51 protein-coding genes and 2 tRNA genes (1 of these 53 running past the window's edge) are annotated in these 56,789 nt (G+C 70.1%); 35 read left to right on the top strand and 18 right to left on the bottom strand.

Annotated elements, in window-relative coordinates:
- A protein-coding gene (locus tag ABZ463_RS16740; protein ID WP_362776852.1) for a serine/threonine-protein kinase crosses the window boundary here: on the bottom strand, positions 1-18 show its start. The gene continues 1,464 nt to the left of window position 1, outside the view; only the first 18 of its 1,482 coding nucleotides appear in the window; the start codon lies at positions 16-18; its stop codon lies off the left edge, out of view.
- 138 nt (positions 19-156) lie between these two features.
- Here ABZ463_RS16740 and rsmA point away from each other — a divergent pair, with 138 nt between their 5' ends.
- Both rsmA and ABZ463_RS16730 read left to right on the top strand, forming a co-directional pair.
- A complete protein-coding gene (gene rsmA / locus ABZ463_RS16735) occupies positions 157-1,002 on the top strand; it encodes a 16S rRNA (adenine(1518)-N(6)/adenine(1519)-N(6))-dimethyltransferase RsmA (RefSeq protein WP_352013928.1) in 846 nt (281 codons plus the stop codon).
- A gap of 83 nt (positions 1,003-1,085) precedes the next feature.
- The gene (locus ABZ463_RS16730) at positions 1,086-1,988 is read left to right on the top strand and encodes a 4-(cytidine 5'-diphospho)-2-C-methyl-D-erythritol kinase (RefSeq protein ID WP_352013927.1); all 903 of its coding nucleotides are present in this window, start codon (positions 1,086-1,088) and stop codon (positions 1,986-1,988) included.
- Positions 1,989-2,002: 14 nt separating this feature from the next.
- On the opposite strand, the gene ABZ463_RS16725 is transcribed toward ABZ463_RS16730, so the two are convergent.
- A complete protein-coding gene (locus ABZ463_RS16725) occupies positions 2,003-2,446 on the bottom strand; it encodes a DUF732 domain-containing protein (protein ID WP_362776832.1) in 444 nt (147 codons plus the stop codon).
- 496 nt (positions 2,447-2,942) lie between these two features.
- Between ABZ463_RS16725 and ABZ463_RS16720 the strand changes: the two genes are divergently transcribed.
- Positions 2,943-4,736 (top strand): ABC-F family ATP-binding cassette domain-containing protein, encoded by a 1,794-nt coding sequence (locus tag ABZ463_RS16720; protein ID WP_362776829.1) that lies wholly within the window; start codon positions 2,943-2,945, stop codon positions 4,734-4,736.
- A 38-nt stretch (positions 4,737-4,774) separates the two neighbouring features.
- Here ABZ463_RS16720 and ABZ463_RS16715 read toward each other — a convergent pair whose 3' ends face one another.
- Positions 4,775-5,317: a MarR family winged helix-turn-helix transcriptional regulator gene (locus ABZ463_RS16715; RefSeq protein WP_352013924.1), complete on the bottom strand. Its 543-nt coding sequence runs from the start codon at positions 5,315-5,317 to the stop codon at positions 4,775-4,777.
- 56 nt (positions 5,318-5,373) lie between these two features.
- Between ABZ463_RS16715 and ABZ463_RS16710 the strand changes: the two genes are divergently transcribed.
- Together ABZ463_RS16710 and ABZ463_RS16705 are read left to right on the top strand one after the other, a co-directional pair.
- Positions 5,374-6,162, top strand: coding sequence for a trans-aconitate 2-methyltransferase (locus ABZ463_RS16710; RefSeq protein WP_362776826.1), 789 nt, complete (start codon positions 5,374-5,376; stop codon positions 6,160-6,162).
- Between the two features lie 155 nt (positions 6,163-6,317).
- Positions 6,318-7,805, top strand: coding sequence for a CYTH and CHAD domain-containing protein (locus tag ABZ463_RS16705; protein WP_362776824.1), 1,488 nt, complete (start codon positions 6,318-6,320; stop codon positions 7,803-7,805).
- On the opposite strand, the gene ABZ463_RS16700 is transcribed toward ABZ463_RS16705, so the two are convergent.
- The 4 genes from ABZ463_RS16700 to ABZ463_RS16685 all read right to left on the bottom strand — a co-directional run bounded on the left by ABZ463_RS16700 (position 7,798) and on the right by ABZ463_RS16685 (position 12,870).
- On the bottom strand, positions 7,798-8,676 hold the full coding sequence (locus tag ABZ463_RS16700) for an NUDIX hydrolase (RefSeq protein WP_352013921.1): 879 nt from the start codon (positions 8,674-8,676) through the stop codon (positions 7,798-7,800). The two genes, ABZ463_RS16705 and ABZ463_RS16700, sit on opposite strands and share 8 nt — an antisense overlap.
- Positions 8,669-10,732 carry an RNA degradosome polyphosphate kinase gene (locus ABZ463_RS16695; RefSeq protein WP_352013920.1) on the bottom strand — a complete coding sequence of 688 codons (2,064 nt, stop codon included), beginning with the start codon at positions 10,730-10,732 and terminating at the stop codon, positions 8,669-8,671. The genes ABZ463_RS16700 and ABZ463_RS16695 overlap by 8 nt, the downstream gene beginning before the upstream one ends.
- A gap of 62 nt (positions 10,733-10,794) precedes the next feature.
- Entirely contained in the window at positions 10,795-11,784 is a 990-nt protein-coding gene (locus ABZ463_RS16690) for a TetR/AcrR family transcriptional regulator (protein WP_362776820.1), read from the bottom strand.
- A 144-nt stretch (positions 11,785-11,928) separates the two neighbouring features.
- A complete protein-coding gene (locus ABZ463_RS16685; RefSeq protein WP_362776818.1) occupies positions 11,929-12,870 on the bottom strand; it encodes an acyl-CoA desaturase in 942 nt (313 codons plus the stop codon).
- 116 nt (positions 12,871-12,986) lie between these two features.
- Between ABZ463_RS16685 and ABZ463_RS16680 the strand changes: the two genes are divergently transcribed.
- The 13 genes from ABZ463_RS16680 to ABZ463_RS16620 all read left to right on the top strand — a co-directional run bounded on the left by ABZ463_RS16680 (position 12,987) and on the right by ABZ463_RS16620 (position 26,526).
- Positions 12,987-14,093 carry an RNA-guided endonuclease TnpB family protein gene (locus tag ABZ463_RS16680; protein WP_362776816.1) on the top strand — a complete coding sequence of 369 codons (1,107 nt, stop codon included), beginning with the start codon at positions 12,987-12,989 and terminating at the stop codon, positions 14,091-14,093.
- A 443-nt stretch (positions 14,094-14,536) separates the two neighbouring features.
- Positions 14,537-14,608 (top strand) — tRNA-Gln (locus ABZ463_RS16675).
- A 166-nt stretch (positions 14,609-14,774) separates the two neighbouring features.
- The gene (gene glmU, locus ABZ463_RS16670) at positions 14,775-16,226 is read left to right on the top strand and encodes a bifunctional UDP-N-acetylglucosamine diphosphorylase/glucosamine-1-phosphate N-acetyltransferase GlmU (RefSeq protein ID WP_352013917.1); all 1,452 of its coding nucleotides are present in this window, start codon (positions 14,775-14,777) and stop codon (positions 16,224-16,226) included.
- Between the two features lie 76 nt (positions 16,227-16,302).
- Positions 16,303-17,295 (top strand): ribose-phosphate diphosphokinase, encoded by a 993-nt coding sequence (locus ABZ463_RS16665; protein ID WP_352013916.1) that lies wholly within the window; start codon positions 16,303-16,305, stop codon positions 17,293-17,295.
- Between the two features lie 250 nt (positions 17,296-17,545).
- Positions 17,546-18,157: a 50S ribosomal protein L25/general stress protein Ctc gene (locus ABZ463_RS16660; protein ID WP_352013915.1), complete on the top strand. Its 612-nt coding sequence runs from the start codon at positions 17,546-17,548 to the stop codon at positions 18,155-18,157.
- Positions 18,158-18,353: 196 nt separating this feature from the next.
- A complete protein-coding gene (gene pth, locus ABZ463_RS16655; protein WP_352013940.1) occupies positions 18,354-18,959 on the top strand; it encodes an aminoacyl-tRNA hydrolase in 606 nt (201 codons plus the stop codon).
- A gap of 98 nt (positions 18,960-19,057) precedes the next feature.
- Positions 19,058-20,524 carry a sugar transferase gene (locus tag ABZ463_RS16650; protein ID WP_362776813.1) on the top strand — a complete coding sequence of 489 codons (1,467 nt, stop codon included), beginning with the start codon at positions 19,058-19,060 and terminating at the stop codon, positions 20,522-20,524.
- Positions 20,524-21,291, top strand: a complete 768-nt coding sequence (locus ABZ463_RS16645) for a 3'(2'),5'-bisphosphate nucleotidase CysQ (RefSeq protein WP_362776811.1) — start codon at positions 20,524-20,526, stop codon at positions 21,289-21,291. The genes ABZ463_RS16650 and ABZ463_RS16645 overlap by 1 nt, the downstream gene beginning before the upstream one ends.
- Before the next feature lie 19 nt (positions 21,292-21,310).
- Complete coding sequence (gene cysD, locus ABZ463_RS16640) at positions 21,311-22,225, top strand: sulfate adenylyltransferase subunit CysD (RefSeq protein ID WP_352013912.1); 915 nt, start codon at positions 21,311-21,313, stop codon at positions 22,223-22,225.
- A 115-nt stretch (positions 22,226-22,340) separates the two neighbouring features.
- Positions 22,341-23,603, top strand: coding sequence for a sulfate adenylyltransferase subunit CysN (cysN, locus tag ABZ463_RS16635; RefSeq protein ID WP_352013911.1), 1,263 nt, complete (start codon positions 22,341-22,343; stop codon positions 23,601-23,603).
- A gap of 204 nt (positions 23,604-23,807) precedes the next feature.
- Positions 23,808-24,749: a sulfotransferase gene (locus ABZ463_RS16630; RefSeq protein WP_362776807.1), complete on the top strand. Its 942-nt coding sequence runs from the start codon at positions 23,808-23,810 to the stop codon at positions 24,747-24,749.
- Entirely contained in the window at positions 24,746-25,669 is a 924-nt protein-coding gene (locus ABZ463_RS16625) for a glycosyltransferase family 2 protein (RefSeq protein WP_362776804.1), read from the top strand. The genes ABZ463_RS16630 and ABZ463_RS16625 overlap by 4 nt, the downstream gene beginning before the upstream one ends.
- Complete coding sequence (locus tag ABZ463_RS16620; protein ID WP_362776801.1) at positions 25,669-26,526, top strand: WecB/TagA/CpsF family glycosyltransferase; 858 nt, start codon at positions 25,669-25,671, stop codon at positions 26,524-26,526. The genes ABZ463_RS16625 and ABZ463_RS16620 overlap by 1 nt, the downstream gene beginning before the upstream one ends.
- A gap of 7 nt (positions 26,527-26,533) precedes the next feature.
- Here the strand turns inward: ABZ463_RS16620 and ABZ463_RS16615 are convergent, their stop codons facing one another.
- The 6 genes from ABZ463_RS16615 to ABZ463_RS16590 are packed head-to-tail and all read right to left on the bottom strand — an operon-like array spanning position 26,534 to position 33,080.
- Positions 26,534-27,448 (bottom strand): sulfotransferase, encoded by a 915-nt coding sequence (locus tag ABZ463_RS16615; protein ID WP_352013907.1) that lies wholly within the window; start codon positions 27,446-27,448, stop codon positions 26,534-26,536.
- Positions 27,445-28,761 carry a lipopolysaccharide biosynthesis protein gene (locus ABZ463_RS16610; protein ID WP_362776799.1) on the bottom strand — a complete coding sequence of 439 codons (1,317 nt, stop codon included), beginning with the start codon at positions 28,759-28,761 and terminating at the stop codon, positions 27,445-27,447. The genes ABZ463_RS16615 and ABZ463_RS16610 overlap by 4 nt, the downstream gene beginning before the upstream one ends.
- Positions 28,749-29,597 carry a sulfotransferase gene (locus tag ABZ463_RS16605; protein ID WP_362776796.1) on the bottom strand — a complete coding sequence of 283 codons (849 nt, stop codon included), beginning with the start codon at positions 29,595-29,597 and terminating at the stop codon, positions 28,749-28,751. Before ABZ463_RS16605 ends, ABZ463_RS16610 begins: the two co-directional genes overlap by 13 nt.
- Positions 29,598-29,602: 5 nt before the next feature.
- Positions 29,603-30,523 (bottom strand): hypothetical protein, encoded by a 921-nt coding sequence (locus tag ABZ463_RS16600; RefSeq protein ID WP_352013904.1) that lies wholly within the window; start codon positions 30,521-30,523, stop codon positions 29,603-29,605.
- The gene (locus ABZ463_RS16595; RefSeq protein ID WP_352013903.1) at positions 30,520-31,812 is read right to left on the bottom strand and encodes a hypothetical protein; all 1,293 of its coding nucleotides are present in this window, start codon (positions 31,810-31,812) and stop codon (positions 30,520-30,522) included. The genes ABZ463_RS16600 and ABZ463_RS16595 overlap by 4 nt, the downstream gene beginning before the upstream one ends.
- Positions 31,809-33,080, bottom strand: coding sequence for a Wzz/FepE/Etk N-terminal domain-containing protein (locus ABZ463_RS16590; protein ID WP_352013902.1), 1,272 nt, complete (start codon positions 33,078-33,080; stop codon positions 31,809-31,811). The genes ABZ463_RS16595 and ABZ463_RS16590 overlap by 4 nt, the downstream gene beginning before the upstream one ends.
- A gap of 340 nt (positions 33,081-33,420) precedes the next feature.
- On the opposite strand from ABZ463_RS16590, the gene ABZ463_RS16585 reads away from it, so the two are divergent.
- Entirely contained in the window at positions 33,421-34,494 is a 1,074-nt protein-coding gene (locus ABZ463_RS16585; protein WP_362776792.1) for a hypothetical protein, read from the top strand.
- Here the strand turns inward: ABZ463_RS16585 and ABZ463_RS16580 are convergent.
- From ABZ463_RS16580 to ABZ463_RS16570, 3 genes are all read right to left on the bottom strand, one after another.
- On the bottom strand, positions 34,429-35,334 hold the full coding sequence (locus ABZ463_RS16580) for a sulfite exporter TauE/SafE family protein (RefSeq protein WP_362776789.1): 906 nt from the start codon (positions 35,332-35,334) through the stop codon (positions 34,429-34,431). The two genes, ABZ463_RS16585 and ABZ463_RS16580, sit on opposite strands and share 66 nt — an antisense overlap.
- 114 nt (positions 35,335-35,448) lie before the next feature.
- Positions 35,449-36,678, bottom strand: coding sequence for an adenylyl-sulfate kinase (gene cysC, locus ABZ463_RS16575; protein WP_362776786.1), 1,230 nt, complete (start codon positions 36,676-36,678; stop codon positions 35,449-35,451).
- A 78-nt stretch (positions 36,679-36,756) separates the two neighbouring features.
- Positions 36,757-37,485: a class I SAM-dependent methyltransferase gene (locus ABZ463_RS16570; RefSeq protein ID WP_362776784.1), complete on the bottom strand. Its 729-nt coding sequence runs from the start codon at positions 37,483-37,485 to the stop codon at positions 36,757-36,759.
- 213 nt (positions 37,486-37,698) lie between these two features.
- Between ABZ463_RS16570 and mfd the strand changes: the two genes are divergently transcribed.
- The 3 genes from mfd to ABZ463_RS16555 are packed head-to-tail and all read left to right on the top strand — an operon-like array spanning position 37,699 to position 42,865.
- A complete protein-coding gene (gene mfd, locus ABZ463_RS16565; RefSeq protein ID WP_352013897.1) occupies positions 37,699-41,229 on the top strand; it encodes a transcription-repair coupling factor in 3,531 nt (1,176 codons plus the stop codon).
- A gap of 27 nt (positions 41,230-41,256) precedes the next feature.
- Positions 41,257-41,877 (top strand): SurA N-terminal domain-containing protein, encoded by a 621-nt coding sequence (locus ABZ463_RS16560; protein ID WP_352013896.1) that lies wholly within the window; start codon positions 41,257-41,259, stop codon positions 41,875-41,877.
- Positions 41,878-41,887: 10 nt separating this feature from the next.
- A complete protein-coding gene (locus ABZ463_RS16555; protein WP_362776780.1) occupies positions 41,888-42,865 on the top strand; it encodes a MazG family protein in 978 nt (325 codons plus the stop codon).
- A 6-nt stretch (positions 42,866-42,871) separates the two neighbouring features.
- Here the strand turns inward: ABZ463_RS16555 and ABZ463_RS16550 are convergent, their stop codons facing one another.
- Positions 42,872-43,636, bottom strand: a complete 765-nt coding sequence (locus ABZ463_RS16550) for a methyltransferase domain-containing protein (protein WP_362776778.1) — start codon at positions 43,634-43,636, stop codon at positions 42,872-42,874.
- A 112-nt stretch (positions 43,637-43,748) separates the two neighbouring features.
- Between ABZ463_RS16550 and eno the strand changes: the two genes are divergently transcribed.
- The 13 genes from eno to ABZ463_RS16485 all read left to right on the top strand — a co-directional run bounded on the left by eno (position 43,749) and on the right by ABZ463_RS16485 (position 55,463).
- Positions 43,749-45,026, top strand: coding sequence for a phosphopyruvate hydratase (gene eno / locus ABZ463_RS16545; RefSeq protein WP_352013893.1), 1,278 nt, complete (start codon positions 43,749-43,751; stop codon positions 45,024-45,026).
- Between the two features lie 112 nt (positions 45,027-45,138).
- On the top strand, positions 45,139-45,561 hold the full coding sequence (locus ABZ463_RS16540; RefSeq protein WP_352013892.1) for a septum formation initiator family protein: 423 nt from the start codon (positions 45,139-45,141) through the stop codon (positions 45,559-45,561).
- A 40-nt stretch (positions 45,562-45,601) separates the two neighbouring features.
- On the top strand, positions 45,602-46,141 hold the full coding sequence (locus ABZ463_RS16535; RefSeq protein ID WP_362776775.1) for a DUF501 domain-containing protein: 540 nt from the start codon (positions 45,602-45,604) through the stop codon (positions 46,139-46,141).
- Positions 46,138-47,097 (top strand): Ppx/GppA phosphatase family protein, encoded by a 960-nt coding sequence (locus tag ABZ463_RS16530; protein WP_352013890.1) that lies wholly within the window; start codon positions 46,138-46,140, stop codon positions 47,095-47,097. The genes ABZ463_RS16535 and ABZ463_RS16530 overlap by 4 nt, the downstream gene beginning before the upstream one ends.
- A 201-nt stretch (positions 47,098-47,298) precedes the next feature.
- The gene (locus ABZ463_RS16525; RefSeq protein ID WP_352013889.1) at positions 47,299-48,648 is read left to right on the top strand and encodes a hypothetical protein; all 1,350 of its coding nucleotides are present in this window, start codon (positions 47,299-47,301) and stop codon (positions 48,646-48,648) included.
- 156 nt (positions 48,649-48,804) lie between these two features.
- The gene (locus ABZ463_RS16520; RefSeq protein WP_362776770.1) at positions 48,805-49,602 is read left to right on the top strand and encodes a uracil-DNA glycosylase; all 798 of its coding nucleotides are present in this window, start codon (positions 48,805-48,807) and stop codon (positions 49,600-49,602) included.
- Positions 49,603-49,772: 170 nt separating this feature from the next.
- A complete protein-coding gene (locus tag ABZ463_RS16515; RefSeq protein WP_352013887.1) occupies positions 49,773-51,089 on the top strand; it encodes an FAD-dependent oxidoreductase in 1,317 nt (438 codons plus the stop codon).
- A gap of 204 nt (positions 51,090-51,293) precedes the next feature.
- A tRNA-Leu gene (locus tag ABZ463_RS16510) sits at positions 51,294-51,366 on the top strand.
- A 268-nt stretch (positions 51,367-51,634) separates the two neighbouring features.
- On the top strand, positions 51,635-52,222 hold the full coding sequence (locus tag ABZ463_RS16505; protein ID WP_362776768.1) for a helix-turn-helix transcriptional regulator: 588 nt from the start codon (positions 51,635-51,637) through the stop codon (positions 52,220-52,222).
- On the top strand, positions 52,219-53,175 hold the full coding sequence (locus ABZ463_RS16500; protein WP_362776766.1) for a hypothetical protein: 957 nt from the start codon (positions 52,219-52,221) through the stop codon (positions 53,173-53,175). Before ABZ463_RS16505 ends, ABZ463_RS16500 begins: the two co-directional genes overlap by 4 nt.
- Positions 53,176-53,585: 410 nt before the next feature.
- Positions 53,586-54,365, top strand: coding sequence for a Bax inhibitor-1/YccA family protein (locus tag ABZ463_RS16495; protein ID WP_362776764.1), 780 nt, complete (start codon positions 53,586-53,588; stop codon positions 54,363-54,365).
- Between the two features lie 383 nt (positions 54,366-54,748).
- On the top strand, positions 54,749-54,976 hold the full coding sequence (locus ABZ463_RS16490) for a DUF4287 domain-containing protein (protein WP_352013939.1): 228 nt from the start codon (positions 54,749-54,751) through the stop codon (positions 54,974-54,976).
- Positions 54,977-55,052: 76 nt separating this feature from the next.
- Positions 55,053-55,463 (top strand): PPOX class F420-dependent oxidoreductase, encoded by a 411-nt coding sequence (locus ABZ463_RS16485; protein ID WP_362776762.1) that lies wholly within the window; start codon positions 55,053-55,055, stop codon positions 55,461-55,463.
- Positions 55,464-55,520: 57 nt separating this feature from the next.
- Here ABZ463_RS16485 and ABZ463_RS16480 read toward each other — a convergent pair whose 3' ends face one another.
- Positions 55,521-56,741 carry an acetyl-CoA C-acetyltransferase gene (locus tag ABZ463_RS16480; RefSeq protein ID WP_362776759.1) on the bottom strand — a complete coding sequence of 407 codons (1,221 nt, stop codon included), beginning with the start codon at positions 56,739-56,741 and terminating at the stop codon, positions 55,521-55,523.
- Positions 56,742-56,789: the final 48 nt, after the last annotated feature.

Raw genomic sequence — 56,789 nt, 5'->3', positions numbered from 1 at the left:
GGGCCGGTTGGCATCCATCACGGGGGCAATCCTTCCATCGCCGACGAACCCCCGTACGGATCACGTTATCCGGAAGACCGGGCGTCCTCACCGGGGGATTCCATGCGCGACACTTGTCGGATGACATGGGGAGCATGCGGTGAGTGAGGGGCGGCGATGAGCCTTCTCGGCCCGGTCGAGATACGTGAGCTGGCGGAGCGGCTCGGCGTCCGCCCGACCAAGAAGCTCGGCCAGAACTTCGTGATCGACGCCGGTACGGTGCGCAGGATCGTCCGGGTGGCCGATCTGCGCCCCGACGACGTGGTCATCGAGGTCGGGCCCGGCCTCGGGTCGCTCACCCTCGCGTTGCTCCCCGAGGTACGCGGCGTCGTGGCGGTCGAGATCGACCCGGTCCTGGCCGAACAGCTCCCGCTGACCGTCGCCGGGCACGCCCCCGAGCTCGCCGACCGCCTGACCGTGGTGCTCGCGGACGCCATGCGGGTGCTGCCCGAGGAACTGCCCGAGGACAGGCCGACCGCCCTGGTCGCCAACCTCCCCTACAACGTGTCGGTCCCGGTGGTGCTGCACCTGCTGGAGACGCTGCCGTCCCTGCGTGCCGTCCTGGTCATGGTCCAGTCCGAGGTGGCCGACCGGCTGGCCGCGGCGCCGGGTTCGAAGGTCTACGGCATCCCCTCGCTCAAGGCGGCCTGGTACGCCGACGTCCGCAGGGCCGGTCCCGTCGGCAGGACGGTCTTCTGGCCGGTGCCCAACGTGGACTCCGGGCTCGTCGCGATGACCCGCAGGCGGCCCCCGGAGACCACCGCCTCGCGCGAGGAGGTCTTCGCGGTGGTGGACGCCGCCTTCGCCCAGCGCCGCAAGACCCTGCGCGCCGCCCTCGCCTCCTGGGCCGGTACGGCCGCCGCCGCGGAGCAGGCGCTGCGCGCCGCCGGGGTCGATCCCACACTCCGTGGCGAGCAGCTGTCCATCGAGGACTTCGCACGAATCGCTGAAAAGCGCACATGAGCTGATTTGTCGGGGAGCTTTGCGAGGACGTGTGCGGGGACCCCGTTACGATCGGGGACCGTGACGAGCGATGAGAGGGACGCATGAACTCGGTGACCGTCCGGGTGCCCGCCAAGGTCAACCTGCGGCTCGCGGTCGGGCCGCTCCGCGACGACGGCTTCCACGACCTGGTGAACGTCTTCCACGCCGTGTCGATCTTCGACGAGGTGACGGCCGTCGCGGAGACCGGGATGCGGGTCCGCGTCGAGGGTGAGTCGGCGAGCGAGGTGCCGCAGGACGCCGACAACCTGGCCATCCGGGCCGCCCTCGCGCTCGCCGGGCACGCAGGCAGGTCCTACGGCGTCAGTCTCGTCATCCGCAAGGCGATCCCGGTCGCGGGCGGCATGGCCGGCGGCAGCGCCGACGCGGCCGCGGCCCTGGTCGCCTGCAACGAACTGTGGGGCCTCGGCCTGCCGGTCGAGGACCTGATGGAGATCGCCGCCGACCTCGGCAGCGACGTGCCCTTCGCCCTGCTTGGCGGTACGGCCGTCGGCACCGGCAGGGGGGAGCGGCTGACCTCCCTTGAGGCGGATGGCACGTTCCACTGGGTTTTCGCCCTGGCCGACGGCGGCCTGTCCACGGCGAGGGTCTACGCCGAGTGCGACCGCCTGCGCGCCGAGAGCGGTGACCCGGTCGGCCCGCCCCGGGCGTCACAGCCCCTGCTGGCCGCGCTGCGCGCCGGAGACGCCAAGGCCCTGGGCGCCGAACTGGCCAACGACCTGCAGCCCGCCGCCGTGTCCCTGCGCCCCAGCCTGGCCAGGACCCTGGACGCGGGCCGCGAACACGGAGCCCTGGGCGCCCTGGTCTCCGGCTCGGGTCCCACCTGCGCCTTCCTGGCCGAGTCCGCCGACCACGCCGTCACCCTGGCCGCCTGCCTGCGGGCCGCCGGAGTGGCCAGGGACGTCCTGACCGCCCAGGGCCCCACCCCGGGTCCCACGGTCGTCTGAGGCCCGGGGGCGCGTTAACCGGGAATCGCATCCCGTTGGTGCGGGCACAGGTTGACGATGGCGAGCTTCGCTATGTACGCGGACGCCTCCGGGTCGAACCCGCTGGTCCCGAGGTGTGCGGCCGCGGCGAAACCCTTTCCCTCCTCCAGCGCCGCGCACATGTTCCGGCCGAGCCATCCCAGTTTGTAGGGGTCGGCGTCCCTCAGCGCCTTCCGCTGCCTCACCGCCGCCGTGAACGCCGCTTCGAGTGCCGACGCCGACGGGTCGGGTGCGGCTGTCGGCTCCATGCTCGGCGTGCTCGGCCCGGTGTCCTCCTCGACCGGGGGCGGTGTCCTCATGGGCGTCGGCGTCGAGGCCACCGGTTCCGCCACGGGTGTCCCGGCGCCGTCGTCGGGCGGGGCTGCCAGGCCGCCCAACAGCCTGAGCACGCCTATCACCGCGACGGCCGCGATGACCACGAAGACCGCGATGTTCCTGCGACTCCGCGGCGGCGGCGATTCCGGCCGCCGACCGGGTGGCGGGCCCGTGGGGGAAGGCTGCTCAGGAGGACGCATCCGCGCACCATATGCCACATATTCACCGATTGATCAGCAAACAACCAATACGACCACCCAAAAACGATCATCAGAGGAGTCCCAAACCCCACCCCGCTCCACTCCCTTGTTCCCAGCCCCTCCAGGCGGCCCCGATCCCCGGCAAGACAGCGCGACAGCTCGGCCAAGATTCCAGCTCTCCCCAACCCCACGACCAACCATCGGCGCCGGCCACGAAGGGTTCGATCTCGGCCTTACCGATGCCGTGCGTGAGGAGTGTCCGGCTTGGGCGCGTCGGTGTCTGGACTGAGGAGCGAAGGAGCGAAGCGGATGAGCGACGAGGGAAGACACCGACTCGAAAGCGCCCAAGCCCCGCGACGCCGCCAGGCGGAGCAAAGAGACGCAGTAACCTTATGAAACGATGAATCTGGTCAATCTTGAGTCGGTTTCCCACTCCTACGGTCCCAAGCCTCTGCTGAGGGATGTCTCCCTGGGCATCGAGGCCGGTGACCGTGTCGGGGTGGTCGGCCGCAACGGTGGTGGTAAGACCACGCTCATCTCGGTGATCGCGGGTGCCCTCACGCCGAACGCGGGACGGGTCACCCACAACCGGGGTCTGCACGTGGGGGTTCTGTCCCAGGGCGACGACCTCGACCCGGCGCTGTCGGTGCAGGAGATCGTCGTCGGCGGCAGGCCCGAGCACGAGTGGGCCGGTGACGCGGGCATCCGCGAGATCATGGCCAGTCTGCTCGGCGACATCGACCTCACCGCGCTGGCCGGGACTCTGTCGGGTGGTGAGCGGCGCCGTACGGCGTTGGCGAGGCTGCTGGTCGGCGAGCACGATCTGATCATTCTGGACGAGCCGACCAACCACCTGGACATCGAGGCCATCGACTGGCTGGCCAGGCACCTGTCCGCGCGCCGTACGGCGTTGCTGGTGGTCACCCACGACCGGTGGTTCCTGGACGCGGTCTCCACCAGGACGTGGGAGGTGGTCGACGGCACGGTCGAGCGTTACGAGGGCGGGTACGCCGCCTACGTGCTGGCCAAGGCGGAACGGGCCCGGGTGGCCGCCGCCTCGGAGGCCCGGCGGCAGAACCTGATGCGCAAGGAGATCGCCTGGCTGCGCCGGGGCCCGCCCGCGCGTACCTCGAAGCCGAAGTTCCGCATCGAGGCGGCCCAGGCGCTGATCGCGGACGAGCCGCCGCCCAGGGAGAGCGTCGAGCTGGTGAAGTTCGCCGCCGCCAGGCTGGGCCGTACGGTCTATGACCTTGAGGACGTCACGCTGCACGCGGGCGGTCCCGGGGCGGGGCCGTTGGTTCTGGAGCACGCGACCTGGCAGTTCGGCCCCGGTGACCGGGTCGGCCTGATCGGGGTCAACGGTTCGGGCAAGTCCTCGCTGCTGCGGCTGCTGGCCGACACGGTGCGACCTGATTCCGGCAAGGTCGTGCGGGGCAAGACCGTCCGGCTGGCTCATCTGTCGCAGGAACTGGCCGAGCTGGACCCCACACGGCGGGTGCTGGAGACCGTCGAGGAGATCCGCAAGTTCATCCAGGTCGGCAAGAAGGAGTGGACCGCCTCCCAGCTGCTGGAACGCCTCGGTTTCCGGGGTGAGGCGCAGTGGAAGGTGGTCGGTGACCTGTCGGGTGGCGAGCGGCGCCGCCTGCAGTTGCTGCGGCTGCTGATGGACGACCCCAACGTGCTGCTGCTGGACGAGCCGACCAACGACCTCGACATCGAGACGCTGAACGAGCTTGAGGACCTGCTCGACGGCTGGCCGGGCACGTTGATCGTGGTCAGCCACGACCGCTACTTCCTGGAGCGGGTCTCGGACAGGACGGTCGCGCTGCTGGGCGACGGCAGGCTGTCGATGCTGCCCGGCGGTGTCGACGAGTATCTCGAACGGCGTGCCTCCGGCGGGGCGCTGTCGGCCAGGGCCGCGGCTTCGACGGACATCCGTGCCACGCCGCAGCCGACGGAGACCACCGGCCTGTCGGCGAAGGAGGAGCGGGAGCTGCGCAAGGAGCTCTCGCGTCTTGAGCGTCAGCTCGACAAGCTGGGCACCCGCGAGGAGAAGCTGCACGCCTCCATGGCGGACGCCGCCGCCGACTACGGCAGGCTGGCCTCCCTCGACGCCGAGCTCAAGGAGGTCCTCGCGGAGAAGGAGGCCGTGGAGACCGAGTGGCTGGAGCTGGCCGACCGCCTGGGCGAGTGAAAGTCAGAGGTTTGTCCCCTGACGTGAGGGCAGTGGGGTCAGTGCGCTCCGGTGTCGGTCGCGTCAAAAGGGACGAGTAGCGTGCGCAGCAGGCCCGCGAGGGCCTGCTGTTCATGCTTTCCGAGGCCTGCCAGTAAGTCGCGTTCGCGGCGGAGCAGGTCGGCGAAGGCGTTGTCGACCCGGACCCGTCCGGCGTCGGTCAGGGAGACCAGCACCCCTCTCCTGTCCTCGGGGTCGGGGCGGCGCCGTACCAGACCGGCGGCGGCGAGCCTGTCGATCCGGTTCGTCATGGTTCCCGAGGTGACCAGGGTGGCCCTGAGCAGCGCGCCGGGGCTCAGCTCGTACGGCTCGCCCGCCCGGCGCAGCGCGGTGAGGACGTCGAACTCCCAGTTCTCCAGGCCGTGTTCGGCGAAGGCCGCCCGGCGGGCGCGGTCCAGGTGCCGGGCCAGCCGGGAGACCCGGCTCAGCACCTGGAGGGGCTCGACGTCGAGGTCGGGGCGTTCCTGGCGCCAGGCGGTGACCAGCCGGTCCACCTCGTCGCGGGGCCGGTCGAGGTCGCGGCCGGAGCGGTGCACGGTCATGTGGTGAGTCTATCTGTCTTGACATCGAGATAAATAACCCGTTATGAGTTGTCTTGATGTCAAGAGATATATGGAACCCACGGGTCTACGGCCGGTACGCCGACGAGCGGTCGCGGCCCTTCTTCGACCTGGTCGCGAGGATAGCGGCGCGGAGCCCGCGCCGGGTGGTGGACGCGGGATGTGGCACCGGCGAGTTGACCGCCACGCTGGCCGAACGCTGGCCCGAGGCCGAGGTGCACGGGTTCGACTCCTCGCCCGCGATGCTCGCCGGGGCCCCCTCCGGGGTCCCGGCGACGGGTGGGCTGAGCTTCTCCGTCGAGGACGTCACCCGGTGGCGTCCCCGCGAACCGGTCGACGTGATCGTGTCGAACGCCGTCCTGCAGTGGGTTCCCGGCCACCGTGACCTGCTGCCGCGCTGGGTGGAGGCGCTCGCGCCGGGGGGCTGGCTCGCCTTCCAGGTCCCCGGCAACTTCGGCGCGCCCAGCCACGCGCTGGTGCACGAGCTGTGCCGTACGACGTGGCGTGATCGGCTCGCCGACCTGGTCAGGCCGGATCCGGTCGGTGAGCCCGCCGAGTATCACGACCTGCTGGCCGGGGCGGGCTGCCGGGTCGACGCCTGGGAGACCACCTACCTGCACGTTCTCACCGGCGAGGAGACCGTGCTCGGATGGATCACCGGCAGTTTCCTGCGCCCCATGCTCGACCGGCTGTCCCCCGAGGAGGCGGACGACTTCCTGCACGACTGCTCCGACGTGCTCGTGCGGGCCTACCCCCGTGGTCCCCACGGCACCCTGTTCCCCTTCCGGCGGATTTTCGTGGTGGCCCAAAAGATGACCGAAAAATGAACAAACCATTAACGAAAGGCGTTGTCCGGACAGGGTGGGGTCTGTACCCGATGGGTAATTGCAGGTCGATCGTCCGGAGTTGTGGACGAATGGTGGGACGTCAATAAATACTGCAGGGACTGAGAGAGATATCTGGGCACATCAGGGGACGGCCTGTGGCTATAGAAATAGAAGACAAGTTCGACGTGCCGGTGGACTACGAGCTGCCCGAACTGACCGGTCTGCCGGGCTGCTCGGGGGTCGTCGGTCCCAAGACCCACCAGCTCGTCGCGCTCTACTTCGACACCCCTGACCTGCGGCTCGCGGCCCGGGGCATCACCCTGCGGCGGCGCCGGGGCGGCACCGACCCGGGCTGGCACCTGAAGCTCCCCAAGGCGAAGGGCGTCCGGCAGGAGATCGTCCACCCGCTGACCCGCAGCGCCAAGATCGTGCCCAGGGAGCTGGCCGACCTCGTGCTCGCCTACACCAGGGGCGCGCCCCTGACCCCCGTCGCCGAGCTCGACACCCGCCGTTCGGTGACCCACCTGGTGAACGGGGCCGGGGTTCGGCTCGTCGAGATCGCCGACGACCGGGTCAAGGGCACCGTGCTGGGTGAGCAGCCGCACCTCGAACGCTGGCGTGAGGTCGAGGCCGAACTGATCGAGGGCGACGTCAAACTGCTCGCCAAGGTCGGCAAGCGGCTGACGAAGGCGGGAGCCTCGCCCGCCGACTCGTCGAGCAAGCTGGCCCGCCTGCTCAACTCCGCCGCCCCCGTCCCCACGGTACGGCTCGCCGAGACCAAGTCCGGTTCGGCGGGCGAGGTCGTCATGGGATATCTCGGCGCCCAGGTGGCCGCTCTCCTGGCCCAGGACCCCCGGGTACGGCGCGCCGAGGAGGACGCCGTCCACCAGATGCGCGTCGCCTCCCGGAGGCTGCGCAGCGCGCTGAAGTCATTCACGTCGGTCGTCGAGGGGACCGAGACCCTCCAGGAGGAGCTGAAGTGGCTGGCCGGGGTCCTCGGCGAGGCCCGTGACCTGGAGGTCATCAGGGAGCGTTTCGCCCGCAGCCTCGCGACCCTCGACCAGGAGCTGGTCGTGGGCCCGGTCGGGACCCGCCTCAGCTCCGACCTGCTCGACGCCGAGCACGAGGCCTACGACCGGATCAGGGAGGTGCTCGGCGGGGAGCGTTACTTCGCACTGCTCGACGCGCTGGACGACCTGGTCGCCACGCCCACGCTCACCAAGGCCGCCAAGCGGCCCGCCGACTCCCTCGAAGCCGTCGCGGCCAAGGGCTGGAACCGGGTCACCAAGGCGTACGCGGCGGCCCAGGCCGTCGAGGGCCCGGAGCGCGAGGAGGCCATGCACGAGGTGCGCAAGACGGCCAAGCGGGCCCGCTACACCGCCGAGGTGCTCGGCCTGGGCAAGCTGGCCAAGCACGCAGAGGCCGTACAGGAGGTGCTCGGCACCCACCAGGACGGCGTCGTCGCCCAGGAACGGCTCGCGGCCGAGGCGGCCAACGCCAGGCTCGCGGGGGAGGACACCTTCACCTACGGCGTGCTGACCGGCCTTGAGCGGGCCGGAGCGGCACGGGCGTGGGAGGAGTTCCCGGCGGTCTGGGCCGAGACCTCCAAGGCCGTGGAGGAGCTTCTGTCGGCTTTCAGGTGATGTAGCGGTCCACGCCGACGACCCTGCCGCCGGCGTGGTGCAGCACCATGAAGGCGCCCTTGCGTAACTGCACGTCCCCGGGCCGGTCGGTGATCCCGGCGATCAGCTCGGGAAGCACCTTGCCGTGGCTGCACAGCACCGTCGAACGCTCCGAGTCCAGCACCTTCGACACCAGCCGCAGCGCGGCCCTCGGGTCGTGGTAGGTCTCGGACAGCAGCCGCTCCTGACGGATCTCAAGCCCGGCGCTCTCGGCGTACGGCTCAAGCGTCTGCACGCACCGGCTGCTCGTCGAGCTGATCAGTTCGACGGGGCGGTAGGCCGCCAGGGCGTCGGTGAGGACCTCGGCCTGGAGCCTTCCCACCTCGTCCAGGGGACGTTCGTCGTCGTCACCCTCCCAATCCTGGCGCGAACCGGCCATGCCATGCCGTACCAGGACGAGGGGGGTGGTCGCGAGCGGGACCGCGGTGAGGGCGCGCAGCAGGCCCGCGTCCCACTCGTAGGTCAGCCGCCGCCTGGCCTCCTTCAGCGAGAGCCAGACGACCTCGTCGACCTCCTCGACGTCGGTGTACGGCTCGCTGGTGGCGGCCCTGGCCACCCAGTAGTCGACGCGCTTGAGCCGCTTGCCCTTCAGGTAGTGGATCGGCGGCAACGCCCGGCCGAGCAGCGCGGTGATCCCGGTCTCCTCGGCCACCTCGCGCAGGGCTCCGGCGATGACGTGCTCACCCGGCTTCAACTTGCCCTTGGGGAAGGTCCAGTCGTCGTACTTGGGACGGTGGACGAGTGCGACCTCGGGGGCCGTCTCCTGCCCCCGCCACACCACCGCCCCCGCGGCGCGGATCATGTCGGTCGGGTGGACGTCCAGTTCAGTCATCTATCGTCCTCCACCGCCGGGTGCTGATCAGATGGTTCTGCAGGTCGTCACCGGGGTGCTGGGCCCAGCTGCCGTCCGCGTTGAGCCACCAGGTCGAGGTCTCCTCCGACATGGCCCGGTCGAGCAGTGAGCTGAGGTACATCCGCTGCTGCTGGCTGGTGACCTTGACCAGCGCCTCGACGCGGCGCTCCAGGTTGCGCCGCATGAGGTCGGCGCTGCCGATCCAGATCTCCGGCCTGCGCCCGTGGCCGAACTCGTAGATCCTGGAGTGTTCGAGGAAGCGGCCGAGCACGCTCCTGACCCGGATGTTCTCGGAGAGCCCGGGAACGCCGGGACGCAACGTGCACACCCCGCGCACCCACAGGTCGACCGGGACACCCGCCTGAGAGGCGCGGTAGAGGGCGTCGATGACCAGCTCGTCGACCAGGGAGTTGGTCTTCATCCTGATGCTGGCCGGGCGGCCCGCCTCCTGGTGGGAGATCTCCCGCTCGATCCTGGCGACCAGACCCCCGCGCAGCGAGTGCGGGGCGACCAGCAGCCGCCGGTAGGCCGAGTGGTTGGAGTAGCCGGTCAGGTGGATGAACAGGTCGGTGACGTCCTCGCCGACCAGCGGGTCCGCGGTCAGCAGACCCAGGTCCTCGTACTGCCTGGCGGTCTTGGGGTTGTAGTTGCCCGTGCCGATGTGGCAGTAGCTGCGCAGCTCGCCGGAGGGCTCCTGCCGTACGACGAGGGCGAGCTTGCAGTGGGTCTTCAGGCCGACGACCCCGTAGACCACGTGGCATCCGGCCCGTTCCAGTTTGCGCGCCCAGGTGATGTTGGCGTGCTCGTCGAACCTCGCCTTGATCTCCACGACCACGACGACCTGCTTGCCCGCCTCGGCCGCGTCGATCAGCGCGTCCACGATCGGCGAGTCACCGCTGGTCCGGTAGAGCGTCTGCTTGATGGCCAGCACGTTCGGGTCGGCGGCGGCCTGCTCGATGAAGCGCTGCACGCTGGTGGAGAAGGAGTCGTAGGGGTGGTGCAGCAGCACGTCCCGTTCGCGCAGGACGGCGAAGATGTCGTCCTCGACGTGGACCACCTCGGCGGGCACGAAGGGGCGGAAGCTCAGCTCGCCCCGCTCCAGGTCGGAGATCGCGTGCAGCCCGGTCAGGTCGAGCGGACCGGGCACCCGGTAGATCTCGTGCTGGGCCACCCCCAGCTCGTCGACCAGCAGGTCGAGAACCTCGGGGGTGATGGTGTCCTCGACTTCCAGGCGCACCGGAGGGCCGAAGCGGCGCTTGAGCAGCTCCCGCTCCAGGGCCTGCATGAGGTTCTCCGTGACGTCCTCGTCCACGTCCAGGTCCTCGTTGCGGGTCACCCTGAAGACGTGGTGCTCGACGACCTCCATGCCCTTGAAGAGCTGTCCCAGGTGGGCGGCGATGACGTCTTCGAGGGGGACGAAGCGGTCCTTGGAGGCCGCGACGAACCGGGGGAGCCTGCTGGGCACCTTCACCCTGGCGAACACGGTGTTGCCGGTCGCCGGGTTTCGGACGGTCACGGCAAGGTTGAGCGAGAGTCCGGAAATATAGGGAAAAGGATGGGCGGGGTCGACGGCCAGCGGGGTCAGAACCGGCCGGATCCGCTCCCGGAACAGCTTGCGCATCTCGGTGCGCTCGTCCCGGCCGAGGTCGTCCCAGCGCACGATCTCGATGCCCTCGGAGGCGAGCTGCGGGCGCAGTTGCTCGTGGAAACAGGCCGAGTGCCGCTGCGCGAGCTCGTCGGCGATCGCGGCGATCCTGGCCAGTTCCTCGCGGGGCTTGAGCCCGCTCTTGGTGCGAAGCAGCAGGCCGGTGGCCATCCGCCGCTTGAGGCCCGCGACCCGTACCCGGAAGAACTCGTCCAGGTTGCTGGCGAAGATCGCCAGGAACCGTACCCGCTCAAGCAGGGGCAGGGACGTGTCCTCGGCCAGTTCAAGAACCCGCTGGTTGAACTGCAACCAGCTCTCCTCGCGGTTGAGGAAGCGTTCCTGGGGGAGAGGAAGTCCTTCGGGGGTGGGGTGCGCGGGATCGGCGGACATATGACCAGAATGCCCGCTTTGATTGAACGGAACGTTAATTTGGGATCAACGGCTGCTGTTGGTTACTCGCTTGTTTCCAGGTTTTCCCCATCTCCGGAGGCCGTCGCCGACCCTCCCGCGGGTGTCCTCGCCCCTCTGGCACGGAGCTTCTCCTGCTCCCTCAGCTCCCGCTCGCGGAGTTTCTCCTGCTCCCTGAGCAGCCGTTCGCGCTCCTTCTGCTCGCGCTCACGGGCCTTCTCCTGCTCCTTCAGCTCCCGCTGCCTGATCTTCTCCAGGTCACGGGCGAGCTTGTCGGCCTCGCGCCGCTCGCGCTCGCGGGCCTTCTCCTGCTCCTTCAGTTCGCGTTCGCGCGCCTTCTCCCGCTCGCGAAGCTCCTTCTCGGTCGGCGCCGGGGCCACGACGCCGTGAGCCTCGGGGCCGCGGGGTTCCAGGCCGTGGGAGAAGGAGGTCAGACGGGGGGTCGGGGACAGACCGGTGAGGCCGTTCCAGGCCAGGTTGACCAGGTGCGCGGCCACCTCCTCGCGGGCGGGCCTGCGGACGTCGAGCCACCACTGGCCGGTCAGCGCGACCATGCCGACCAGCATCTGGGCGTACATGGGCGCCAGCTTCGGGTCGTAGCCGCGCTCGGCGAACTGGTCGACCATCACGTCCTCGACCTGGCTGGCGATGTCGTTGATCAGGCTGGCGAACGTGCCCGTCCCCGAGGCCGCGTGTGAGTCGCGGACCAGGATGCGGAAGCCCTCGCTGTTCTCCTCGACGTAGGCCAGCAGCGCCAGCGCGGCCCGCTCCAGCTTGATCAGCGCGTGTGAGGCGGAGAGGGCCTCCGTCACCAGGCCGAGCAACTTCTGCATCTCACGGTCGACCACGACCGCGTAGACGCCCTCCTTGCCGCCGAAGTGCTCGTAGACCACGGGCTTCGAGACGTTGGCGGTCGCCGCGATCTCTTCGACCGATGTGCCGTCGAACCCCTTCTCAGCGAACAGGGTCCGGCTGATCTGGATCAGCTGCTCCCGGCGTTCCTTGCCTGACATGCGTCGTCGGGGTTCGCTCACGTTTCCAATGATGGCGCTCCCAGGTTGCGAAACGGGAACCGTATTTCGCCGGACCGGGGGCCGTCGCCCCCTTCTTGAGGGGGGCGCGGGCGTGTTGTCCAAGGTGTTAGGGGGGACACCGGAGGTGCGGCGCGGTGTCATGATTCAGGCGGATATGCGCTTGGCCGCCAGTCGTTCCGGCGTCGGCCAGCGGACGTCGTGAACCCAGCCCGCCTTCTCGAACCAGCGGATGACCCCGGCGCTGAGGTCGATCTGTCCCTTGAGCGCGCCGTGCCTGGCGCACGTCGGGTCGGAGTGGTGCAGGTTGTGCCAGGACTCGCCGAACGACGGGATGGCCAGCCACCACACGTTGCGCGACTTGTCACGCGACTCGAAGACCTCCTCGCCGAAGACGTGGCAGATGGAGTTGATCGACCAGGTCACGTGGTGCAGCAGTCCGATCCTGACCAGCGTGCCCCAGAAGAAGGCGGTGAGCATGCCCCACCACGACCAGGTCAGCAGGCCGCCGAGCAGCGGGGGGAGCACCATCGAGGAGATCGCCATCACCGGGAAGAACTTGTGCAGCTTGACAATGTCGGGGTCCTTGAGCAGGTCGGGGGCGTACTTCTCCCGGTTGACCCGGTCGGTCTCGAACAGCCAGCCCGCGTGCGCCCAGAGCAGTCCCTTGGTCAGCGACAGGAAGCCGCTGCCGAAGCGCCACGGCGAGTGCGGGTCGCCCTCCTTGTCGGAGAACTTGTGGTGCTTGCGGTGGGTGGCCACCCAGTCGAGCACCGACATCTCCAGCGAGAGGCTGCCCGCGATGCCCAGCGCGATCTTCATCGGGCGCTTGGCCTTGAAGGAACCGTGAGTGAAGTGGCGGTGCAGGCCAACGGTCACACCCAGCCCGGAAACCGCGTAGAACACGAAGAAGATCGCGACGTCGGTCCAGCCGAGCCCCCATCCCCACGCGAAGGGAACGGCGGCGAGCAAGGCGAGCAGAGGCGCGGCCACGACCACGCCGAACGTGACGAGTTCGATCGTGGTCTTCGGCTCTGGGTCCGCCTCCGGCTTCGGGCCGGGCGCGGGGCGTTCTTCGATGACGGTCATCGGAGCTCCTTGAGCGTGGATACCCCGTCCTTCAGGGCGGGGAGGAAACGCGGTGCGGCGCCGCTGTATCGAACAGACATGCGATTCTTAGCTGATTGTGCTGTATCATGTGAGGTGTGGCGCAGATCGTGAAGCGGGCCTACAAGTACCGCTTCCGTCCGACCCCCGAGCAGGCCTGCGAGCTTGTCCGGACGTTCGGCTGCGTCCGCTTCGTCTACAACAAAGCCCTGGAAGAACGCACCCGCGCCTACACGCTGGAGGGTCGTCGCGTCTCCTACGTGGAGTCCTCGGCCGCGCTGACGGCGTGGAAACGCTCGGGCGACGTCGATTTCCTGTTCGAGGTGTCGTCCGTCCCGCTCCAGCAGGCGTTGCGTCATCTTCAGGCGGCGTTCGCGAACTTCTTCGCCAAACGCGCCAAGTACCCTACGTTCAAGTCCCGCAGGAAGTCCCGTGCGTCGGCCGAATACACCCGCTCGGCGTTTCGGTTCCGGGACGGCCGGTTGACGCTGGCGAAGATGGACGCACCGCTGAACATCGTGTGGTCGCGCCCCCTCCCGGAGGGGGCCGAGCCGTCCACCGTGACCGTGAGCAGGGACGCGGCGGGCCGGTGGTTCGTGTCCCTGCTGGTCGAGGAGACGATCACACCGTTGGCTCCGGTCGAGCGGTCGGTGGGTGTGGACGCGGGCATCACCGCGCTGGCGACGCTCTCGACCGGCGAGAAGATCGTCAATCCCCGGCACGAACGCCGGGATCGGCACCGCCTGGCCAAGGCCCAAAGAGCTTTGGCCCGTACGGAGAAGGGGTCGAACAACCGGGCCAAGGCCCGTCTGCGGGTCGCCCGGGTGTACGCCCGGATCGCCGACCGCAGACGTGACCACCTGCACAAGGTCACCACACGGCTTGTTCGCGAGAACCAAGTGATCGCCGTGGAGGACCTGACCGTGCGCAACATGGTCAAAAACCGTTCGCTGGCCCGTGCCGTCTCGGATGCCTCCTGGCGTCGGATGCGCTCCATGCTGGAGTACAAGGCGGCCTGGTACGGGCGCACGCTGGTGGTGGTGGACCGCTGGTTCCCCTCCTCCAAGCTGTGCTCGGCGTGCGGGACCCTGCAGAGCGGGATGCCGTTGACCGTCCGGGAGTGGGTGTGCGCCTGCGGGGCGGTCCACGACCGGGATGTCAACGCCGCGAGGAACGTCCTCGCCGCCGGGCTGGCGGAGAGGTAAAACGCCTGCGGAGCTGGTGTGAGACCTCAACGAGAGTCCTCTCGGGCGGGCGACCGGCGGTGAAACAGGAAGGCCAACCCGTGAGGGTTGGAATCCCCTCCCTTCAGGGAGGAGAGGAAGTCAAGCACTACCTCACGGAAGCTGGGAGGAGGTGGATGTTTGTCGGGCTACGCAACCGTAACCTACGCCATCGTAAGTTAGGAATCCCTAAGTGCTTAATGTGGGGAAGGTGACTCTTGGGGGAACGTCGTCTAGGGGTTTAACGACTTGCGCGCCACCCGGTCGTCTGCTAGACGGCACTTGGCCTGCGCCTGTCCGGTGCCGTTCCGGCGACCGGCACGCCCTGTATCAGATGAGGTCTCCAAACGAGGCGCGTTTGATAGCAAGGGGTCGGTATCGTAGGGGAGTCGGGCGATCGGATGTGATCCGAGTCGCCGGGCTGATCCGGCATTGGGTAATTGGCAGCCCGCAAGGTTTTGGTCCTTGTTGTCCAGGTTCGAGTCCTGGTGCCGGAGCTGTTCGTTCTGTCTGGTTTGGCAACCCGGCTGGTCGGCTGGGTGGGTTGGTGGACGGGAAGGTATCCTCGCGTTGTCGAGTGGGTGACGGGGCGGTTTCCAGGCGGTAATCGCATCTCATCCCGCTTTGTCATGTCTCAGCTGCGACGCCGAGGGAGCCTCGTCCGTGAGTGTGCCGCGCCCGGCCGCCGTCATCGTCCTCGCCGCAGGCGAGGGCACCCGGATGAAATCGAAAACACCCAAGATCCTGCACGAGCTGTGCGGCCGCACCCTGGTCGACCACATGCTCGCAGCCGCCCGAGGCCTCGAACCCGGGCGGCTCATTGTTGTCATCGGTCATGAGAGAGACCGGGTCCGGGAACACCTGTCGAGAACCGGTCCCGACGCGCTGCCCGTGATCCAGGAGGACCAGCGGGGAACCGGCCACGCGGTCAGAGTCGTGCTCGAAACGGTCGGTGCGATCGAGGGAACCGTCCTGGTGACCTACGGTGACACCCCGCTGCTGCGCACCGAGACCCTCGCCGCCCTGCTGGAGCGGCACGAGGCCGACGGCAACGCCGTCACCGTCTTGACCGCCGAGGTCCCCGACCCGTACGGCTACGGCCGCATCGTGCGAGACACCACGGGGGCGGTCCTGCAGATCGTCGAGGAGAAGGACGCGACCGCGGAGCAGCGGGCGATCAGGGAGATGAACTCCGGCGTCTACGCCTTCGACGGGACCCTGCTCGCCGACGCGGTCAAGCGCGTCTCGACCACCAACGCCCAGGGCGAGGAGTACCTCACCGACGTGCTGTCCATCCTGAGGGAGGACGGCCACCGGGTCGGCGCACACGTGGCCGCCGACCACGTCGAGGTCGAGGGCGTCAACGACCGGGTGCAGCTCGCCTTCGCCCGCAAGGTGCTCAACACCCGGCTGCTCGAAGCCCACATGCGCGCCGGGGTCACCGTGATCGACCCCGCCAGCACCTGGGTCGACGTCGAGGTGACCATGGAGCCCGACGTGGTCCTCCACCCCGGAACCCAGCTGCACGGCCGTACGGCGATCGCGGAGGGCGCGGAGGTCGGCCCGGCCACGACGCTGACCGACACGCTCGTCGGTGAGCGAGCGGTCGTGCGCAACGCGGTCTGCGTCGAGGCGGAGATCGGCCCCGAGGCCCTCGTCGGCCCCTACGCCTACCTGCGCCCCGGCACCGTGCTCGCCAGGAAGGCCAAGGCGGGCACCTACGTCGAGATGAAGAACGCGAAGGTGGGCGAGGGCGCGAAGGTGCCGCACCTGACCTACGCGGGAGACGCGGTCATCGGGGCGGGGGCCAACATCGGCGCCTCGACGATCTTCGTCAACTACGACGGGGTCGACAAGCACCAGACGACGGTCGGCGAGCACGCCTTCGTCGGGTGCGACACCATGCTCGTCGCGCCGGTGAACATCGGCGACGGCGCCTACACTGCCGCGGGCTCGGTCATCGCCGGCGACGTCCCTCCCGGGGCGATAGGGGTGGCCCGCGGGCGGCAGCGCAACATTGAAGGGTGGGTCGCGCGCAGGCGCGCGGGCACCAGGTCGGCGGAGGCGGCACTGCGGGCAGCCGAGGCCGAAAACCAGCAGGGGAGCAAGACGTGAGCGAGCGAAGCAAGCGGGCCATCAGGCGCGGCGGCGTCGCTAATGCAACGGCGGGCCGTCACGGCGGGAGGACGGCATGACCAGCGGTACGAGCAGCGGTATGAAGCAGACCGGCCAGAAGAACCTGATGTTCTTCTCCGGACGCGCCTACCCGGAACTGGCCGAGGAGGTGGCCAGCCACCTCGGTGTCAGGACGACGCCGACGGCCCTGCGGGACTTCGCCAACGGGGAGATCTACGCCCGGTACCTTGAGTCGGTCCGGGGGTGCGACGCCTTCGTGATGCAGAGTCACACGGGGCCCATCAACAAGTGGATCATGGAGCAGTTGATCATGGTGGACGCGCTCAAGCGCGCCTCCGCCAAGCGGATCACCGTGATCATGCCGTTCTTCGGTTACGCCCGGCAGGACAAGAAGGGCAGGGGCCGCGAGCCCATCACCGCCCGCCTGATGGCCGACATGTTCAAGACGGCCGGGGCCGACCGGCTGATGTCGATCGACCTGCACACCTCCCAGATCCAGGGGTTCTTCGACGGCCCGGTCGACCACCTGTTCGCCATGCCCGTGCTGGTCAACTACCTCAGGGACAAGCTCGACCTGGAGACGACGACCATCGTCTCGCCCGACACGGGCCGGGTGCGCCTGTCCGAACGGTGGGCCGACACGCTCGGCACCCCCCTGGCCTTCATCCACAAGCGCCGCGACCTCGACGTGGCCAACCAGGTGACGGTCAACGAGGTCGTCGGCAAGGTGCGGGGCCGTACCTGTGTGCTGATCGACGACATGATCGACACCGCGGGGACGATCTGCAAGGCGGCCGACGCGCTCTACGAGCAGGGCGCGACCAACGTGCTCGTCGCCGCCACCCACGCGGTCTTCTCCGACCCGGCGGTCGACCGGCTGAAGAACTCCAGGGTCTCCGAGGTGATCGTCACCAACACGCTCCCGCTCGCCGAGGACAAGCGCTTCGACAAGCTCACCGTGCTGTCGATCGCCCCGCTGATCGCCCGCGCGATCACCGAGGTGTTCAGCGACGGCTCGGTGACCAGCCTCTTCGAGGGCGACAGCTGACCCTCCCTGAGGTACGGCCCGGCGTCCCGGGCCGTACCTCCCCGCGGAACCCACTAAGCTGATGGGGTTCGCCGCGAGGATGCCGCAGATGTCCGAGACCGCACGACGGGCGAAGACATCGGCTCGAAAGGCATCCGAGCCGCCGGGCACCGGCCCGGCAAAGAGACGCAGCGCTCGTAACGCCTTCCGCTAGGGCGGGTGAGGGAGAGCGCGTCCTTTTCCACCGACGAAGATCCCTAGGAGATCCACCGTGTCCGAGGTAGTCATCACCGCCGAGTCCCGCAACGACTTCGGCAAGGGCGCCGCCCGCAAGATCCGTCGCGAGCACAAGGTGCCCGTCGTCCTCTACGGTCACGGTACCGAGCCCCAGCACCTGTCCCTGCCGGGCCACGAGCTGCTGCTCGCGCTGCGCACCCCGAACGTCCTGATCCGCCTCCAGGGTGCGGTCTCCGAGCTGGCGCTGCCCAAGGGCGTCCAGCGTGACCCGCTCAAGGGCTTCCTTGAGCACGTCGACCTCCTGCTGGTCAAGCGCGGCGAGAAGGTCACCGTCGAAATCCCGGTCACCACGACCGGTGAGGTCGCCGACGGCATCCTCGACCAGCAGCTCGTCTCCGTCTCCGTCGAGGCCGAGGCCACGCACATCCCGACGGGTGTCGAGGTCGACGTCGAGGGCCTGGAGATCGGCGCCCAGATCACCGCGGGCGACCTGAAGCTGCCCAAGGGCACGACGCTGGTCGCCGACCCCGAGACGCTGGTCCTGCACGTCACCGCCGCCCCGACCGCCGAGCCGGAGCCCGAGGCCGCCGAGGGTGAGGCCGCCGAGGCCGCCGAGGGCGAGCAGGCCGCCGAGGCCGCCGAGTAGGACACCGGGTAAGACCGGTACACCGGGCCGCGCGCCGTACGGGCGCCGGCCCGGCCCGTTTCCCCGCTCCGCCGTACGGCGGCGGGGAAACCGAGCACGCCGGGGGTGCGCGGTCGTCGCGTCGTCCCCTGTCAGGGCAGTCCGGGACCGGGCTGCCCTGACGCGCGTGCGAGACCTGACGCGCATGCGAGAAGGGATGCCGACCGTGGACCGCTGGCTGGTCGTTGGTCTGGGGAACCCCGGTCCCGAGTACGCGGGGAACCGGCACAACGCGGGCTTCATGGTGCTCGACGAGCTCGCCGCGCGGGCCGGGGGGCGCTTCAAGGCCCACAGGTCACGGGCCGAGGTGCTTGAGGGGCGGGTCGCCGGCCTTTCCGCGGTGCTGGCCAAGCCGTTGTCGTTCATGAACCTCTCCGGTGGCCCGGTGAAGGCCCTGGCCGACTTCTACAAGGTCGAACCGGCCCGGGTGATCGTGGTCCACGACGAGCTGGACATCCCCTACGGAGCGCTCAGGGCCAAGCTCGGCGGCGGCGACAACGGCCACAACGGGCTGAAGTCGATCACCAAGTCCCTCGCGACGCGTGACTACCTGCGGGTCCGTTTCGGGATCGGCCGCCCGCCCGGCCGGATGGACGCCGCCTCCTTCGTCCTGCGCGACTTCGCGACCGCCGAGCGCAAGGACCTGCCGTTCCTGGTGGACAAGGCGGCGGACGTGGTCGAGTCGCTGATGAAGGCGGGGCTCGAACCCACTCAGAACGCCTTCCACGCGACCGACCTGAACATCTCGGGCCCGCCCCGGTGATCGACTTCTAGCCGTTCGTACGAACGGCGCGCGTTTCGGCCTTCGAACCTCGTACCTCCCGTTCCTGACGCTAACATTCGGTCACTGTCCGTTGGTGCATGGTTACGCAGGGGGAGTGTGTGCGTGACGTAATCGTCGACCGGGCGAGGCCGAGGGCCGCATGGGCGGTCCGTCCGAGTCTGCCGGACTGGGTCCGCCGTTACCGGGTGCGAGCCGCGGTGGCCGATCTCGGCTCAGCCTCCCTGGCCGGGACGCTCGCGCTGTTCGTCCGGTTCGGCGAGGTCACCCCATACGTGACCCCGTACGTGTTGCTGAGCCTCACGCTTCCGGTCGTCTGGGTCTGCGCGATCAGGATCAACCGTGCCTACGAGCCTCGCCTGATCGGGCTGGGGGCCGAGGAGTTCCAGCGGATCTTCCAGTGCGGGTTCACCCTCACCGCGGCCCTCGCCATCGGCGCGTACGTGACGAAGACCGACGTGGCCAGGGGATACGTCGTGCTCGCCCTGCCGCTGGCGACGCTGCTGACCATCCTCGCCAGGTACGGCCTGCGCCGCCGTCTGCACCGCAGGCGGGCCCAGGGGGCCTGCATGCGCCGGGTCGTCGCGGTCGGTCACCGCGCCGCGGTCGCCGACCTCGTCCGCCGCTTCCGCAGGGAGCGCTACCACGGCATGGAGGTCGTCGGGGTCTGCGTGCCGTACGACGGGATGGGGGACGTGGAGGGGGTCGCCGTGCTCGGCGGCCTGTCGGACGTCCCGATCGCCGTGCCGCAGGTGTCGGCCGACACGGTCGCGGTCCTGGCCTGTCCCGAGATGGACGGGGTGGCGCTGCGGCGTCTGGCCTGGCGCCTTGAACGCACCGAGACCGACCTGGTCGTCGCCCCGGCGCTCATGGAGGTCACCGGGCCGCGGATCACCATCCGCCCCGCCGCGGGCCTGCCGCTGCTGCACGTGGAGCACCCCGAGCTCACCGGCCCGCGGCAACTGGTCAAGAACCTCTTCGACCGGGTCGGCGCCGGGGTGCTGCTCGTCGTGCTGCTGCCGCTGTTCGCCGTGCTGCCGCTGGCCGTACGGGCCTCGGGGCCGGGGCCGGTGTTCTTCCGGCAGCGGCGGGTCGGCAGGGACGGCGCCGAGTTCACGATCTACAAGTTCCGCACCATGACCACCGACGCGGAGCGGCGCCGGATCACCCTGACCGGAGACGGCCAGGGCGTGCTCTTCAAGATCCGCAACGACCCGCGCATCACCCCGGTGGGCGCCCGGCTGCGGCGTCACTCCCTGGACGAGTTGCCGCAGCTTGTCAACGTGCTGCTCGGTCAGATGTCGCTGGTCGGCCCGAGACCCCCGCTGCCCGAGGAGGTCGCCCGGTACGGCGACGACGTCCGGCGGCGGCTGCTGGTAAAGCCGGGCATGACCGGCCTGTGGCAAGTCAGTGGGCGGTCTGACCTATCTTGGGAGGAATCTGTACGGTTGGACCTACGTTATGTGGAGAACTGGTCCCTCACGCTGGACCTGCAGATCCTGTGGAAGACCTGGTCGGCTGTCGCGCGAGGGGCTGGAGCATACTGATGACGATTCGCGACGACCACGTTCTCGCCGCGGACCTGGCGACTCAGGCGGGCGAACTGCTGCTCGCCCTGCGCGACAAGAGGGGCTTCGACGACCCGGCCGCGCTGCGCGCCGAGGGCGACTCCTCCGCGCACCGCCTCCTGATGGAGGCCCTGGCGACCTCACGTCCAGGTGACAGTGTGCTATCCGAGGAGGCGACTCAGGACGAGCGCCTCGACCCCCGGCGCCTGACGGCGGAGCGGGTGTGGATCGTCGATCCGCTCGACGGAACCCGCGAGTTCGCCGAGGAGGGCCGCGACGACTGGGCGGTGCACGTGGCGCTGTGGGAGAACGGCGCACTGCGCGCGGGGGCGGTGGCGCTGCCCGCCGCCGGCACGACGCTGTCCACTCTGGAACCCCCCGTCCTCCCGCAGCTCACGGCCGGCACCAGGCCGAAGATCGCGGTCAGCAGGAGCAGGCCCCCCGAGTTCGTCGTCGAACTGGCCCGCCGTACGGGGGCCGACCTGGTGCCGATCGGGTCGGCGGGCGCCAAGATCTCCGCGGTCCTCACCGGGAGGGTCGAGGCCTACGTGCACGCGGGCGGCCAGTACGAGTGGGACTCCGCGGCCCCGGTCGCCGTCGCCCTCGCCTCGGGAGCCCACGCCAGCCGGATCGACGGCTCACCCCTGACCTACAACCAGGGCGACCCGTCGCTGCCGGATATCCTTGTTTCCCTACCGGGACTGGCGCCGACCTTGCTCGCCGGAATCCGGGATCTCCACCGATAATCCCCGCTAGGAGAGTCAGATGCTTCAGTGCGACTACACCACGTCGCAGCTCGATGTCCTTGAGGCAGAGGCCATTCACATCATGCGTGAGGTGGCGGCCGAGTTCGAGCGTCCCTGTCTGCTCTTCTCCGGTGGTAAAGACTCGATCGTCATGCTCCGTCTCGCGGAGAAGGCCTTCTGGCCGGCGCCGATCCCCTTCCCGCTGATGCACGTCGACACCGGGCACAACTTCCCCGAGGTCATCGAGTTCCGCGACCGCAGGGCCGCCGAGCTGGGCGCCCGCCTGGTCGTGGCGAGCGTGCAGGACTCCATCGACGCCGGGCGCGTCACCGAGCAGACGGGCCGCAGGGCCTCCCGCAACCGGCTGCAGACCACGACCCTGCTCGACGCGATCGAGGACAACGAGTACGACGCCGTGTTCGGCGGCGCCCGCCGCGACGAGGAGAAGGCACGCGCCAAGGAGAGGGTCTTCTCCTTCCGTGACGACTTCGGTCAGTGGGACCCGAAGAACCAGCGGCCCGAGCTGTGGAACCTCTACAACGGGCGAATCCGCAAGGGCGAGCACATCCGGGTGTTCCCGCTGTCCAACTGGACCGAGCTCGACGTCTGGGACTACATCCGGCGTGAGGGTATCGAGATCCCGTCGATCTACTACGCCCACCGGCGCAAGGTGTTCGAGCGCGACGGCATGCTGCTGTCCGACACGGAGTTCATCCCCCGCGACGAGGACGAGCCGCTCGTCGAGATGACGGTCCGCTACCGCACGGTCGGCGACGTGACCTGCACCGGCGCCGTCCAGTCGACCGCCACCACGGTCGAGGAGATCATCGAGGAGATCGCGGTGACCCGGCTCACCGAGCGCGGCGCGACCCGCGCCGACGACCGGGCCTCCGAGGCGGCGATGGAGGACCGCAAGCGGGAGGGGTACTTCTAGTGCGCGAGGTCCCGCTGCACCGGCCCGCTCCCTCCCGGGAGCGGCCCCGCCCCCTCGGCCCGCGCGCCGCGCGGCCTTCCCGTGCCAGCCGTACGATCTCTGGAGAGCAGCTCTGATGGACATTCTTCGCTTTGCCACCGCGGGAAGCGTCGACGACGGGAAGTCGACCCTCATCGGCCGCCTGCTCTTCGACTCGAAGGCGATCTTCGAGGACCAGCTTGAGGCCGTCGAGCGCACCTCCCGCGACCGCGGCACCGAGTACACCGACCTGTCGCTGCTCACCGACGGCCTGCGGGCCGAGCGGGAGCAGGGCATCACGATCGACGTGGCCTACCGCTACTTCGCCACGCCCAAGCGCAAGTTCATCATCGCCGACACCCCGGGCCACATCCAGTACACCCGGAACATGGTCACCGGCGCCTCGACCGCGGACCTGGCGATCATCCTGATCGACGCGCGCAAGGGCGTGGTCGAGCAGTCGCGGCGGCACGCCTTCCTGACCACGCTGCTGCGGGTGCCGCACCTGGTGCTCGCGGTCAACAAGATGGACCTGGTCGACTACTCCCAGGAGCGGTTCGAGGAGATCCGCGAGGAGTTCACCGCCTTCGCCGCCAAGCTGAACGCCCCGGACCTGACGTTCATCCCGATCTCGGCGCTGCACGGCGACAACGTGGTCTCCCGCTCGGAGAACATGCCCTGGTACAACGGCTCCTCGCTGCTGCACCACCTTGAGCACCTGCACATCGCCTCCGACCGCAACCTGGTGGACGTGCGCTTCCCCGTGCAGTACGTGATCAGGCCGCAGCGGGCGACCGACCCGGCCTTCCACGACTACCGGGGTTACGCGGGCCAGGTCGCGGGCGGCGTCCTCAAGCCGGGCGACGAGGTCATGCACCTGCCCTCCGGGCTGACCACGCGCATCGCCTCGATCGACACCTTCGACGGCCCCGTGGACGAGGCCTTCCCGCCGATGTCGGTGACCCTCCGCCTTGAGGACGACATCGACATCTCCCGGGGCGACATGATCTGCCGCCCGAACAACCAGCCGCAGGCCGCCCAGGAGCTTGAGGCGATGGTCTGCTGGATGACCGACGCCAGCAAGCTGGGCCCGCGCGCCAAGCTGACCATCAAGCAGACCACCCGTACGGCCCGCGCGCTGGTCCGCGACCTGCACTACCGGCTCGACGTCAACACCCTGCACCGCGACGAGTCGGCCGAGGCCCTCGGCCTGAACGAGATCGGACGGGTCTCGCTGCGCGTCACCCAGCCGCTGTTCGTCGACGACTACGCCAGGAACCGCCTCACCGGCGGCTTCATCCTCGTGGACGAGACGACCAACAACACCGTCGGCGCCGGGATGATCGTCGAGGCCCGATAACGCCCTGCCTCCGGTCCCCTTCACCGCCCGCCGTACGCGGGTGGGGGAGGGGACCTTCGCGTTCACTCGGCCGAGCCGTCCCGGCGGGTCGCGAAGCCGCGCCGCGTGGGGGTCGGTAGATCGTTTGACCGTTCCCCAACCCGAATGTGACTCTCCGCGCTAGTCTCGGCACGTTCCGTATCCATCCGGTGAGGATTCGTGCCCGTGTCTGACAGTCCGTCTCCCGCCAGGGTCGTCTTCCTGGGTGGTCTCGGCCGCAGCGGCACCACACTGCTCGAACGGCTGCTCGGTGAGGTCCCCGGCATCGCGCCGCTCGGCGAGGTGGCCCACCTCTGGACGCGGGGCGTGCTCGCGAACGAGGACTGCGGGTGCGCGAGGCCGTTCGGCACCTGCCCCTTCTGGCGCGAGGTCGGCGCCCGCGCCTTCGGCGGCTGGTCGGAGGACCTCGCTGAAAGGGTCGTCACACTCGGCCTGCGGGTCGACCGCACCCGGCGCATCCCCGCCCTGGCCCGGCTCCTGGCCGGCGGCCGGTCGTCGCGGAGGCCCGCCGCACTGGGCGAGTACGTCGCCGCCCATCGCCGTCTCTATGACGCGGCGAGTGAGGTCGCGGGCTGCCCGGTCGTCGTCGATTCGAGCAAGCACGCCTCCCTGGCCTTCTGCCTGGCCGCCTCCGGGGTCGACGTGCACGTCGTGCACGTCGTGCGCGACCCCCGGGCGGTCGCCCACTCCTGGCACAGGCGGGTCATCCGCCCGGAGAGCGGCTCCCCGATGACCCGCTGGTCGCCCGGCCGCACCTCGGTGCACTGGCTGGCGCAGAACCTCGGCATCGAACTGCTGGCCCGTGGCGGCGTGCCGGTCACCAGGGTCCGCTACGAGGACCTCGTCCGGGCCCCGGCGGAAACGCTCGGGCACCTGGCCGCCAGGATCGGCCTGCCCGTCGGCCTTGACTTCCTGACCGGTGAGAAGGCCCTGCTCTCCAGGGCGCACACGGTCGCGGGGAACCCGATGCGCTTCGCGGTCGGCCCCATCGGGCTGGTCCCCGACGATGCCTGGCGCACCGCGGCCCCCGTCCTGCACCGGAGCCTGGTCACCGCACTGACCTGGCCACTGATGATCAAGTACGGCTATCGCGGGAGGCTTGTGTGAGTCCGTCGGTGGGAGTGGTCATCCCCACGAGAGGTCACAGGCCGGAGCACCTGCGCGCCGCGACGCGCGCCGCCCTCGGCCAGGTGTGCTCCGGATCGGTCGAGGTGGTCGTCGTCGTCGACGGCACGGACACCACCGGGGTCACCGACCAGCTGGCCGACTTCCTCGCCCGGGGGGCGGGAACGACCTCGCGGAGTGTCCGGGTCGTGGCCAACCGGCGTCTCCCCGGTCTTCCCGGGGCGCGAAACACGGGCATCGAGGCGCTCGACACCGACCTGGTCGCCTTCTGCGACGACGACGACGAGTGGGCACCGGGCAAACTCGCCGCCCAGATGGGCGCGCTCGCGGCGCGGCCCGGCGCGGAGTTCGCCAGCTGCGCCATCGAGATCGAGTACGGCTCCCGCAGCGTCCGGCGCCTGGCGGGCACCTCCTCCATCACCCGGGCCCACCTGTTGCGCTCACGGATGGCGATGGTGCACTCCTCGACGTTCCTGTTCCGGCGTGGAGCGTTCCTGGTCGACGAGAGCGCGCCGAACGGTCAGAACGAAGACTGGGACCTGGCGCTGCGCGCCGCCGCGCGCCGTCCCATCGTGCATGTGGACCGTCCGCTGGTGCGAGTCCGCTGGGGCGCCTCGCAGTATGCGACCAGATGGGCGGACCGCATCGCCGGGCTTGAGTGGATGCTCGCCCGGCACCCGGATCTGGCCGTGGACCCGCGCGGCGCGGCACGGGTCTACGGTCAGATCGCCTTCCACAACGCGGCCCTCGGCAGGCGCAGGGAGGCCGGACGCTGGGCGTTGCGGGCGTTCACCGTACGGCGCGGCGAACCACGCACGCCCATCGCGCTGGCCGTCGCGGCCGGTCTGGTCTCCGCCCACACGGTGCTGGGCGCGTTGCACCACCGCGGGCACGGCATCTGATGGCGACCGGTACGGCCAGGCAGACCCCGGGCCCGGCTCACGGCAGGCGGCGCCGGGACAAGAGCCAGGACGGGGGGAGGGACGAGGAGGCCCGTAAACGTCGCAGGGTGCGGGTCGCCGGTCTCGTCCTCGACCCGATGACCGAGGGCGAGGTCGTCGAGCATGTGGTCGCCTCGCTGAAACGCGGTGAGGGCGGCCACCTGGTGACCCCCAACGTGGACATCGGCTGGGCCGTCGCCCGCGACCCCGAGGCGCGCGAGCTGGTCGAGAAGGCCGATCTGGCGGTCGCCGACGGCATGCCGCTGGTGTGGGCGGCCGACCTGCTCGGCACACCCGTCCCCGGCAGGGTCACCGGCGCCGACCTGATCTGGTCCCTTTCGGACGCGGCGGCCTTCTACGGCTATCCGGTCTACCTGCTCGGCGGCCCGCAGGGCGCGGCCGCGCAGGCGGCGTCCCGGTTGCGCGGACGCCATCCCCGGCTGCGCGTGGTGGGGGCCGACGCCCCGCCGCACGGGTTCGAGACGACCGAGGAGGGCTACGCGGAGGTCAAGGACGCCATGCTGGCCGCCGCGCCCCGGGTGGTGTTCGTCGGCCTGGGCTTCCCCAAGCAGGACCGGCTCATCGCGAGGCTCCGCCAGGACATGCCCGCGACCTGGTTCATCGGCTGCGGCGCGGCGATCTCGTTCGCGGCGGGTACGGCCCGCAGGGCGCCTGCGTGGATGCGGCGCTCCGGGCTCGAATGGCTCTTCCGGCTGGTCAACGAGCCCGGCAGGCTGGCCCGCCGCTATCTTCTGCACGACCTGCCGTTCGCGCTCAAGCTGCTCACGGTCTGTCTGCTGCGGCGTCTGTTCTCCTGAGGGAGGCTCACCCGCCGGAGGCCAGCTCCAGGACCCGGCGGGTCTCCTCGGGGTTCAGCCGGTTCGCGGCGTGGGCCAGGGCCAGCCGGGAGTCCATGGGGCGGTAGGCCGTACGGGACAGGCCGTGCCACACGAAGCCGCCCGCCGGCCCCGTGGACGCCGTGCACGCCCTGAGGACCCTTTCGCGCGCGCGGGCCGACCAGGTCAGGCCCAGCCTGCCGTACAGGGCGCGGAAGCCCTCCTCGGGGGCGGCGGCGAGGTCCTCGTAGCGGACCAGGGTGATCCCCGGGTGCCCGGCCGCCAGGGTCGTGACGACCCGTCTGGCCGCCCGCCACAGCGCGACGGCCTTGGCGATGCGGTCCTGGCAGCCGACGAACGCGCGCAGCGCCTCCAGGTGGGGGTGGTCCCTGATGAGCAGCGGCTGTTCGAGCAGTTCGTGGAAGTAGACGGTCCAGCCGAGCCGTTGCCAGCTGCCCACGAACGGCACCGCGTCACGTTGCAGCACGACCACCTGGCAGCCGAGGCGCTCTGCGAACCACCCGGCGGAGAACAACGCGAACGGGTCGTCGAGCAGCGCCCGCCGCCCGGTCAGCCGCCCCAGCGTGAAGGCCGCGCCGTACCTGGCCATCCGTGCCAGGTCGTACGGCGAGCGGTTGCGCCGCAGCTCGGCCAGGAACCGGTAGCGCAGCGCGACCGTGTCGGTGAAGGCGGGCAGCCAGAGGTCCTCGTTGTCCGGGCAGATGTACTGGAAACGGTGGGTGACGTGGGCGTTCAGCACCCCGGGGCAGCGGCCGGGCGGGTGCTGGGGGTTGAGCGGCTCGTTGACGTAGACCAGGCCGCCGCCCGCCGCCAGCATCTTGCCCGTCCAGCTCGTGCCGCTCCTGGGCAGCCCCGTGACGAGCACGGGAACCCGGCCCGTCACCGGGGCCGCCAGGGCCGCAACGCCCCCAGACTGTGGGCGCCGAAGGGGCGCAGGCCGAGGCGGCGGTGGATCTGCCACAGCGGCAGCAGATTCTTGACCAGCGTGCCCGAGGCCCAGGCGAGGGCCGCGCCCGCCGCGCCGTACGCGGGGGTCAGGAACACCCCGCAGGCCGTGGTCACCGTGATCGCGGCGACTAGGTTGGCCAGACTGGAGCGGGTGTACCCGGCGGCGGTCAGCACCACGTCCACCATGCCGCAGGCCCCGGCGAGCATCATCGTCACGGCGAGGACCAGCGCCACGGCGGCACCCGAGGCGTACCCGTCGCCGAGGAGGCCGAGCAGCCACGGCGCGCACAGGGCGTACCCCAGCCAGAGCGGCCAGGTCAGCGCCACCAGCCACGTCGTCGCCGACTGGTACAGCGCGCGGGCGCGGCCCAGGTTCCCGGCGGTGAGCGCCTCGACCAGCCTGGGCTGCGCCGCCTGGGCCAGACCCCGGTTGACGAGCTGGCCGACCACCTTGAAACGGGTGGCGGCGGTGTAGACGGCGGCCTCCTCCGGCCCGGCGAGGACCGCGACGACCATGACGTCCAGCCGCTGGAACACCGCCTGGATCGCGGCGGCGGCCGACCTGGGCCAGGTGTGGCGCCACAGCTCACGCGCGGTCTCCAGGGCGTACGGCCCGGCGTAGGGCGTGTGGGGCAGCCGTCCGCGCAGCCAGAGCGCCGCCAGGCACAGCACCGGGACGTACGGCAACGCCCAGGCGGCCACCAGGACCGGAACCGTCCGCACTCCGGAGGCGACGGCGAGGGAGACGAGCACGAGCTGGGCGACGGGCTGGAGCAGACCGTCGAGCAGCAGGGTCGGCAGCATCATCCCGAAGCCGCGTGTGGCGGAGACCAGGACGTCCGCGCACACGACGGCGGGCAACGCGACCGCCAGCACCCGGAAAGCCGGGTCGGACAGGCAGGCGAACAGGACCGTCCCCACGGCCACCGAGAGAGCCGCGACCGGCGCCAGCGCCGCACGGACCTGCCCTCGCGCCCGGTCGTGACCGCAGGCGCCGGTCCCGGCGATGGCGTGGACGAGTCCGTTGCCCGCGTCGAGCCGCAGGACGCCCGCGACGGTCAGGCACAGCGCGGTCGCGGTGAAGAAGGCACCCGCCGTCTGCCGGTCGGTGCCCCTGGTGACCAGCACGACCGTCAGGAACTGGGCGCCCGCTCCGACTCCGGCGCCGACGAGTCCCGCCAGGCCGTCCCTGGCCGCTCCTCCGACGCGCGGCAGCCTGGCCAGGCCCGCGGAGATCAGCGGCGCCACGAGGGGGACGCGCCGAGCCAGTGGGGCAGCTTGGCGTCCCACTCCTCGAAGTGGTCGGTGAGTTCACGGCGCAACGAATCGGGCATCGGACCGGGCCGGGGACGGGCGTTGTGCCGTTCGAAGACCGGATCGCCGATGTGCGGCAGCCCCAGGAACTCCAGCACCCGGTCGTAGACGATCTCGGGTTCGCCGAAGAACCGCCCGCTGTCGATCACGAGTATCCGGTCCCTGCCGATCAGCGGCTCGAACCGGGCGAGCTGCTCGGCGTAGCGGCCCCTGGCGAGGTAGGCGTGGTGACGGTGCGCGTGACTCGTCGAGTACGGCGCGGCGCACAGCCCGTCCGTGGCTCCGGCGAGCCGTTCCTCCTCAAGCTCGACCGCCCTGGCGAAGGAGGGCTCCGTCTCGAACCCCCTGGCCAGTTCGTGGGCGTGCGCGGAGAAGGCGCGCTCGACCGGGTCGCGCACCAGGACGATCAGCTTCACACCCGGCAGGTCACGGGCGATGCGGGAGGCGGCCAGCGGATGGAACAGGTAGTAGGGGGAGGACTCGAAGACGTGGGGGCGGCAGCCGTACCGGCGGGTCAGCCTGGAGGTTCCTGCGTGCAGAGGGAAGTGCGCCCGGTACCACGACAGGCCACGGTCATAGGCCACGTCGAAGTAGTGCACCCCCTTGTGGAGGCCGGGCTTGAGGATCAGCGGGTGCTGGGAGAGCGCCCGGTAGAGCGAGGTGGTGCCCGCGCGCTGCGCCCCGGCGATCAGGAAGGAGGGCAGCACCCGTCCTGCGGCGGTGAACCGGCCTGCGGTCCGCGCGACGGCGTGCACGGAACGTTTCAGCATGGGCTTCACGACAGGAGCTCCTGGAAGTCGACGGTGGGGTTGAGCCAGCGCTCCGGCGGGCCGAGAGGAGCGTGGCCGTCGGCCGCGTGCCGGTCAGCCAGCGCGATCAGGTAGCGGATCACCGTCAGCTTGGCCTCGGCCGCGGAGAGCCCGAAGGGGGCCAGCGCAGGAAGGGCCTGGGCGAGGCAGGCCCTGGCGGTCGTCGCCGGGCCGTTGCGGCGCAGCAGGCGGTGGAAGAGGTGGTGGACGGCGTCGAAGCCGAACGGGACACCGGTGCCGAACCGTTCCCAGTCCCACACCAGCAGCCTGCCGTCCGCCGCGCGTGCGATGTTCCAGGGGGCGAAGTCGCCGTGCCAGGCGAAGCCCCGCCTGTGCGGGACGGGCAGGTGGCCGATCTCGGTGACGGCCTCGACGAGGAGACGGCCGGGCACGGGGGTCGCTCGGGCGTTCCGCCGTACGGGCAGGGGGGACAGCGCGAGCACGGACAGGCCGCGCCACGTCCCGTGGTGGAGCACGGTCGGGGCGACGACGGTCTTCAGGGGGATGTCGGCGAGCATGGCGAGCGTGCGCGCCTCGTGTGTGACGAGGTCACGGACCCGGGGCGTGTCGCCGATCTTCACGAAGGCGGCCAGCCCGTCCCGCGCGTGGGCTTCGAGGATCGGCTTGCGGTTGGCGCGCCTGGGGGGACGGACGTGCAGCACGACCCGGATCGGGGTGCCGAGCGCCTGGCTCAGGTAGGTCTCGATGGTGTCGTCCCCGGAGGGCACCAGCACCCTCCTTCCCGGGTGCCACCACGCGCGGGGCGCCAGCCTGCGGGGAAGCGTGCGGTGGGGGAGCAGGCTGTAGGGGCGGGGCTCGCCTTCCGAGGGGAACAGCAGGCCGACCGTCCTGGTGAGGTAGCGCAGCCGGACACGGGTGTCGTTCATGCGGCCCCACTCGTCATCGAGTTCCTCCAGAGCAGCGCGAAAGAGATCAGATACAGGCTGAGCGGTGTGACCAGCCCGTCGTAGACGAACATGTAGAGCAGGGTCAGGATCATCACCAGCACCCCGGCCAGGCCGACGGGGCTCCGGTCGGGCCAGTGGCGGCGGATCGCCCCGACGAAGAACGCCACGTACAGCCCGGCCCCGACGAACCCCTGGGTGATCATCAGGTGCCAGAGCTGACCGTCGCTGCCCAGCGGTGGATGGCCGCACCCCTCGCACCAGTCGGTCCTGCCGGTGGTGATCGTGTTGTGGTTGCCCATGGCGTTCCTGGTGTTGCCGTAGCCGATGATCGGCGAGGTGCGCGCCGCGGCGACGGTCGCCGAGACGGTGAAGGCGCGGATGTCGTTGCTGTGCGGGTTGTCCAGCCGCTCGGCGACCAGGGTGCGCAACGGGCTCAGGAGCAGCAGCAGCGCCCCGGCGGCGATGGCCGAGCAGGCCATGATCCGGGTCCGCGCACCCAGGCGCAGCAGCAGGTAGACGGCCGCGACCCCGAGGCCGATCCACAGGCCCCGGTTCAGGGAGTAGACGACCGGGACGGCGCACAGCGCGAGCAGCGGGGCCACGGCCAGGCGTCTGCGCGGCCCGCCGTACGTCCACCAGCCGACCACGAACCAGACCAGCAGCACCGAGACGTTGCTTCCCCAGGCGTTGGCCCATTCGAAGGGTGCCTCGGGGCGGGGGGAGGCGTGGCCGAGGACCTTCTGCACCTGGGCCGTGGTCGGGTGGATCAGGTTGTGCACGTAGGGGTTGTCGGCGATCCAGTGGGGCAGCACCATCTCGACCGGTGAGGTGAGGTCGGCGCCGGGGACGAGAACCCCGAGCAGGCCGCCCACGACGGTCGTGACGAACAGCGCGCCGAGCATGCGCACCAGGGTGAGCTGGGGGAGCTCCCGCTGGGTCAGGTTGCCCAGGTAGAGGACCATGATCAGCAGGGAGACGTACAGGGCCAGGCGCATCAGGTAGCCGAGCACCCGCCCGAGACCGAAGTCGCCGTAGGTCCCCGGCGGCATCTCCCCCAGCATGAGCGCGCTGATGAGGTAACCGGCCAGCAGCATCAGCCAGAGGCCGAACCCCCGGGGAACCCTGATCGGCCGTCGCCGCCACAGCACCGCCGCCATCGCCGGGGCCAGTACGACGATCGACAGGCCGCCGAAACCGAGCGCCCACCAGACGGGGTAGCCGACGAGCAGCGCGGCGATCGGCCAGGCCGCCCGGTCCAGGCCTCTCACGGGGGGAAGGCCGTCTCTGGCGGGGACAACGTCCTGATCGGCACGGTGGGCATCGAGGCCCCGGCGACCCACCTGCCCGGCTCGGGGACGCTCTCCGGGGCACGGCCGGCGGCGCGGGGCGTCGGGCGGCTCACCGGGAAGGAGGTGGGCCAGTCGCCGGGGGCCTCGTCACGGCGCGACGCGACGCTGCGCGTATGGCGCGGTGTGTCCTGCGGGGGTTGCGGCGGGATCTGCTGGGCGGGGCGCTCCACCGTTCGCTGCGGGGGAGGCGGGGGGGTGAGGAGGCCGCCGACCACCGGCATGCCCTGCCTTCCGAGTCGCCGTACGGCCCGCGCCATCCCGCGTGGGGAGATCCCGGCGACGCTGACCAGCAGCACCGCGCCCTCCTCGCCCGCCAGTCTCTCGATCTCCTCGGGGCGTGCCCGCAGGACGGCGCCGGGTCCCGTCCCTCCGGTCGCGGGCGCGTTCTGCCTGGCAGGGCGGTCGCGGAGCCAGGCGAGGCCGACCCCGGTCAGGAGCCCGGCCATCAGGCCGCTGCCGAGGTAGAGGGGCGGGCTTGGCTGGCTGGGGGCGGTCGGGGGGACGGCCTCGCTGATCACGGTGCCGGGGGTCACGGCCACCGTCCGCAGCGCGTCGTACTTCACGGTGAGGTTGTAGACCTGGCGGCCGAGGACGTTCTGCCGCTGCGCGGCCAGGGTCCGCTCCGCCGTACCTTTGGGCAGGCTGGGGAGCGAGGCGACCACGGCGGACAGGCTCGCGTTGACCTGCTTCAGCTTGGACTGGAGCGCCCCCAGCTGGGCGTCCATCGCCCGTGCCGCGGCCTCGCGCCGGTTGTCCAGGTAGGCCCTGGCGTAGGCGCCCGCTCCCGCCGCCGCGGCGGCCGGGTCGGAGGCGGTGTAGGAGATGTCCAGGACCGAGGTGTTCGGGGGCACGGAGACCTCCACCGGCCCCGGGGTGCCGCCGAGCGTGCGCCCGGCCTTTCTCGCGACCACGGCGGACTGGGCGACCTGGGCCTCGGTGTCGAGGTTGAGCGCCTCGCGCTGCCGGTTGGTGACCTGGTTCGTCTGCTCCTGCAGGCCCGTCGGGGTGACCAGCACCTGGGCCGAGGCGGTGTAGGAGGGGGGGATCACGCACAGCAGCACGGCACCCGCGCCCGCGCCACCGGCGAGCAGGAACAGGATGGTCGGCCAGCGGCGGCGGAGGAAGGACACGTAGTCCGTCAGGTCTCCGCCGGAGCGGCGGACCGAGGCGTCCGGCGGAGGGCTCATATGTTTCGAGTCCTTTTCGAGGGGGTTTGATATGAGGGTTCGATGATTTCGAACGCTAGGAACTATAGGTCCGCCTGTTGTTTTCTCGATCCGATACACAAGATTTTCGTGGCGGGCGCCGTCGCGGCCGAAAGAAAATAAACACCATTTATCCGATATTTCCTTGCGATTGCCATGCGGGGGCGGCTCGGGAACCGCGAAGCCGGTGACGTGGCACGTCCACGCGGTGGCAGGCTTGGGGCGCGGCGGTGACCGCGGAGCCAGAAACCGGAATGACCGGAATGGTCGGAATGTTCGTGAGGAAACGGTGGTTCTGACGGTGTATTTGTGTGATGCCGCGATGCGGCTTTTTTCGCGGAAGGCGTTGTTCGTCGTTTCGGGTCTGGCGCTGGTGCTCGGAACCGGGGCGTGCGCTCCTTCCGAGGGCGCCTCCCGCGACCGGCCGCGGAGCACTCCGGCACGGGCCGACGTGAGGCCGTCCGCCTGCGCGGTCGACGCCAAGCTCGTCCCCGCCTGCGGCGCCTGGTGGGGGATCGCGCCGGAGATCTTCACCGGCAGGCCCCCGCAGCGGGCGATCGCCCGCGCCGAACGGCGCATGGGCCGCCGCGCCGACATCGTGCACCTCTACCACCGGGGCACCGAGCTGTTCCCGACCCCTCAGGAGCGCCGGATCGCCCGTGACCCGAAGGGCCGCAGAATCCTGCTGGTCAACTGGAAGCCGTCCCTCGACCACACCTGGGCGCAGATCGCCAAGGGCGCGATCGACTCCCGCATCGACCGGCTGGCCGCGCACATCACCGGGAGCTTCCCCGAGAGGTTCTTCCTCACCGTCCATCACGAGCCGGAGAACGACGTACGGCAGCGCCCGGGCTCGGGTATGACCGCCGAGGACTACGCCGCGATGTTCCGGCACGTGGTGCTGCGCCTGCGGGGGGACGGTGTGCGCAACGCGGTCACGGTCATGACCTACATGGGCGCGCCCAACTGGGGGGCGAGCCCCTGGTTCGACCGGCTCTACCCCGGCGACGACGTGGTCGACTGGGTGGCGATGGACCCCTACGCCGACGAGCGGGTGCGGAACTTCGGCGACCTGGTCGACAGGACCCGCGAGGGGTTCGCCCGCTGGCCGGGGGCCTACCGGTGGATGAACGCGCACCTGCCGGGCAAGCCCGTCATGCTCGCCGAGTGGGGCGTGTTCGAGCGGCCGGGCGACCCCGCCTTCAAGGAGAGGTTTTTCGCCGGGGCACGGCGGCAGGTGCGCGACTACCCCCGGATCAAGGCGCTGGTCTACTTCGACTCGCCGCACGCCCCGAGGGGGGACACCCGCTTCGACACCACCCCGGGGGCCCTACAGGCCTTTTCCGGCCTCGCGCACGACCCCGACCTGCGCGCCCCCGCGGTTCCGCAGAAGTGACCAGGCCACGGCGCCGACGACGGACATCCCGCCGACGCTCCACAGCAGGGCCGTGTTGCCGACGCCCAGGAGCTTGAGCGCCGAGGCGAGCAGCACGACCGCGAGCAGCGCGCGGATGACGCCGCCCGGTGCCCAGGCGGAGATCCTGGCGCCGATGTAGACACCGGGGATCGAGCCGACCAGCAGGGAGGTGGTGATGGACAGCTGGAAGTCGCCGAACAGCAGGTGGCCGAGGGCGGCCGAGGCGACCAGCGGCACGGCCTGGACCAGGTCGGTGCCGACGAGCTGGTTGGCCTTCAGCGCCGGATACAGCGCGAGCAGCGCCACGATGATCAGCGAACCCGAGCCGACCGACGAGATGCCGACGACCAAGCCTCCGACCGTACCGACCAGTAAGGTCGGAATAGGGCGCACGACGATGGACGACAGCTCCGCCGAGGCCTTCCCCTGGTCGTCACGTGACATCCAGGCCTTGGTGACCAGCCCGACGACCGCCAGCAGCAGGGCAACACCCAGGGCGTACTTGACCACCTCCTGGACCTGCTCGCCGTCCCCGAAGGCCCTGGCGGCGAAGACCCCGCAGAAGGCCGCGGGCACCGAGCCCGCGCACAGCCAGCCGACCAGGCGCAGGTTCACCGTCCCGCGCCGCATGTGGACGACCCCGCCCACCGGCTTCATGACGGCGGAGGCGACCAGGTCGCTGGAGACGGCGGCCAGGGGAGGGACGTTGAAGAACAGCAACATCATCGGCGTCATCAACGCGCCGCCGCCCATGCCGGTCAGCCCGACGATGATCGCGACGATGAAGGAGCCGGCTGCCAGGGGGATGTCGATGGCCATCGGTCGCTCACCATTTCTCGGTCATTCTCGGTCACTCTGGGTCATTCAGGGTCACTGTGTGGCGGGCGGCGCGGGGCCGCCCGTTGCGGGGGCCCGGCGCCCCGGGCCCCGGGGTCAACGGACCCACCCTCCCCGGATCAACGGGTCGAGCACCTGCCGTACCGCCTGGTCCACGCTGATCGAGGTGGTGTCGACGACCAGGTCGGCGTCGTCGGGCTCCTCGTAGGGGTCGGAGATCCCGGTGAACTCGGGGATGAGACCCGCGCGCGCCTTGGCGTAGAGCCCCTTGCGGTCACGGCGCTCGCACTCTTCGAGCGGAGTGGCCACGTGGACCAGCAGGAAGTCGGCGCCGACCGCCTCGACCATCTCCCTGACCTCCTCGCGGGTCGCGGCGTAGGGCGCGATGGGCGCGCAGATCGCCAGCCCGCCGTGCCTGGCCGCCTCCGCGGCGACGAACCCGATCCTGCGGATGTTCAGGTCGCGGTCCTGCTTGGAGAAGGTCAGCCCCGCGGACAGCAGCCGCCTGACCACGTCCCCGTCCAGATAGGTGACCGTACGGCCGCCGCGTTCGAGCAGCGCGTCCCGCAGACCCCTGGCCACGGTGGACTTCCCTGAGCCGGACAGGCCGGTGAGGAAGACCACCAGGCCGCGCCGGTGCGGCGGGCCGGGCAGCGTCACCGGCTCGGGGCCCGCCAGGTGCTCGGTGGCGCCGTAGGCCTCCGCGACACGCTCACGCAGCTCCAGATCGATGCTGGGGTCGTCTCTGCGGGCCAGGGGCACCACGGCCAGGAGGGCATCCTCGCCGAGCCTCTCACGCGCCTTCAGCGCCGCGCGGACCACCGCGGGGCCGTTCTCACCGAACGCCAGCGGCAGCAGCAGCACCACGGCGCCCAGCTCCCGCGCGGTCGCCTCGATCTCGCCGAGGTCGTCCAGCGGGCCGCGCATGGTGACCGCGAGCGCGGGCCGCTCACCCAGCTCCTTGCGGATCTCCGCCGGGGTGAGGCGCAACCTGGCGAAGGGGCCGTGCTCCGGGGCGTCGAGCGCCTCGACCGGACCGGCGACGAGGCCGTCGTGCCGGTCGGTGACGGTGAGCACGGCCAGCGCGGCGCCCTCGGGGTCGCGCAGCGTGACCCGGTCGCCGGGGGCGGCCGGGTGGTCGTCGGGCAGCGCGAACGTGACCGGCGCGGGCCAGCTCGTGCCGTCCGTCAGGACGCCGCGCCCGTCGACGGAGTGCGCGTCGGCCGAGCTCATGAAGCCCGTCAGAGGCTGGAAGGCACCGGAGAGCAGCAGCTCCAGGTCGGCCAGCTCATGGGCGTCGGGGGTCCACTCGAAAGGGGCCGTCATTTGCTCCACAATCCCGATCAACTTAGTCGGATTTCATCACCTTACCTACTCCAGTTGTCCCACACCAACCCCTCCGGCTCATATCAACCGGGCGAAGTGGTTCTGCGGCTTGCGGACGACCATGGTGATCTCGTCGTGCGAGGCGGGCCGCCGCCCCCGGGAGACGGTCTCGACCATGGAGCAGACGAGCTTGACCAGGGCGTGCTTCGACCCGCTCAGCGCCGGGCCGCTCGTGGCCGACACGTCGTCGGTCACCATCAGGCCGCGTGTCAGGCAGTAGGAGTGCATCCCCTCGCGCGAGGTGATCTCGCCGTAGAAGGGGCGCAGCGGGCCGACCGCGCCCTCGGGGGCCAGCTTCGGCCACAGCAGCCGCCGTAGCACGTTGGGCAGCAGCCGTTCGCACGTGCCGTAGGCCGAGGCGCGGTCGCGCATCCGCAGCAGCACCAGGCCGCCCGGGCGCAACCCGGCGAGCAGCCGGTCGAGCACCAGCTCCGGGTGCTCGATCCGTTCGAGCAGGAACGGTACGTGCAGGACGTCGAACGCGCGGGGCGGCACAGGCACCGAGCGCAGATCTCCCAGCGCCAGCGCGTCGAGGTCCTTGCGGGCCCCCGCGCTCACCCGCAGCGCGGGCAGGTCCTCGTCGATCCCGGTGACCCGCGCCTGGACCCCTTCGAGGTCGAGCGGCTCCGGCCATCCGCACCCGGCGACCAGGATGTCCAGCCGTCTGCCGGGCTGCCCCGCCGCCTGCTCACGAATCCGCCTGCTGAATATGTCGTCCCGCGAGACGACCGACCGTACCTCAGACATGCAACCGACAGTAGTCAATTGCGCACCGATAGTCGCGCATTGGCCATCGCCCGACGGTGACGATTGCGGTCCCCGCCCCAGGGGCCCCACGTGCCCACCGGGCGGACGGCGGGCCGGAACACCGTGGGCGAACACCGGTAGCCTGGGAGAGCCCCGTGCCGGACCCGGCCCGGGGCCTGCCGTGTTGCCGTCGTGGGGCTGTGGGCGAATCTGATGAGCCTTTCCGGACTACTTGACCTTGTCGCTGGAGAGCCGAAGCTGGCCTCCGTCCTCCGTGACGTGCGCGGGGGCGACCTCTCCGACGTCTCGCTGATCGCGCCGCCCGCGCTGCGGCCGTTCACCGTGGCCGCGCTGTCCAGGGACGGGGCCGAGGACGGCGCGCGGACCGTTCTCGCGGTGACCGCGACCGGCCGCGAGGCCGAGGACCTCGCCGCGGCGCTGACCAGCCTCATCGACGGTGACTCGGTCGCGGTCTTCCCCGCCTGGGAGACCCTGCCGCACGAGCGCCTCTCACCGCGCAGCGACACGGTCGGGCAGCGGCTGGCCGTACTGCGCAGGCTGGCGCACCCCGTCGCGGGCGACGCCGCCGCCGGGCCGCTGCGGGTGATCGTCGCCCCGGTCAGGGCCGTGCTCCAGCCGATCGTGCGGGGCCTGGGCGACCTGCGCCCGGTACGGCTGCGCGCCGGTCAGGACGCCGACCTCGACGCCGTCGTCGCCCAGCTCGTCGAGAACGGCTACAGCCGGGTCGACATGGTGGAGAAGCGCGGCGAGGTCGCGGTCAGGGGCGGGCTGCTCGACGTCTTCCCGCCCACCGAGGAGCACCCGCTGCGCCTTGAGTTCTGGGGCGACACCGTCGAGGAGATCCGCTGGTTCAAGGTCGCCGACCAGCGCTCCCTTGAGGTGGCCGAGGGCGGCCTGTTCGCGGCCCCCTGCCGGGAGCTGCTGCTGACCGAGGAGGTCAGGGAGCGGGCACGGCTGCTGGCCGAGGAGCACCCGGCGCTGACCGAGATCCTCGGGCAGCTGGCCGAGGGGGTCGCCGTCGAGGGCATGGAGGCGTTCGCGCCCGTGCTCGCCGGGGAGATGGACCTGCTGGTTGACCACCTGCCCGCGCGCGCCGCGGTGTTCGTCTGCGACCCCGAGCGCATCAGGGGACGGGCGGAGGAACTGGTGCGCACCAGCCAGGAGTTCCTTGAGGCGTCGTGGATCAACGCCGCCTCGGGCGGCGAGGCGCCCATCGACCTCGGGGCGGCGGCCTTCCGCAGCCTTGAGGAGGTCCGCGACCACGCGCGGGAGCTGGGCCAGCCCTGGTGGTCGATCGCGCCGTTCGGCGGCGACGACCTGGGCGACGGGCTGCTCCTGCCCGCCAAGGAGGCGGAGAGCTACCGGGGCGACACCCAGCGGGCGCTCGGCGACATCAAGGGCTGGCTTGAGGAGGACAGGGCCGTCGTGCTGCTCAGCGAGGGCCACGGCCCCGCCGAACGCATGGTCGAGCTGCTCAAGGGCGTGGACCTGCCCGCCCGTCTTGAGGCCGGGCTCGACACGGCCCCCGACCCCAAGGTCGTGCACGTCACGACCGGCCTGGTCGAGCACGGTTTCGTCGCGCCGGGGCTGGCCGTGCTGACGCATCTGGACCTGGTTGGGCAGAAGGCCTCGACCAAGGACATGCGCAGGCTGCCCTCCAAGCGGCGCAACATGGTCGATCCGCTCCAGCTCAAGGTCGGCGACCACGTGGTGCACGAGCAGCACGGCGTCGGACGCTACGTCGAGATGGCGCAGCGGACCGTGCAGGGCGCGACCCGCGAGTATCTCGTGATCGAGTACGCCAAGGGTGACCGCCTCTACGTGCCGACCGACCAGCTCGACGAGGTCACCCGCTACGTCGGCGGAGAGGCCCCCACGCTCAACCGGATGGGCGGCGCCGACTGGGCCAAGGCGAAGACCAAGGCCAAGAAGGCGGTCAAGGAGATCGCCGGGGAGCTGATCCGCCTCTACTCCGCCAGGATGGCCTCACCCGGGCACGCCTTCGGGACCGACACCCCCTGGCAGCGGGAGATGGAGGACGCCTTCCCCTACGCCGAGACCGGCGACCAGCTGGAGGCCATCGACGAGGTCAAGCGCGACATGGAGCGGGCCGTCCCGATGGACAGGCTGATCTGCGGCGACGTCGGCTACGGCAAGACCGAGATCGCGGTGCGGGCGGCGTTCAAGGCGGTCCAGGACGGCAAGCAGGTCGCGGTGCTCGTGCCCACGACGTTGCTGGTCCAGCAGCACCTGTCGACCTTCACCGAGCGTTTCTCCGGATTCCCGCTGAACGTCAGGCCGCTCTCGCGCTTCCAGACGGACGCCGAGGCCAAGGCGACGATGGAGGGACTGCGCGAGGGCTCCGTCGACGTGGTGATCGGCACCCACAGGCTCTTCTCCCCGGAGATCAGGTTCAAGGAGCTCGGCCTGATCATCATCGACGAGGAGCAGCGCTTCGGCGTCGAGCACAAGGAGGCCATGAAGCACCTGCGGACCCAGGTCGACGTGCTGGCCATGTCCGCGACGCCGATCCCGCGCACACTGGAGATGGGCCTCACCGGCATCCGGGAGATGTCGACGATCCTCACCCCGCCGGAGGAGCGGCACCCGATCCTCACCTTCGTCGGGCCGTACGACGACAAGCAGATCGCCGCCGCCATCCGGCGCGAGCTGATGCGCGACGGCCAGGTGTTCTTCGTGCACAACCGGGTCTCCAGCATCAACAAGGTCGCGGCCATGCTGCACGAACTGGTTCCCGAGGCCAGGATCGCCGTCGCGCACGGCCAGATGCAGGAGCACCAGCTCGAACGGATCATGGTGGGCTTCTGGGAGCGCGAGTTCGACGTGCTCGTCTCGACCACGATCGTCGAGTCGGGCCTGGACGTGCCCAACGCCAACACGCTGATCGTCGACCGGGCCGACAACTACGGCCTGTCCCAGCTCCACCAGTTGCGTGGCAGGGTCGGGCGTGGCCGTGAGCGCGGCTACGCCTACTTCCTGTACCCGCCGGAGAAGCCGCTCACCGAGACCGCCCACGAGCGCCTGGCCACCATCTCCCAGCACACCGAGATGGGCGCGGGCATGTACGTGGCGATGAAGGACCTGGAGATCCGGGGCGCGGGCAACATCCTCGGTGCCGAGCAGTCCGGGTTCATCGCGGGAGTCGGCTTCGACCTGTACGTGCGGATGATGGCCGAGGCCGTCCAGGAGCAGAAGGCCAAGCTGTCCGGCGCCCCCGTCACCCAGGAACGCGCCGACGTCAAGGTCGAGCTGCCGATCGACGCGCACATCCCGCACGACTACGTGACCTCCGAGCGACTGCGCCTGGAGGCCTACAAGCGCATCGCCGCCGTCGAGTCCGACGAGCAGGTCGCCGCGGTCCGTGACGAGCTCCTCGACCGGTACGGCAGGCCGCCCCAGCCGGTCGAGAACCTCCTTGAGGTCGCCCGCTTCAGGATCCGGGCCCGTACGGCGGGGCTGACCGACGTCACCCTCCAGGGGCAGAACATCCGCTTCGCCCCCGTGGACCTGAGGGACTCCCAGCAGGTCAGGCTGCAGAGGCTGTACCCGAAGGCACTGCTGAAGCAGGCGGCCGGTACGTTGCTCGTACCCGTGCCGAAGACCAGGCCGCTCGGCGGCCAGCCGCTGCGCGACCTGGACCTGCTCAGGTGGTGCGGTGACCTGGTCCAGGCGATGTTCCTTGAGAACCAGCCGGTAAAGTAAACGGCGTCTGTCGTGAAGGGATCGCAAGTGAAGTCGACTCGACTGCGCGTCATCCTGGCGGTCGCCGCCGCAGGAGCCGCGCTGACCGCCTGCTCTCCGGGGCAGGCAGGCACCGCCGCCATCGTCGGCGGTGAGCGGATCAGCACCGGCGAGCTGGACAGCAGCGTCAAGGAGTACGAGGAGGCCCTCGCCAAGGCCAACGTCTCCCCCGCTGACCTGCAGTTCCCCGGCAGCGTCCCGCAGGTGGTGCTGTTCCAGCTGGCCACCGCCAAGCAGTACACCAAGGCGGCCGAGCGGCAGGGCATCACGGTCACCGAGGCCGAGATCGACCAGGTGGTCGCCGCCTCCGGTGGCGAGGCCCAGCACGAGCAGCGGATGCTCCAGCAGGCCGTCGCGCCGTCGCACTCGCGCGAGTTCACCAAGGCCGGTCTGATGCTCACCAAGCTCATGGCCAAGTACGGCGGCGGCGCCGACCAGGAGGCGCTCCAGCGGGGCCAGGCCCAGGCGATCAAGGACCTGCAGGCCGTCAAGGTCACCTGGAGCCCGCGTTACGGCGTGCTGAACGACAACCGCAGCGAGCAGTCTCCGCAACTGTTCGTGGACGCGGGCCGTTTCGGCGCGATCCCTCCCGCCGCACGGGCCCAGTAGTCTCGGGGGCATGCCCCTGATCGTCGTCACCACCTCGCCCAGGGTCGCCCCCGGGCTGCTCAGCCACCACGCGTGGCAGGTCCTGAGGGAGGGGCCGGTGCGCACCGGCTCCGCCGGACATCCGCACCTGCCCCATCTGGAGGAGGCCGGCGTCACCGTCGAGGTCGTCGAGCCCGATCCGGCGGCCCTGGTGCGCGAGGCCCGTGACGGGACCGTGGTCTGGCTCGGGGCCGACGAGGCGTTGATGCGCGCGGTCGGGCACGCGGCGCTCGCCCTCGACGACCCGCCGGTGATCGAGGTGGTGCCGGGGTCGTACGACCTGCCGGGCGGGCGGCTGCTCGACCTGGTCGAGGTGATGGACCGTCTCAGGACGAACTGCCCGTGGGACGCCAAACAGACCCACGAGTCGCTGGCGCCGTACCTCCTTGAGGAGGCCTACGAGGTGCTGGAGACCATCGAGGAGGGCGACCACGCCGCGCTGCGTGAGGAACTCGGCGACCTGCTCCTCCAGGTGGCCTTCCACGCAAGGCTCGCCCGTGAGCGCTCCGCGGGGGAGGGCGGGTTCGACATCGACGACGTGGCCGACGGGATCGTCGCCAAGCTCGTCCGCCGCCACCCGCACGTGTTCGCGGACGTCAAGGTCACCGGCGCCGAGCAGGTCGGCGACAACTGGGAGGCCATCAAGGCCGCCGAGCGCGCGGCCAAGAACGACGGCGACGCCGGGTCCGTCCTCGACGGGGTCCCGATGGGCCAGCCCGCTCTCTCCCTGGCGGCGCAGCTCATCCGGCGCGCGGGGCGGGTCGGCGCACCGGACGGCCTGCTCGTCGATCCCGAGGCCGCCGGAGACGACCTGGGAGCGCGCCTGTTCGCCCTCGTACGGCGGGCGCACGAGGCCGGTCTCGACCCCGAGGCCGAACTGCGCGCCACCGCCCGCCGCTACCGCGACCGGGTCCGCGCCTGGGAGGCGGGGGAGACCGGGGAGGCCTGAACCGGGTCAGACCAGACGGCCGTTGACGAACTGGACGAGGCCGTAGGCGCGGTGGCGCAGGCCGGAGAAGCCGAGCCTGTTCAGGGCCTCGACCACCTCCTCGTCCCCGAACAGGCGCACCCCCGAGGCCACGCCGACGAGGGCGTTGAGCGGCCCGCCGTACGGCACCCGCCTGGTCGTCATGACGGCGATCCTGCCGCCCGGCCTGAGGACCCTGGCCATCCCGGCGAGAGCCTCGAAGGGGTGTTCGAACAGGTAGAGCGCCGCCAGGCAGGAGACCGCGTCGAAGCAGCCGGGCAGGAACGGCAGGCCGGCGGCGTCACCCCGGACGTAGCCGACGTTGCCGAGGTCACGCGCCCGGGTGTCGCGCACCGCGCGGGCGAGCATCGACGCCGAGGCGTCCAGGCCGACGGCCAGGCCCGCGGGGCCGACGCCGTCCGCCAGCGCCCGGGTCACGTTGCCCGGCCCGCAGGCGACGTCCAGCACCCGGTCGCCGGGTCCGAGTTCGAGCATCCTGCCGACCAGCGCCAGCTCCTGGCGGGTGCCCGGCCCGAAGGGGCCCTTCATCGCCCCGAGGACCGCCGGGCGCCAGACCCGCTCGTAGATTCCCGGCAGGAATCCCGAACGCATCAGCCACTGGACGGGCGATCCGGCGGGCTCCGCGCCGAGCAGGTCCAGGTAGCCGCCGGCCGTGGCGTCCCGTCCCGCCAGGCCGAGCAGGGTGGGGTCCAGCAGTTCACGGACCCGGTCGAGTGCCGTGGCTTGGCTCATGGTTCTGATTTGAGCACATCCGGAATTCGAAGGGGGAAGCCGCCCACCGTACTGGGAGGTAGGCCTCGATAGGCTTCTGCGGCAATCTGTCCTGCGACTTTAGGAGCGCTTCGTGGCTTCCATCGAGGGTGTCACCGCCCGCGAGATCCTTGACTCCAGGGGCAACCCGACGGTTGAGGTCGACATCTTGCTCGACGACGGCAGCGAGGGGCGCGCAGCGGTGCCGAGCGGCGCCTCGACCGGTCAGTTCGAGGCCGTCGAGCTGCGTGACGGCGACAACCGCTACGGCGGCAAGGGCGTCGAGAAGGCCGTGCTCGGGGTGACCGACGAGATCGCCGACGAGATTCTCGGGTTCGACGCGGCCGAGCAGCGCAGCATCGACCAGGTGATGATCGACCTCGACGGCACGCCGAACAAGAGCCGTCTCGGCGCGAACGCGATCCTCGGTGTCTCCCTCGCCGTGGCGAAGGCGGCGGCCGAGAGCGCGGAGCTGCCGCTGTTCCGTTACCTCGGTGGCCCGAACGCGCACGTGCTGCCCGTGCCGATGATGAACATCCTCAACGGTGGCGCGCACGCCGACACCAACGTCGACATCCAGGAGTTCATGATCGCGCCGATCGGAGCCGAGTCGTTCCGTGAGGCCGTGCGAATGGGCACCGAGGTCTACCAGGCGCTCAAGGCCGTGCTCAAGGAGAAGGGCTACGCCACCGGGCTCGGCGACGAGGGCGGTTTCGCGCCCAACCTGCCCTCCAACCGTGACGCGCTCGACCTGATCCTGGTCGCCATCGAGCGGGCGGGTTACGTGCCCGGTGAGGACGTCGCCCTCGCGCTCGACGTCGCGGCCTCGGAGTTCCACTCCGACGGCGTCTACACCATCGACGGCAAGGGCCTCTCCTCCGCCGAACTGGTGGCCTTCTACGAGGACCTGGTCGCCAACTACCCGCTGGTCTCCATCGAGGACCCGCTGAACGAGGAGGACTGGGAGGGCTGGAAGGCCATCACCAAGGCGCTCGGCGACAAGATCCAGATCGTCGGTGACGACCTGTTCGTGACCAACCCCGAGCGGCTCGGCCGGGGCATCGCCGAGGGCACCGCCAACGCCCTGCTGGTCAAGGTCAACCAGATCGGCACCCTGACGGAGACCTTCGAGGCGGTCGACCTGGCGCACCGCAGCGGCTACCGCTGCATGATGAGCCACCGTTCCGGCGAGACCGAGGACACCACGATCGCCGACCTCGCCGTGGCCACCAACTGCGGTCAGATCAAGACCGGCGCCCCGGCCCGCTCCGACCGCGTGGCCAAGTACAACCAGCTGCTGCGCATCGAGGAACTGCTCGACGACGCCGCCCGCTACGCGGGTCGCGCCGCTTTCCCGCGCTTCCAGCGGTAGTTTCGCCTGTATGGCTTGCGCCCGATTTGCTCGGGCGCGAGCCATACGGCGGGCGCTCAGGGCCCGGCCGTACGGCGAGGCGGGCGAAGCGAGCGGGGACGGGGAGGCGCGGGTGGCGAGACGGCCGCAGTTGACGGGACGGGCCGCGGTCCTCGCGATCGTGGTGTGCGCGATCGCCATGAGCCTCGCCTACCCGATCAGGGAGTACGTCGCGCAGCGGCGCTACATCGCCCAGCTCGAACAGCAACGGGCCAGGGAACTGGCCGAGATCAAGGAGCAGGAGGACCGCTACCGCCAGCACTTCGACCCCGGCTACATCAAGCGGCAGGGCAGGGAGCGGCTCTTCTACTGCGACCCGGGCCGCAAGTGCTACGTCGTCATGCGGGAGCGGCAGGGCCAGAGCCAGGGGCAGGGCGGAAGCATCCCGGCCGGGGGGAAGAAGGCCGTGACGTCGCCGTGGTACCAGACGCTCTGGGAGTCGGTCGAGGCGGCGGACTCGGGAACCGGTGCGAAGGTGGCCGGGACCGGCGGATGACCCCGATACCCTGGATGTCGTCTTTCAGGGGGTGTCACAGATGGTTGACGACCGCGACGTCGCGGCTGTGGAGCGGCAGCTCGGCCGGACCCCACGGGGTCTGCGGGCGGTCGCGCACCGCTGTCCGTGCGGACTGCCGGACGTGGTCGAGACGGCTCCCAGGCTGCCCGACGGCTCGCCGTTCCCGACGCTGTTCTACCTGACCTGCCCCAGGGCGGCCTCGGCCATCGGCAGGCTCGAAACCTCGGGGATGATGCGGGACATGCAGGCCAGGCTGGCCGAGGACTCCGAGCTGGCCCGGGCCTACCAGGCCGCGCACGACGACTACGTCGCGCGCCGCGACAAGGCCGCGGCCGAGCTGGGCATCGAGCCGCTGCCCAGGGACATGCAGAGCACCGGGGGCATGCCGGTCAGGGTCAAGTGCCTGCACGCCCTGGTCGGGCACGAACTGGCGGCGCCGGGGACCAACCCGTTCGGCCGCGAGGCGCTGGACGCGCTCGGCGAGTGGTGGGCGGACGGCCCCTGCTGCGCCGGGGAAACCCAGTCTTCAGACACGACAACCAACGAGGAGACCATGTGACCCGTGTCGCCGCGATCGACTGTGGCACCAACTCCGTCCGCCTGCTCATCGCCGACATCGACGGGGGCGTCCTGACCGACGTCGAGCGTCAGATGGAGATCGTCAGGCTGGGACAGGGCGTCGACAGGACCGGCAGGCTGGCCCCGGAGGCGCTCGAACGCACCTTCGCCGCGATGCGCGGTTACGCCGGGCTCATCGAACGGCACGGCGCCTCGGCGGTGCGGGTCGTCGCCACCAGCGCGACCAGGGACGCCGCCAACCGCCAGGACTTCGTCGACGGTGTCAGGGAGATCTTCGGCGTCGAGCCCGAGGTGATCACCGGAGCCGAGGAGGCCGAGCTGTCCTTCACCGGGGCCACCCGTGACCTGGTACGGCTCTCGCCGGAGACCGGCCTGCCGACCCCGGAGGGAACCAGGCCGCCCTACCTCGTGTTCGACATCGGCGGTGGCTCGACCGAGTTCGTGCTCGGTTCGACGCACGCCGAGGAGGCGATCTCGGTGGACATCGGCTGCGTCAGGCTGACCGAGCGGCACCTGCGTGGCTCGACGGCGCCGCCGTCCCCCGAGGTGGTCGAGGCCATCACCTCCGACATCGACGACGCGCTCGACCGGGTCGCGGAGAAGGTTCCGGTAGAGCGGGCGCTGACGCTGGTGGGTCTCGCGGGCTCGGTGACGACCGTCGCGGGAATAGCGCTTGACCTGCCGGAATATGACCCGGATAAAATTCACCACTCGCGAATTCCGGCAAATCGGGCGCATGAGATTTCCCGTCGACTGCTGGGGATGACCCACGAGGAACGCGCGGCCATAGGGGTCATGCATCCCGGCCGGGTGGACGTCATCGGCGCGGGTGCCCTCATTCTCGACCGCGTCCTGCAGCGGTACGGATTCGACGAAGTCGTTGTCAGCGAACGTGACATCCTCGATGGAATCGCATGGCTGACATCTAAACTTTAATGAGATCTAGACATTTGACTTGTTGATGGGGTATTGAGAGATCGTTCCGTTCATGATTAGGTAAAGGGGCTTTAGCGAGGCTTTGCCGTGGGGCCCGGCACAGCTGGTGTCGGGGCGGCAACCGTCTCCGGAGCGCATTCGCTTCCTAACGAAACGGAGCAACCCCTCATGAAGTCCGGACTAGCACGCAGGCTAGCCGCGGTGAGCGCCGGCACGGCCATGCTGGCGACGATGGCGACGGCCCTGATGGCCTCGCCCGCGGCCGCTGCGAGCGCATCCACCCAGACGGCCGCCACGGCCGTCGCCAAGCCGAGGCCCGCGGTCTCGGTCGGCACCCCCAAGGCGTCCCCCTCGAACTACAAGGGTGACTGCCCCGTCAACGTGACCTTCTCCTCGACCGTCAAGGTGAAGGCCGTCGCCTCCCGGACCACCGTCGCCTACCGCTGGCTGCGCGGCGACGGCTCCAAGAGCAAGGTCAAGACCCTTGTTCTGAAGGGCAAGGGCAACAAGTCGGTCACCGTCAAGGAGACCTCGAAGTTCAAGGGTGACGTCAAGGGCTGGCAGGCCCTGCAGGTCTTGGCCCCCAGGGGCGCGACCTCCAAGAAGGGAAGCTTCCGGGTTTCCTGTGGTGGTGGCGACGAGGGCGGCGGCAAGGAAGTCATCCAGGTCGGCGTCGGCGCCCGCGCGTGGGTCAACGAGGGCAACTGCCAGGCCACGCTGGTCGGCCGCATCACCGCCTCCAGCCCCACCTGGGTGCGGTACCGCTGGGTCGTCAACGGTGACGTCGTCGACCGTGACGTCGTCCGCGTCAGCAGCTCGACCAAGGTGTTCCACGTGATCAGGCCGCGTCACAGCCTCAGCGGCTGGGCCGTTCTGGAGATCGTGGACCCGGTTCAGAACTCCTCCAACCGCGTCGGCTTCAGGGTCTGGTGCAAGGACGAGTCGCCGAAGGTGACCGCGTCCGTCAGCGCTCCCGACTCCTACACCGGCACCTGCCCGGTCACCCGTAACTTCACCGGCACGATCTCGGTCTCCGAGGGTCGTGGCAGCGTCAAGTACCGCTGGATCCGTGACGGCGTCGCCGGTTCCTGGCAGGACGTCTACTTCGGTGGCCACGGCTACCAGTCCCGCACCGTGACCGACTCCTGGGGCGCCTCGGCCTCCGGGACGAGCAAGCGGGCGATCGAGCTCTACCGTGGTTCGACCACCGGCACCGTCGAGGGCAAGGTCACCTGCCAGGCCCCCGCTCCCGAGGTGAAGGTCTGGGTCGTGGGCGAGAGCGTCTCGGCCACGCAGACCGCGGGCGCCTGCCCCGCGGCCTCCCTGTCCGGCTCCGGCCAGATCTACGCCAGTGGCGCGACCACGCTCACCTACCGCTGGACCGTTGACGGCGTGACCGTCGAGTCCGGCCCGCTGGTCTTCACCGAGGCCGGCACCAAGACCGTGACCTTCACCAAGGCGACGAACGGCACCCACGGCGGCAGCGCGAAGCTGGCGATCGACGGGGCCGGCTCGCAGTCGGTGAACTTCAACGCGGTCTGCCAGGCCTGAGCGCGTGCCGGGGGAACCCTCCCGGCTCCGTGACGGCCCGCCCCACGTCTGACGCGGGGGCGGAAACGAGTTGAGAGAGCGGCGCTCGCCTCAGGCGGGCGCCGCTTTCGCGTGCCCGAGGTTAAGGGCGTGTTTCCTCCTGGCACGATCGAGGACATGACATTCGTTCCTCCAGGGTCCGGCTGGCCCGAAGACCCCGCCCTGCCGGACACCCCCGTCGCCCACGACCCCGCCCAGGTCGTACGGCTGGCGGCGGCGAGCCGTACGCTCGGTGAACTGACCGCCAGGCAGTCCGTCTGCCGGGCCTGCCCACGCCTGGTCTCCTGGCGGGAGGAGGTGGCGACGGTCAAACGGCGGGCCTTCGCGGAGGAGACCTACTGGGGCAGGCCCATCGCCGGGTGGGGAGAGGACAGGCCGGAGGTCCTCATCGTGGGGCTCGCCCCCGCGGCGCACGGCGGCAACCGCACCGGGAGGATCTTCACCGGTGACCGCAGCGGAGACTGGCTGTTCGCCTCGCTGTACCGGACGGGGCTCGCCGTACAGGAGACCAGCACGCGCGCCGGGGACGGGCAGCGGCTTGTCGGCGCCCGGATGCTGGCCTCGGTGCGCTGCGCCCCGCCGGGCAACAAGCCGGAGCCGGCCGAGCGTACGGCCTGCTTCCCCTGGCTGGCCAGGGAGATCGAACTGGTCGCCGACAGCGTCCGGGTGATCGTCGTGCTCGGGGGATTCGCCTGGCAGGCGATCTGGCCCGCGCTACGGGAGGCCGGGTACGTCCTGCCCTCCCGCAGGCCGCCCTTCGGACACGGCGCCGAGGTCGAGATCTCCCGTGGCGGGAAAACGGCCCGTCTTCTCGGGTGCTACCACCCGAGCCAGCAGAACACGTTCACCGGCCGGGTGACGGCCGAGATGCTCGACACCCTTCTGACCAGGGCAAACGTGTTGCGGAGCTTGTGAACTCGATCACAAAGAGAAGATCGTCAAAACTTCGCTCTGAAATGTCCGGATTTTCTCGCTGTTCTGGAAACTATGGCGAAAGTTACACAGGGGGTGCCTGGTCTGGTTTTCGAGGGAGACGTATGCTTGTGAAAGCTTTCACAAGGCATCGACCTAAGGATGGCGTCGAAGTGAACCGTACCGCCAAGCACATCGTGGTCGTCGGCGGAGGTTACGTCGGGCTCTACACCGTGCTGCGTCTGCAGCACACCCTTCGTAAGGAACTGCGCGACGGTAGCGTCCGGATCACCGTTCTCACCCCCGAATCCCACATGACCTACCAGCCGTTCCTTCCCGAGGCGGCGGCGGGAAACCTCTCGCCCCGGCACGTCGTCGTCCCGCTGCGGCGGGTGCTGTCGAAGGCGACGATCCTCAACGGCAAGGTCACCAAGGTCAACCACGCGGCCAAGACCGTGGCCTTCGAGCCGAATGTCGGCACCCCGCACGACATCGGCTACGACATCCTCGTCATGGCGGCGGGATCGGTCTCGCGCACGCTGCCCATCCCGGGTCTGGCCGACGCCGCGATCGGCTTCAAGACGGTCGGTGAGGCCATCGCGCTGCGCAACCGGGTGCTCGAACTCCTCGACCGCGCCGAGACCGACGAGGACGAGGCGCTGCGCCGCAGGGCGCTGACGTTCGTCGTGGTCGGCGGCGGCTTCGCGGGCGTCGAGGCGCTGGCCGAGCTTGAGGACATGGCCGTCGACGCCGTCCGTTACTACCGCAACGTCTCCCGCAAGGACATGCGCTGGGTCCTCGTCGAGGCGACGGACCGCATCCTGCCCGAGGTCGGCCCCGAGATGGGCAAGTGGACCGCCGAGCAGCTGCGTGAGCGCGGCATCGAGGTCAAGATGAACACCCGCCTCGACTCCTGCGAGGGCGGCCTGGTGAAGCTCTCCGACGGTGAGGAGTTCGAGGCGGCCACCATCGTCTGGACCGCGGGGGTAAAGCCCAGCCCCGTCGTCAACGCCGGGGACCTGCCCCTGGACGAGCGCGGCCGGATCAAGACCACCACCCGGCTGACCGTGGCCGGCGTCGAGGACGCCTTCTCGGCGGGCGACGTGGCCGGTGTGCCCGACGTGACCAGCCCCGGTCAGTACTGCGCGCCCAACGCCCAGCACGCCGTACGGCAGGCCAAGGTGCTGGCCGACAACATCACCCGGCACCTGCACGGCCAGCCGCTGGCCGACTACCGCCACAAGTACGTCGGCTCGGTCGCCGGGCTCGGCCTGCACAAGGGTGTCGCCAACGTCTACGGGATCAAGCTCCGTGGGCTGCTCGCCTGGTTCATGCACCGCACCTACCACCTGTCGCGGGTGCCGACCGTCAACCGCAAGGTCCGCGTGACGATGGACTGGACCCTCGCGCTGTTCTTCAAGCGGGAGACCGTCTCGCTCGGTGAGATCGAGGCGCCCCGTGAGGAGTTCCGCAGCGCGGCCAGGACCTGACGGCCACCCGGCGGTCACCCGAAGGTGGCCGCCGTCCGTCGCGAGCCCCTTCCCGGTCCGTTCCGGGAGGGGGCTCGCGCGTTCACACCGTACGGCCGGGACTGGGGGCGGTCTCGGAGATCGGAACGCTGTGGCATGGTTTGTGTGACGCCTGATACAAAGTTGTGCTCCTCTGATGAGTGGTCAGTTACGTATGATTACGGCGTCCCCGTAGCCCAATGGCAGAGGCAAACCCCTTAAAAGGGTTCGAGTGAGGGTTCGAGTCCCTCCGGGGGCACTCGTAGTGATCCGCGAAGTTCGGCCCGTGACCAGGAAAAATCGGTCACGGGCCGCTCTGTTGTGTGGGAAAACCCCGGGTCGGGGCGTTTCGTGTTGTCCCGTCGTTTGCGCGCCGATCGTATGTGGTCCTGTCGGCCAAATTATGGCGCGGAAATCCCGGTCTTCCAGATCGGCCGGATGTCGTGATCTGTTCAGGGCGTTTTCGGGCGCCGTTGCGGTGCCGTACGGCGCCTCCTATAGTCGGTTCCTGATATCAGGAGGCGACTATGGCTCGAAGTGTGGACAACCCTCTGGCCCTGGGAGTGCTGGGGCTGCTGCTCGAAAGGCCCATGCACCCCTACGAGATGGCCGTCGTGCTGCGGGAACGCGGCAAGGACGCCAGCGTCCGGATCAACCGGGGCTCGCTCTACGACGTGGTCACGGCCCTTGAGGGGGAGGGGTGGATCGTCGAGAAGGCCAGGGTCCAGGAGGGCAACAGACCGGCTCGCACGGTCTACGCGATCACCGAGGCGGGCCGGGACGCCTTCGTACGTCGGCTCGACGAGCAGATCCGCGTTCCCCGGCGCGAATATCCCCTCTTCCTCACCGCCGTCGCCTACCTCGGCGCCCTCGGCCCCGAGCGCGCGCGGGCGGCGCTGCTGGAGCGGGCCGAACGGCTGCGCGCCGCCATGGCCGAGGACCGGCGGGCCCTCGACGACGCGCTGGCCTCGGGACAGGTGCCCCGCCTGTTCGTCATCGAGGCCGAATACGCCCTGCACATGACCCGTGGCGAACTCGACTGGGTCACCGGCGCCGCGGAGGAGATCCGCACAGGAAGCCTGACCTGGCCCGACGACCGAAAGGACCTCACATGACATCGGGCGGCCTTCTCTTCGGGATCTACCCCGGCGGAGCGGCCGGCGACGAGAACGGCGGAGTGCTCCAGGGGCCTCCGGACGACCCGAGACGGATCACCGAGGCGCTCACCCACCTGCGCCCTGACGGCGGGCCCTTCCTGGTCCGCGGCTACGTCAGCTTCGCCGATCCCGGAGACGTCTACCCGCAGGCCCCCGAGCGCGTCGAACGGTACGCCACCGACGGGCGCGCACTCGACCTGGTCGCGCAGTACCGCTCGCACAGCGGCGACGTCGCGGGCTACGTGGCCTTCGTCCGTGACCTCGTCCGCCGTCACGGGACGCGTGTCGCGACCCTCCAGGTGACGGAGGAGCCGAACCTGCCGCTGTACGACGGAGGCCACCCCCGGGTGCTCGAAGCCCTCGTCGAGGGTGTCGTCGCGGCCAAGGAGGAGGCGCGCCTGCTGGGCCTGGACCACCTCAGGGTCGGGTTCAACACCACGCCCCTTTTCGGCCCCGCCGAGGGCTTCGTCGCCGCGCTCACCGCCGACGGCGGACGGCGCTTCGTCGAGGCCGTCGACTACGTCGGCCTCGACTTCTTCCCCGACGTCTTCCGGCCAGCCCTGGCGGACGGCCTGGCGGAGGCCGTCGCGGGACTGCTCGGCCACCACCGCGACCGGTGCCTCACCCCGGCGGGCATCGACGAGTCGGTCCCCCTGTGGATCACCGAGAACGGCTGGCCGACCGGTCCTGACCGGAGTCCACAGCGACAGGCCGAAGTCCTGGAGACGATCGTCACGGTGATCGCGGACCACCGCACTCGGCTCAACATCGGCGGCTACACCCATTTCGCCCTGCGGGATGCCGACAGTGCGAAACCCGGTCTGTTCCACCGGTTCGGCCTTCTCGGTGACGACTACCGGCCTAAACCCGCGTTCGACACTTATCGGCGACTCGTCGAGCGCTTCGGTTGATGGAGCGGAACACGCTTTCGACGGTGCACGGTTGTTTTCCCCGCTGTGACCGTGTCGTTTTCCTTACCGGAGACACCGGGTGGGGAAAACAACGCGACAAATCCACGGGCGGCTGGTTTCCGGAAGCGACCGGACGATTCCGGGAAGCGTTTCCCGCCCTCGCTCCGGTCGTTTCCATTGACCCACCGGCCCCTTCCCGGACCTCCCGGCGGGGGAGGGGGCCTGGCGTGGACCCGGCGGGCGGGCCATGATGCCTCCGTAGGGCCGGGAACCCGGCGCTGCGGCCGTTCGTTGGAATCCTCGGCGGTAGCCGTACGGTCACTTGACCCTAAAACGGACAACAACACGATACGGCCGTGTGACAACCGATCTATACGCCGATCGCGTAGGTCGCAGCGTGGAGGCTAGCGATGGAAAGCAAGAATCCTGTGTTCAGCAGGCAGGCGCCCGGGAGCCAGCAGGCCTGGGGCACCCCGACCCCCGAGCAGCTCAGGGGAATGTATGACGCGCCCTCCTACGCGCCGCCCGCGCAACGGAGGATGACCATCGACGACGTGGTCGTGCGCGGTTTCATCACCTTGGGCACGCTGGTCGTCTCCGCCGCGCTCGCCTGGGCGCTCAACCTCGGAAGACCCGCACTGATCATCGGCGTGCTCGCCGGCCTGGTGCTCGCGTTGATCGTCTCGTTCAGGCAGAGCACCAACCCGGTGCTGATCCTCGGCTACGCGGTCTCCTACGGCGTCGCCATCGGTGTGATCAGCCACGCCTACAACGACCTGTACAACGGTGTCGTCTTCCAGGCGGTCGTCGGTACGGCACTGGCCTTCGGCGCCATGCTGGCGGTCTACATGCTGCGCATCGTCCGGGTGACGCCGAAGTTCACCAAGTTCGTCGTGGCGGCCGGGCTCAGCCTCATGGGTCTCATGCTCGTCAACTGGCTGGCGACCTTCTTCATCGAGGACGGCGTCGGCATCCGCTCCGGCGGCCCGCTGTCCTACGTCTTCAGCATCGCGGCGATCCTGGTCGGCTGCTTCTTCCTGCTCCTCGACTTCGACTCGGTCGAGCAGGGCATCCGCGCCGGAGCCCCCGCGAAGTACTCCTGGCTGATGGCCTTCGGCCTGACGGTCACCCTGGTCTGGATCTACCTGGAGATCCTCCGCTTCGTCAGCTACTTCACCAGTAATGACTAGCTGCCCGACCACCCCGAACACCCCGCGCCACCCCGGTGACGCGGGGTGTTCGCTTTCCACCCCCGGATATCCTCGGCGCCAAGCGTGAAGGGTTTGCTCATGCCTTACCGGTGCCGTGCGTGAGGAGTGTCCGGCTTGGGCGCCGTCGGCGCTTGGACTGAGGAACGCAGGAGCGCAGCGACGGAGTGACGAGGGAAAGCGCCGACTCGGAGGCGCCCAAGCCCGCGACGCCGTCAGGCGGCGCAAGGAGACAGGGCCACAGCCCGCGTCACCGAAGGTGACGCAAAGGAACGCCAAATGATGGATGGGCAGGTCCGCAGGGCTTGCTATCTCGGGACACGTGAGGCACTGTCAAGCAAAGGAGCCTATCCGTGGAGGTGCCCATGTCGTTGAGCCACTCACTGGAGACGCAGAGCAAGCTGATCGCTAGAGTCACGGATATCACCGGCCGCGCACTCCCAGAGTGGTTCCAAGCCATCGACAACGGCCCGTCCTTCCTGCGCTGCGAGGAGCGGGCCAACTGGCTCGCCCAGGAGCACGGGCTGTCCCACGGCTACGCCGCCGCCATCGTGCGTGAGCACGAACGTCGCCGCCACAGCCGTCGTATGTAAGTTATCCGTCTTCCGCGAGCCCGCGCCTCCCATCGGGGGGTGCGGGCTTCTGTGTGCCCGGTCCATGATGGGGATCATGGATCTCGACAAGGCACGTGACTTCATCCGCGTCAACCACCGTGCGGTTCTGCTGACCAAGCACGCCGACGGACGTCCGCAGCTCTCCCCGGTGACGGTCGGGCTGGACGCCGAGGGGCGCGCGATCGTCAGTAGCAGGGAGACCGCCGCCAAGGTTCGCAACCTTCGCAGGGACCCGCGGGCCACGCTCTGCGTGATGAACGACTCCTTCTACGGTGACTGGATCCAGATCGAAGGGGAGACGGAGGTCCTCTCGCTGCCTGAGGCGATGGAACCGCTGGTCGGCTACTACCGGGACATCTCCGGCGAGCACCCCGACTGGGACGACTACCGGGCCGCCATGGAGCGGGACCGGCGGGTCCTGCTGCGCGTCACCATCACCCGCGCGGGCCCCGACATCCACGGCTGAGACGCCGCCGCGCCGTACCCACCCGTGTCGCAGGGGTACGGCGCGGCGTTTCCCGGTTCAGCTGAGGCGTTCCAGGATCATGGCCATGCCCTGGCCACCGCCGACGCACATGGTCTCCAGGCCGATCGTCCTGTCGTGGAAGCGCAGGCTGTTGACCAGGGTCGAGGTGATGCGGGCGCCGGTCATGCCGAAGGGGTGCCCGACCGCGATGGCGCCGCCGTTGACGTTGAGCCGGTCGAGGTCGACGCCGAGGTCGCGGTAGGACGGGATGACCTGGGCCGCGAAGGCCTCGTTGATCTCGACGAGGTCCACGTCGCCGATGGCCATGCCCGCCCTGGACAGTGCCTGCCGGGAGGCCTCGACCGGCCCGAGCCCCATGATCTCGGGGGACAGGCCGGTCACACCGGTCGAGACGATCCTGGCCAGCGGGGTGATGCCCAGTTCCGCGGCCCTGACGTCGCTCATCACGATCACCGCGGCCGCGCCGTCGTTCAGCGGGCAGCAGTTCCCCGCCGTGACGGTCCCGTCGGGCCGGAAGACCGGCTTGAGCTGGGAGACGGCCTCGTAGGTCGTCCCCTGGCGGGGGCCGTCGTCCCTGGTCACCACGGTGCCGTCCGGCAGGGTCACCGGGGTGATGTCACTCTCCCAGAAGCCGTTGGCGATGGCCTCCTCGGCGAGGTTCTGCGACCGGACACCGAACTCGTCCTGTTCCCGGCGCGAGACACCCCTGAGCGCGGCGACGTTCTCCGCGGTCTGGCCCATGGCGATGTAGGCGTCGGGCAGCTCGCCGTCCTCACGGGGGTCGTGCCAGACCTCGCCACCGCCTTCGGCGGCCCGCGCCGTACGGCTGCGCGCCTCGGCGAACAGTTCGTTCTCGGTCTCGGGCAGCGAGTCGGAGTTGCCCTTGACGAACCGGGAGACGCACTCGACGCCCGCCGAGACGAAGACGTCGCCCTCGCCCGCCCTGATCGCGTGCAGGGCCATCCTCGTGGTCTGCAGGGACGACGAGCAGTAGCGGGTGACGGTCGTGCCGGGCACGCCGTCGAGTCCGAGCAGGGTGGCGACCACCCGGCCCATGTTGAACCCCTGCTCGCCGCCGGGCAGACCGCAGCCCAGCATCAGGTCGTCGATGGTCGTGGGGTCGAGCTGGGGCACCTTGGCCAGGGCGGCCCTGACGATCTGGACGGTCAGGTCGTCAGGGCGGATGTCCTTGAGCGATCCCTTGAATGCGCGTCCGATGGGCGAGCGCGCGGTCGCGACGATGACTGCCTCGGGCATGGGGCTCTCCTGGGTTGTCGGGCACTCCTGAGCGGAGGCTACTCCCCG

This window comes from Streptosporangium sp. NPDC020145, from assembly GCF_040631275.1.
Lineage (GTDB): Bacteria > Actinomycetota > Actinomycetes > Streptosporangiales > Streptosporangiaceae > Streptosporangium.
The sequence above is the reverse complement of the archived record's forward strand: the minus strand, read 5'-3'. Positions and strand labels throughout refer to the sequence as shown.

Excerpts from the sequence above, each read along its gene's own strand:
- rsmA (WP_352013928.1), top strand. The coding sequence starts at position 157 with ATGAGCCTTCTCGGCCCGGTCGAGATACGTGAGCTGGCGGAGCGGCTC.
- ABZ463_RS16730 (WP_352013927.1), top strand. The coding sequence starts at position 1,086 with ATGAACTCGGTGACCGTCCGGGTGCCCGCCAAGGTCAACCTGCGGCTC.
- ABZ463_RS16720 (WP_362776829.1), top strand. The coding sequence starts at position 2,943 with ATGAATCTGGTCAATCTTGAGTCGGTTTCCCACTCCTACGGTCCCAAG.
- ABZ463_RS16715 (WP_352013924.1), bottom strand. The coding sequence starts at position 5,317 with ATGACCGTGCACCGCTCCGGCCGCGACCTCGACCGGCCCCGCGACGAG.
- ABZ463_RS16710 (WP_362776826.1), top strand. The coding sequence starts at position 5,374 with ATGTCAAGAGATATATGGAACCCACGGGTCTACGGCCGGTACGCCGAC.
- ABZ463_RS16700 (WP_352013921.1), bottom strand. The coding sequence starts at position 8,676 with ATGACTGAACTGGACGTCCACCCGACCGACATGATCCGCGCCGCGGGG.
- ABZ463_RS16695 (WP_352013920.1), bottom strand. The coding sequence starts at position 10,732 with ATGTCCGCCGATCCCGCGCACCCCACCCCCGAAGGACTTCCTCTCCCC.
- ABZ463_RS16685 (WP_362776818.1), bottom strand. The coding sequence starts at position 12,870 with ATGACCGTCATCGAAGAACGCCCCGCGCCCGGCCCGAAGCCGGAGGCG.
- ABZ463_RS16665 (WP_352013916.1), top strand. The coding sequence starts at position 16,303 with ATGACCAGCGGTACGAGCAGCGGTATGAAGCAGACCGGCCAGAAGAAC.
- pth (WP_352013940.1), top strand. The coding sequence starts at position 18,354 with ATGCCGACCGTGGACCGCTGGCTGGTCGTTGGTCTGGGGAACCCCGGT.
- ABZ463_RS16650 (WP_362776813.1), top strand. The coding sequence starts at position 19,058 with ATGGTTACGCAGGGGGAGTGTGTGCGTGACGTAATCGTCGACCGGGCG.
- ABZ463_RS16645 (WP_362776811.1), top strand. The coding sequence starts at position 20,524 with ATGACGATTCGCGACGACCACGTTCTCGCCGCGGACCTGGCGACTCAG.
- cysD (WP_352013912.1), top strand. The coding sequence starts at position 21,311 with ATGCTTCAGTGCGACTACACCACGTCGCAGCTCGATGTCCTTGAGGCA.
- cysN (WP_352013911.1), top strand. The coding sequence starts at position 22,341 with ATGGACATTCTTCGCTTTGCCACCGCGGGAAGCGTCGACGACGGGAAG.
- ABZ463_RS16620 (WP_362776801.1), top strand. The coding sequence starts at position 25,669 with ATGGCGACCGGTACGGCCAGGCAGACCCCGGGCCCGGCTCACGGCAGG.
- ABZ463_RS16605 (WP_362776796.1), bottom strand. The coding sequence starts at position 29,597 with ATGCTGAAACGTTCCGTGCACGCCGTCGCGCGGACCGCAGGCCGGTTC.
- ABZ463_RS16600 (WP_352013904.1), bottom strand. The coding sequence starts at position 30,523 with ATGAACGACACCCGTGTCCGGCTGCGCTACCTCACCAGGACGGTCGGC.
- ABZ463_RS16590 (WP_352013902.1), bottom strand. The coding sequence starts at position 33,080 with ATGAGCCCTCCGCCGGACGCCTCGGTCCGCCGCTCCGGCGGAGACCTG.
- ABZ463_RS16585 (WP_362776792.1), top strand. The coding sequence starts at position 33,421 with ATGCGGCTTTTTTCGCGGAAGGCGTTGTTCGTCGTTTCGGGTCTGGCG.
- ABZ463_RS16580 (WP_362776789.1), bottom strand. The coding sequence starts at position 35,334 with ATGGCCATCGACATCCCCCTGGCAGCCGGCTCCTTCATCGTCGCGATC.
- cysC (WP_362776786.1), bottom strand. The coding sequence starts at position 36,678 with ATGACGGCCCCTTTCGAGTGGACCCCCGACGCCCATGAGCTGGCCGAC.
- ABZ463_RS16570 (WP_362776784.1), bottom strand. The coding sequence starts at position 37,485 with ATGTCTGAGGTACGGTCGGTCGTCTCGCGGGACGACATATTCAGCAGG.
- mfd (WP_352013897.1), top strand. The coding sequence starts at position 37,699 with ATGAGCCTTTCCGGACTACTTGACCTTGTCGCTGGAGAGCCGAAGCTG.
- ABZ463_RS16555 (WP_362776780.1), top strand. The coding sequence starts at position 41,888 with ATGCCCCTGATCGTCGTCACCACCTCGCCCAGGGTCGCCCCCGGGCTG.
- ABZ463_RS16550 (WP_362776778.1), bottom strand. The coding sequence starts at position 43,636 with ATGAGCCAAGCCACGGCACTCGACCGGGTCCGTGAACTGCTGGACCCC.
- ABZ463_RS16535 (WP_362776775.1), top strand. The coding sequence starts at position 45,602 with ATGGTTGACGACCGCGACGTCGCGGCTGTGGAGCGGCAGCTCGGCCGG.
- ABZ463_RS16520 (WP_362776770.1), top strand. The coding sequence starts at position 48,805 with ATGACATTCGTTCCTCCAGGGTCCGGCTGGCCCGAAGACCCCGCCCTG.
- ABZ463_RS16505 (WP_362776768.1), top strand. The coding sequence starts at position 51,635 with ATGGCTCGAAGTGTGGACAACCCTCTGGCCCTGGGAGTGCTGGGGCTG.
- ABZ463_RS16500 (WP_362776766.1), top strand. The coding sequence starts at position 52,219 with ATGACATCGGGCGGCCTTCTCTTCGGGATCTACCCCGGCGGAGCGGCC.
- ABZ463_RS16495 (WP_362776764.1), top strand. The coding sequence starts at position 53,586 with ATGGAAAGCAAGAATCCTGTGTTCAGCAGGCAGGCGCCCGGGAGCCAG.
- ABZ463_RS16490 (WP_352013939.1), top strand. The coding sequence starts at position 54,749 with ATGTCGTTGAGCCACTCACTGGAGACGCAGAGCAAGCTGATCGCTAGA.
- ABZ463_RS16485 (WP_362776762.1), top strand. The coding sequence starts at position 55,053 with ATGGATCTCGACAAGGCACGTGACTTCATCCGCGTCAACCACCGTGCG.
- ABZ463_RS16480 (WP_362776759.1), bottom strand. The coding sequence starts at position 56,741 with ATGCCCGAGGCAGTCATCGTCGCGACCGCGCGCTCGCCCATCGGACGC.